This window comes from Bacteroides sp. GD17 (assembly GCF_038448625.1).
Taxonomy (GTDB): domain Bacteria; phylum Bacteroidota; class Bacteroidia; order Bacteroidales; family Bacteroidaceae; genus Bacteroides.
Map to the genome: position 1 here is coordinate 115,343 of NZ_JBCEZS010000002.1, position 57,671 is coordinate 173,013.

The 57,671-nt window shown below is 46.7% G+C and carries 48 protein-coding genes and 1 tRNA gene (2 of these 49 running past the window's edge); 35 read left to right on the plus strand and 14 right to left on the minus strand.

Going from position 1 to position 57,671, the window contains the following annotated elements; genetic code table 11:
* The 4 genes from AAE250_RS03750 to AAE250_RS03765 form a co-directional block, all read left to right on the plus strand.
* Positions 1-218: the 3' portion of an HU family DNA-binding protein gene (locus AAE250_RS03750; protein WP_342288725.1), read on the plus strand. It extends 298 nt beyond the left edge of the window; only the last 218 of its 516 coding nucleotides appear in the window; its start codon lies beyond the left edge, outside the window; its stop codon occupies positions 216-218.
* 39 nt (positions 219-257) lie between these two features.
* A complete protein-coding gene (locus tag AAE250_RS03755; protein WP_294600858.1) occupies positions 258-353 on the plus strand; it encodes a smalltalk protein in 96 nt (31 codons plus the stop codon).
* A 152-nt stretch (positions 354-505) separates the two neighbouring features.
* Positions 506-763, plus strand: a complete 258-nt coding sequence (locus AAE250_RS03760; protein WP_294600860.1) for a hypothetical protein — start codon at positions 506-508, stop codon at positions 761-763.
* Positions 760-1,173 (plus strand): type II toxin-antitoxin system VapC family toxin, encoded by a 414-nt coding sequence (locus tag AAE250_RS03765; protein ID WP_294600862.1) that lies wholly within the window; start codon positions 760-762, stop codon positions 1,171-1,173. The genes AAE250_RS03760 and AAE250_RS03765 overlap by 4 nt, the downstream gene beginning before the upstream one ends.
* 17 nt (positions 1,174-1,190) lie before the next feature.
* Here the strand turns inward: AAE250_RS03765 and AAE250_RS03770 are convergent, their stop codons facing one another.
* Together AAE250_RS03770 and AAE250_RS03775 are read right to left on the minus strand one after the other, a co-directional pair.
* Positions 1,191-1,946 (minus strand): nucleotidyltransferase family protein, encoded by a 756-nt coding sequence (locus AAE250_RS03770; protein WP_294600864.1) that lies wholly within the window; start codon positions 1,944-1,946, stop codon positions 1,191-1,193.
* Positions 1,947-3,377 carry a RapZ C-terminal domain-containing protein gene (locus AAE250_RS03775; RefSeq protein WP_294600866.1) on the minus strand — a complete coding sequence of 477 codons (1,431 nt, stop codon included), beginning with the start codon at positions 3,375-3,377 and terminating at the stop codon, positions 1,947-1,949.
* Between the two features lie 116 nt (positions 3,378-3,493).
* On the opposite strand from AAE250_RS03775, the gene AAE250_RS03780 reads away from it, so the two are divergent.
* Both AAE250_RS03780 and AAE250_RS03785 read left to right on the plus strand, forming a co-directional pair.
* Positions 3,494-4,840: a cobyrinate a,c-diamide synthase gene (locus tag AAE250_RS03780; RefSeq protein ID WP_294600868.1), complete on the plus strand. Its 1,347-nt coding sequence runs from the start codon at positions 3,494-3,496 to the stop codon at positions 4,838-4,840.
* 8 nt (positions 4,841-4,848) lie between these two features.
* The gene (locus AAE250_RS03785; RefSeq protein ID WP_294600870.1) at positions 4,849-5,415 is read left to right on the plus strand and encodes a cob(I)yrinic acid a,c-diamide adenosyltransferase; all 567 of its coding nucleotides are present in this window, start codon (positions 4,849-4,851) and stop codon (positions 5,413-5,415) included.
* On the opposite strand, the gene AAE250_RS03790 is transcribed toward AAE250_RS03785, so the two are convergent.
* From AAE250_RS03790 to AAE250_RS03825, 8 genes are all read right to left on the minus strand, one after another.
* Entirely contained in the window at positions 5,336-7,804 is a 2,469-nt protein-coding gene (locus AAE250_RS03790; protein ID WP_446715725.1) for an ABC transporter permease, read from the minus strand. The genes AAE250_RS03785 and AAE250_RS03790 overlap by 80 nt on opposite strands.
* 1,034 nt (positions 7,805-8,838) lie before the next feature.
* Positions 8,839-9,858, minus strand: a complete 1,020-nt coding sequence (locus AAE250_RS03795; protein ID WP_294600874.1) for an HlyD family secretion protein — start codon at positions 9,856-9,858, stop codon at positions 8,839-8,841.
* 134 nt (positions 9,859-9,992) lie between these two features.
* A complete protein-coding gene (locus AAE250_RS03800) occupies positions 9,993-11,459 on the minus strand; it encodes a TolC family protein (RefSeq protein WP_294600876.1) in 1,467 nt (488 codons plus the stop codon).
* Positions 11,460-11,673: 214 nt separating this feature from the next.
* Complete coding sequence (locus tag AAE250_RS03805) at positions 11,674-12,216, minus strand: HU family DNA-binding protein (protein WP_294600878.1); 543 nt, start codon at positions 12,214-12,216, stop codon at positions 11,674-11,676.
* A gap of 293 nt (positions 12,217-12,509) precedes the next feature.
* The gene (locus AAE250_RS03810; protein WP_294600879.1) at positions 12,510-14,498 is read right to left on the minus strand and encodes a hypothetical protein; all 1,989 of its coding nucleotides are present in this window, start codon (positions 14,496-14,498) and stop codon (positions 12,510-12,512) included.
* Complete coding sequence (locus AAE250_RS03815) at positions 14,495-14,749, minus strand: hypothetical protein (protein WP_294600881.1); 255 nt, start codon at positions 14,747-14,749, stop codon at positions 14,495-14,497. The genes AAE250_RS03810 and AAE250_RS03815 overlap by 4 nt, the downstream gene beginning before the upstream one ends.
* 354 nt (positions 14,750-15,103) lie before the next feature.
* The gene (locus AAE250_RS03820) at positions 15,104-17,074 is read right to left on the minus strand and encodes a hypothetical protein (RefSeq protein ID WP_294600882.1); all 1,971 of its coding nucleotides are present in this window, start codon (positions 17,072-17,074) and stop codon (positions 15,104-15,106) included.
* On the minus strand, positions 17,071-17,295 hold the full coding sequence (locus AAE250_RS03825) for a hypothetical protein (protein ID WP_294600884.1): 225 nt from the start codon (positions 17,293-17,295) through the stop codon (positions 17,071-17,073). The genes AAE250_RS03820 and AAE250_RS03825 overlap by 4 nt, the downstream gene beginning before the upstream one ends.
* Before the next feature lie 402 nt (positions 17,296-17,697).
* Between AAE250_RS03825 and AAE250_RS03830 the strand changes: the two genes are divergently transcribed.
* From AAE250_RS03830 to AAE250_RS03850, 5 genes are all read left to right on the plus strand, one after another.
* Complete coding sequence (locus AAE250_RS03830; protein WP_294600886.1) at positions 17,698-19,194, plus strand: cobyric acid synthase; 1,497 nt, start codon at positions 17,698-17,700, stop codon at positions 19,192-19,194.
* Positions 19,187-20,281 (plus strand): threonine-phosphate decarboxylase, encoded by a 1,095-nt coding sequence (locus AAE250_RS03835; protein WP_294600888.1) that lies wholly within the window; start codon positions 19,187-19,189, stop codon positions 20,279-20,281. The genes AAE250_RS03830 and AAE250_RS03835 overlap by 8 nt, the downstream gene beginning before the upstream one ends.
* Positions 20,282-20,332: 51 nt before the next feature.
* The gene (cbiB, locus tag AAE250_RS03840; protein WP_446715726.1) at positions 20,333-21,301 is read left to right on the plus strand and encodes an adenosylcobinamide-phosphate synthase CbiB; all 969 of its coding nucleotides are present in this window, start codon (positions 20,333-20,335) and stop codon (positions 21,299-21,301) included.
* A gap of 115 nt (positions 21,302-21,416) precedes the next feature.
* Positions 21,417-23,303, plus strand: a complete 1,887-nt coding sequence (locus AAE250_RS03845) for a sensor histidine kinase (protein ID WP_294600892.1) — start codon at positions 21,417-21,419, stop codon at positions 23,301-23,303.
* The gene (locus AAE250_RS03850) at positions 23,300-25,258 is read left to right on the plus strand and encodes a sensor histidine kinase (RefSeq protein ID WP_294600894.1); all 1,959 of its coding nucleotides are present in this window, start codon (positions 23,300-23,302) and stop codon (positions 25,256-25,258) included. Before AAE250_RS03845 ends, AAE250_RS03850 begins: the two co-directional genes overlap by 4 nt.
* Before the next feature lie 21 nt (positions 25,259-25,279).
* Here the strand turns inward: AAE250_RS03850 and cobC are convergent, their stop codons facing one another.
* From cobC to cobU, 4 genes are read right to left on the minus strand one after another with little or no spacing between them, the layout of a single operon-like run.
* Positions 25,280-25,819, minus strand: a complete 540-nt coding sequence (gene cobC / locus AAE250_RS03855) for an alpha-ribazole phosphatase (RefSeq protein WP_294600896.1) — start codon at positions 25,817-25,819, stop codon at positions 25,280-25,282.
* 1 nt (position 25,820) lies between these two features.
* Positions 25,821-26,564, minus strand: coding sequence for an adenosylcobinamide-GDP ribazoletransferase (gene cobS, locus AAE250_RS03860; protein WP_294600898.1), 744 nt, complete (start codon positions 26,562-26,564; stop codon positions 25,821-25,823).
* A gap of 46 nt (positions 26,565-26,610) precedes the next feature.
* Positions 26,611-27,648, minus strand: a complete 1,038-nt coding sequence (cobT, locus tag AAE250_RS03865) for a nicotinate-nucleotide--dimethylbenzimidazole phosphoribosyltransferase (RefSeq protein WP_294600900.1) — start codon at positions 27,646-27,648, stop codon at positions 26,611-26,613.
* A 20-nt stretch (positions 27,649-27,668) separates the two neighbouring features.
* A complete protein-coding gene (gene cobU / locus AAE250_RS03870; RefSeq protein ID WP_294600901.1) occupies positions 27,669-28,181 on the minus strand; it encodes a bifunctional adenosylcobinamide kinase/adenosylcobinamide-phosphate guanylyltransferase in 513 nt (170 codons plus the stop codon).
* Positions 28,182-28,375: 194 nt separating this feature from the next.
* Here cobU and AAE250_RS03875 point away from each other — a divergent pair.
* The 24 genes from AAE250_RS03875 to AAE250_RS03990 all read left to right on the plus strand — a co-directional run.
* A tRNA-Gly gene (locus AAE250_RS03875) sits at positions 28,376-28,448 on the plus strand.
* Between the two features lie 384 nt (positions 28,449-28,832).
* Complete coding sequence (locus AAE250_RS03880) at positions 28,833-29,570, plus strand: FadR/GntR family transcriptional regulator (protein WP_294600903.1); 738 nt, start codon at positions 28,833-28,835, stop codon at positions 29,568-29,570.
* A 21-nt stretch (positions 29,571-29,591) separates the two neighbouring features.
* Positions 29,592-32,066 (plus strand): sodium:solute symporter family transporter, encoded by a 2,475-nt coding sequence (locus tag AAE250_RS03885; protein ID WP_294600904.1) that lies wholly within the window; start codon positions 29,592-29,594, stop codon positions 32,064-32,066.
* Positions 32,067-32,096: 30 nt separating this feature from the next.
* Positions 32,097-33,014 carry a dihydrodipicolinate synthase family protein gene (locus tag AAE250_RS03890; protein WP_294600906.1) on the plus strand — a complete coding sequence of 306 codons (918 nt, stop codon included), beginning with the start codon at positions 32,097-32,099 and terminating at the stop codon, positions 33,012-33,014.
* Positions 33,015-33,276: 262 nt separating this feature from the next.
* Entirely contained in the window at positions 33,277-36,363 is a 3,087-nt protein-coding gene (locus AAE250_RS03895) for a SusC/RagA family TonB-linked outer membrane protein (protein ID WP_294600907.1), read from the plus strand.
* A gap of 31 nt (positions 36,364-36,394) precedes the next feature.
* Positions 36,395-37,888 (plus strand): RagB/SusD family nutrient uptake outer membrane protein, encoded by a 1,494-nt coding sequence (locus AAE250_RS03900; protein WP_294600909.1) that lies wholly within the window; start codon positions 36,395-36,397, stop codon positions 37,886-37,888.
* 13 nt (positions 37,889-37,901) lie between these two features.
* Positions 37,902-39,533 carry a sialidase family protein gene (locus AAE250_RS03905; protein WP_294600911.1) on the plus strand — a complete coding sequence of 544 codons (1,632 nt, stop codon included), beginning with the start codon at positions 37,902-37,904 and terminating at the stop codon, positions 39,531-39,533.
* Positions 39,534-39,562: 29 nt separating this feature from the next.
* Positions 39,563-40,231, plus strand: a complete 669-nt coding sequence (locus tag AAE250_RS03910) for a D-lyxose/D-mannose family sugar isomerase (protein WP_294600912.1) — start codon at positions 39,563-39,565, stop codon at positions 40,229-40,231.
* A 5-nt stretch (positions 40,232-40,236) separates the two neighbouring features.
* Positions 40,237-41,322 (plus strand): aldose epimerase family protein, encoded by a 1,086-nt coding sequence (locus AAE250_RS03915; protein ID WP_294600914.1) that lies wholly within the window; start codon positions 40,237-40,239, stop codon positions 41,320-41,322.
* On the plus strand, positions 41,319-42,398 hold the full coding sequence (locus AAE250_RS03920) for a metallophosphoesterase (RefSeq protein ID WP_294600915.1): 1,080 nt from the start codon (positions 41,319-41,321) through the stop codon (positions 42,396-42,398). Before AAE250_RS03915 ends, AAE250_RS03920 begins: the two co-directional genes overlap by 4 nt.
* Positions 42,399-42,444: 46 nt before the next feature.
* Positions 42,445-43,002, plus strand: a complete 558-nt coding sequence (locus AAE250_RS03925; RefSeq protein ID WP_294600917.1) for a YhcH/YjgK/YiaL family protein — start codon at positions 42,445-42,447, stop codon at positions 43,000-43,002.
* Positions 43,003-43,117: 115 nt separating this feature from the next.
* Positions 43,118-44,611 carry a proline--tRNA ligase gene (proS, locus tag AAE250_RS03930; RefSeq protein ID WP_294600918.1) on the plus strand — a complete coding sequence of 498 codons (1,494 nt, stop codon included), beginning with the start codon at positions 43,118-43,120 and terminating at the stop codon, positions 44,609-44,611.
* 237 nt (positions 44,612-44,848) lie between these two features.
* The gene (locus AAE250_RS03935) at positions 44,849-45,031 is read left to right on the plus strand and encodes a hypothetical protein (protein ID WP_294600920.1); all 183 of its coding nucleotides are present in this window, start codon (positions 44,849-44,851) and stop codon (positions 45,029-45,031) included.
* A gap of 237 nt (positions 45,032-45,268) precedes the next feature.
* The gene (locus tag AAE250_RS03940) at positions 45,269-46,408 is read left to right on the plus strand and encodes a glycosyltransferase family protein (RefSeq protein WP_294600921.1); all 1,140 of its coding nucleotides are present in this window, start codon (positions 45,269-45,271) and stop codon (positions 46,406-46,408) included.
* A gap of 40 nt (positions 46,409-46,448) precedes the next feature.
* Complete coding sequence (locus AAE250_RS03945; RefSeq protein ID WP_294600923.1) at positions 46,449-48,497, plus strand: RNA degradosome polyphosphate kinase; 2,049 nt, start codon at positions 46,449-46,451, stop codon at positions 48,495-48,497.
* 5 nt (positions 48,498-48,502) lie between these two features.
* The gene (locus AAE250_RS03950; protein WP_294600925.1) at positions 48,503-49,414 is read left to right on the plus strand and encodes a Ppx/GppA phosphatase family protein; all 912 of its coding nucleotides are present in this window, start codon (positions 48,503-48,505) and stop codon (positions 49,412-49,414) included.
* A gap of 1,235 nt (positions 49,415-50,649) precedes the next feature.
* Entirely contained in the window at positions 50,650-51,171 is a 522-nt protein-coding gene (locus tag AAE250_RS03955) for a UpxY family transcription antiterminator (RefSeq protein WP_446715727.1), read from the plus strand.
* A gap of 17 nt (positions 51,172-51,188) precedes the next feature.
* Positions 51,189-51,665 (plus strand): UpxZ family transcription anti-terminator antagonist, encoded by a 477-nt coding sequence (locus tag AAE250_RS03960; protein WP_342288727.1) that lies wholly within the window; start codon positions 51,189-51,191, stop codon positions 51,663-51,665.
* 64 nt (positions 51,666-51,729) lie between these two features.
* Entirely contained in the window at positions 51,730-52,701 is a 972-nt protein-coding gene (locus tag AAE250_RS03965; RefSeq protein ID WP_342288728.1) for an SDR family oxidoreductase, read from the plus strand.
* Between the two features lie 210 nt (positions 52,702-52,911).
* Positions 52,912-53,961 (plus strand): EpsG family protein, encoded by a 1,050-nt coding sequence (locus tag AAE250_RS03970; protein ID WP_342288729.1) that lies wholly within the window; start codon positions 52,912-52,914, stop codon positions 53,959-53,961.
* 1 nt (position 53,962) lies between these two features.
* Positions 53,963-55,294, plus strand: a complete 1,332-nt coding sequence (locus AAE250_RS03975) for a lipopolysaccharide biosynthesis protein (protein ID WP_342288730.1) — start codon at positions 53,963-53,965, stop codon at positions 55,292-55,294.
* Positions 55,294-56,316 (plus strand): glycosyltransferase family 2 protein, encoded by a 1,023-nt coding sequence (locus AAE250_RS03980; protein WP_342288731.1) that lies wholly within the window; start codon positions 55,294-55,296, stop codon positions 56,314-56,316. The genes AAE250_RS03975 and AAE250_RS03980 overlap by 1 nt, the downstream gene beginning before the upstream one ends.
* Positions 56,313-57,458 carry a glycosyltransferase gene (locus AAE250_RS03985; protein ID WP_342288732.1) on the plus strand — a complete coding sequence of 382 codons (1,146 nt, stop codon included), beginning with the start codon at positions 56,313-56,315 and terminating at the stop codon, positions 57,456-57,458. The genes AAE250_RS03980 and AAE250_RS03985 overlap by 4 nt, the downstream gene beginning before the upstream one ends.
* Before the next feature lie 167 nt (positions 57,459-57,625).
* On the plus strand, positions 57,626-57,671 hold the start of the coding sequence (locus AAE250_RS03990; protein ID WP_342288733.1) for a nucleotide sugar dehydrogenase. 1,220 nt of this gene lie beyond the right edge of the window; the window shows 46 of its 1,266 coding nt (coding positions 1-46); the start codon lies at positions 57,626-57,628; the stop codon falls past the right edge of the window.

The window sequence follows — 57,671 nt, forward strand, 5'->3', positions numbered from 1 at the left end:
CCAATCAGGTGACGGCTTTGCGTTGCCAGTTTACTCCTGAATATACTCGTCCGGCGGCTATCGGTACTACACGTGCCCTGATTCAAGGTGTGGAGTTCGAGAAATGGACCGGTACGGTTGCGGATGGCAAGGATGATACCGGTGATGGTGGTAATTCCGGTGGTGGAAACTCCGGTGGAGGTTCTGATGGTGACCAGGGGGAGAATCCACTGGGATAAAAAGCCAACCGAATTTATAACGTCTAAAAAATAACTCTTATGAAGAAAACGGTTTGGGATAAGATTTTGAAAGTGGTGATTGCTGTAGCTTCGGCAATCCTGGGAGCTTTAGGGGCCAATGCGATGAATTTGTAGTTTGATGCCATAGTTTGGAAAGAAGGCGGTGAGGAAGTAAGATTCTTCACCGCCTTTTTTAGTGTAGGAAAATCTGATTGAAAAATAAAATTCATGTTCTCTTGAGGATTGAAGATTTAGTAGTATCTTTGTGATTGAAAGGAGAAATTAATATGGATACTTCTATAAATTTGCCGGATAACTATTTAGAAAAGTTATTATCACTGAGTGATGATATGAAGTTACGTATCATAAATAAATTATCAGAAAGTTTGTTGAATAGTGAAAATAGGCATCATGTACATACACGAAAGTCTAAAATTGTAAAAGATAAGACTGCATTACCCGAGGATATACAGAGTTTAATAGGTATTGTTTCGGATGTGAATGATCCTGAAGATGAACGTCTCAATTACCTATTAAGAAAATGATGAAAGTTTTTATTGATACGAATGTGTTGATTGATCTATTGTTAAAGAGGGAAGGCTATCAAGAAGCTGCAAGTATATTGTTATGTCAAAAAGAGCGAAAATGTTCTTTATGGTTATCATCATTGACAATGGCAAATGTTGCTTATATCCTTCGGAAAAAGATCAAGGGGGAGGAACTCTATAATGCATTAGATAAATTGAAAATATTTTTTAATATAGTTGATTTGACTGCGGGCAATGTTGAATCTGCGTTGAAACTGCGAGCGAATGATTTTGAAGATGCATTGCAATATTTTTCTGCCAATAATGTGCAAGCAGATGTTATCGTGACAAGAAACGAAAAGGATTTCTGCTTTTCAGCAATAAAGGTTGTTTCACCAAAATATTTTCTTGAAGAGTATATCAAGTGACATTAATTGTATTTAAATCAATAGTTTATATTTTGTTCTGATAGATACCTTCCCGCCTTTTCCAGCGTTTCGGGTTTCCCTATATCGAACCATTGAAACCCTTGTAGCGGATAACCTTGTATCCGTACCTTTTGGCAGGCCGAGAGATAGAACGGAATGATAGAGAATTTTCCCATCCACTGTTCTTCCTCCATGAGGGGGAATAGGGAGGGGGAAATGACATGCATGCCGCCAAAAGCCAGTTCTTGATAATCATTACCTTCCCGATAGACGAATCCTTCGGGTTTCACTTCTCCGGTAGACTTGTTGATCCATCCATGTAGGGCATAGTTGCTGTCGAACAAGAGATATCGGGCTGTTTTCCGTTCGCTGACGAGCAAGGTTGCTTCGGCACCGCTTTCCAGATGATGGCGATGGAAAGCGGCAAGGTCGATATCGGAGAGGATATCGGCATTATGAACCAGGAAGGGTTCGTTGCCATCCAGGAAGGGACGGGCTTTCTTGATGCCTCCGCCGGTATCGAGCAGCATATCCCGTTCGTCGCTGAGGTGGATGTCGGCACCGAAGTTGTTGTTGGCATGCAGGAAGTCGATAATCTGCTGGCCGAAGTGGTGGATGTTGATGGTGATGTCGTTGAATCCGGCTTCTTTCAGCCGCAGTATCACTCGTTCCAGCATAGGCTTTCCGGCTACAGGAACGAGTGCTTTGGGCATATTATCCGTCAGCGGACGCAGGCGGGTGCCGAGCCCGGCAGCGAAGATCATTGCTTTCATTTAGTTCTTTGCTTTGAAGGTCTGTTCAATATTCTGCTCTCTGTGCATCAGGTTCACTTGTACGCCGAATTTCTGGTTGAGATGTTCGGCCAGATGTTGTGCCGAGTATACGGAACGGTGTTGCCCGCCCGTACAGCCGAAGCAGATGGAGAGATTGGTAAAGCCTCGCTCCATGTAGCGCTTCACGGAAGCATCGATCAGAGCGTAGGCATGCTCCAGGAAGACGGCTATTTCGCCATCCTCTTCGAGGAAGCGGATGACGGGTTCGTCCAGTCCGGTGAAAGGTTTGTAGCGCTCGTATTTACCGGGATTGTTTACGGCACGGCAGTCGAACACGAAACCGCCACCATTACCCGAGGTATCTTCGGGGATGCCTTTCTTGTAGGCGAAGCTGGTGACTTTGACCACGAGGCGGCGTTTCTGCATGTCGTCGGTGAATTGCTTCAGTTCGGTGAGTTCGCGCAGTATCTTGCAGAGGTAAGGGTATTCGGGATAAGGTTCGTGCAGCAGTTGGCGCAGGTTTTCGATGGCGAAGGGGACGCTTTGGATGAAGTGGGGCTTCTTCTCGAAATAACCGCGGAAGCCGTAGGCACCCAGTACCTGCATGGTGCGGAACAGCACGAAGTGGCGGAGTTGGGCGTAGAAGTAGGCCTCGTCTACGGGTTGGTACTTGCGCAAGGCGTCGATGTATTCTACCAGGAGCTCCCGGCGCAGGCTGTCGGGATAGTTGGCTTTGGCTTGCCACAGGAAGGAAGCTACGTCGTAGTATACCGGGCCTTTGCGTCCGCCCTGGAAATCGATGAGCCAGGGTTCGCCGTCTTTCACCATGACGTTGCGGCTTTGGAAGTCGCGATACATGAAGGTGGCGGAACTGCTGCGTAGCAACACATCGGCCATCTTCTGGAAGTCGTCTTCCAGGCGGTCTTCCTGGAAATCCATACCGGTGGCTTTGAGGAAGCAGTATTTAAAGTAGTTCAAGTCCCAAAGGATGGAGCGGCTGTTGAATTCTGCCTGCGGATAGCAGTAGGAGAAGTCCATGCCGTCGGCTCCGGCAAACTGCACGGCGGGCAGCAGACGGATGGTCTTGCGCAGCAGTTGCTTCTCGTCTTCGCCGAAAACGCTGGTCTTGCGGCCTTTCTCGATGGCATTGAAGAGGAGGGCGTCGCCCAGGTCTTCCTGCAAGTAGTAGATGTCGTCTTCGGAACGGATGAATACTTGCGGTACGGGCAGGCCTTTCTGACGGAAATGGTCGGCCATATAGAGGAAGGCACGGTTTTCTTCAACAGACTCGCCGCTGACACCAATCAGTGTGGGGCGGCCGGTAAGGCGGAAGTAGCGGCGGTTGGAGCCGGAGGAGGGGAGTTCGTCAATCAGTTCCGGTTCGTGTCCGGTATGTGCGATGTAGAGTTTCTTTAGTTCTTCGGTAATCATAACAGATGTTTTATTTTGGCAGCTAAGATAAAGCTTTTGTCGGAGATATGCTTACCTTTGCGGCAGGAAAATGCTCCCCCGAAGAATAACTCATAACTTATAACTCATAACTCAACATGCGTTCCATTCCTCAATTCTTAATTGCAGCTCCTACATCGGGCAGCGGTAAAACTACCGTCAGCCGCGGCTTAATGGCATTGCTGGCAATGAAAGGCCTGACGGTACAACCTTTCAAATGCGGTCCCGATTATATCGACACTAAATATCATACGGCTGTTTGCGGGCGTCCGTCCATCAATCTCGACACTTTTATGGCATCGAAGGAGCATGTACGCGAGCTTTATGCGCGCCACTCGGCCGATGCGGATGCCGTCATTGCGGAGGGTATGATGGGGATGTTCGACGGTTACGACCGTGACCTGGGTTCGTCGGCCGGAATAGCGCAGTTGCTGGATATTCCTGTGGTGCTGGTGGTGGATGCCAAGTCTGCCGCATATTCCATGGCAGCTTTACTGTCGGGCTTTATCCATTTCCGCCCGGAGGTACGGGTGGCAGGGGTTATCTTCAACCGTGTGGGCTCGCCGCGGCATTATGAGATGTTGCAGGAGGTTTGTGCGGACTTGAATATTGCTTGCTTCGGCTACTTGCCCAAACAGAAAAGTCTGGAGCAGGAATCGCGCCATCTGGGGCTTGACTTCAGCCAATCGAAGGTGACGGATGCATTGGAACAGCTTACGGAACTGCTGGAACAGTATGTAGACTGGGAACTGCTGCTGGAGAAGACGACACTTCCTTTGCCGGAAGCCTTGCCGCCCGCCGCCTTGCCGGAAGAGCCTCGGGAGCCGGGGACGCTACGCATCCTGGTGGCCCGCAATGCAGAGTCGTTCTCGTTCATTTACGAAGAGCATCTGGAGATTCTGCGCCGGCTGGGGACTGTCTCTTTTTTTGATCCTGAGCACAATCGTCCCATTTCCAGGGAGACCGATTTGCTGTATCTGCCGGGGGGATATCCGGAGAACAGGCTGAGGGAGCTGGCCGAGGCTCGGCGTGCCCGATCTTCCATTTGCGAATATATTGAAGCCGGCGGCAAGGTGCTGGCCGAGTGTGGCGGAATGATGTACCTTTCCCGTGGCATCGGCTGCGATACTTGGGAGTCTCAAGATCCGTGCAGTGAAATGATGGTGGGCATCTTCCCTTTCTCCGTCTCGAACAGAACGTGCGATCGGAAGCTGTCGCTGGGTTATCGGCAGTTCGACTATAACGGCCAGCATCTGCGGGGACACGAGTTCCATTACACGCAGTTCGACCGTCATGGCGAGGGAACGGTTCCGCCCTCCGTGGTGCAGGTGTACAATGCCAAGGGGCAGCCGGTGGACACGCCCGTCTTCCGCTACAAAAATACGATTGCCAGCTATACCCATCTGTATTGGGGCGAGATTGATGTAATGTCTTTATTTAAGTAGTTATCAGTATGAAAAGAGTCTATACAAGAACAGGAGATAAGGGTACGACGGGTATTCATGGCGGTACGCGCGTAGCCAAGGATGATATCCGCATCGAGGCGAACGGTTGTCTGGATGAACTGAATGCGGTTATCGGCATTGTGCGTTCCCTGCTTCCGGCAGACGATGCGTGGCAGGAACTGCTGCATGCCATCCAGCGGGAACTGATGGTGGTGATGAGCCATGTGGCAACTCCTTCGGGGGTAGTGAATCCCAATCCGCTCTTGGCCGGAGCGCTCACGCTGCGTTGCGAACAGGAGATGGACTCGATGACTGCTGAGCTGCAAGATCACGGCTATTTCCTTTTGCCCGGCGGTACACCCGTTTCGGCCCAACTCCAATTTGCCCGCACCGTGGCCCGTCGCGCCGAGCGCCGTTTGTGGACGCTCCATCGGCAGGATGCGGTTGACGAGCAGATCTTGTGCTTCGTCAACCGCCTTTCCGATCTGTTCTTTGTCATGGCGCGTATGGAGATGCAGCGGCAGGACTGGCCGGAAGAGAAGTGGCAGGCATTCGCTTATAAAAGGAAGAAATAGCCAAGGCTCCGTATACGACGACCTGTATCCACATCACCAGCATTTGCGGCCAGACGTCGGCCAGGGTTCCACCCATTGAGTTCAGCTTTACAAAGGCCAGTACGGCGGGGGCTGCCGGGAAGATGTAGTGCGCAGCCTGCCAGTACCACGGCATCAGTTCCAGCGGATAGGAGACGCCGGAAAGGAAGATGAAGCCGACGGAGAAGAAGGCTATCATCAGTAGCGGCGCTTCGGAGTCGGTGAACCAGCGAGAGACGGCGAGGCCGAAGAAACTGGTGGCTATGAGATAAGGTATCATCATGGTGAAGATGTCCCATCCGCAGCCGATGTTGGGAATGCTGAAGACGTGCGGCAGCAGTCCCAGCAGGAAGAGGGAGAAGATGGCGTAGAGCAGGACGTACACAAATGTTCTACCGGCAATGTCTCTTAACGCCGCTTTCCAATGCTTCTCCTTCGGGGAAGAGGGATGCCCGCAAAAGGCGGCAGATAAGCCTCCGTTCCTTCTCTTTTCCGCCTCCGCCCCCGTCAGCATCCCAATCACCATCAGCATTGTCTGGAAGATAATGATTATCATCACGGCAGGAATCAGGTAAGAGCCATACCCCTCGGTATAGTTATAGAGGGCTGTGCCCGACACCTGGATGGGAGCAGCCGATGCCACCGCCAGCAACCCTTGCGGAGGCAGAAAGACGATGCCCTCCATGCGGTGGGCGTCGTTCAGGGCCAGCATCACGCGGGAACTGGATTCCTGCAATCCTTTGAAGTCGAGAAAAGCATCCGTAGCGGCGTATAGCAGGAATACGGACGTCTCGCCCCGTGCCACCCGTGCTTCGAAGTCGGCAGGCAGGTAGAGGATGCCGTCTACCCGGCCTTGCTCCATCCAGCGGCGGGCTTCGAGGATGTTGGGCGTTTGGGCGTAGACCGAGGTTTGCGGAGTGGCGTCCAGCAGGCGGGTGTACTCGCGGCTGAGGGCGGAGTGGGAGAGGTCGACTACGGCAACGGGGGCTTTACGCACCACGTTGGGGGCGTACATATAGTTGTAGAGCAATCCGTAGAGGAAGATGCCGCCTGCCAGCACCAGGAGTATGGCCGGATTGGTGGCGATGGCGCGCCATTCGCGGCGGATGACGGCGGGGAGAGTTGACGAGGGGGCAAGGGGACAAGTTGATGAGGGGACAAGGGGACAAGGAGTTGACAAGGAACTGCGCAGCCCCTCGTCTCTTTGTTTCCTCGTCAACTTGTCAACTTCCTCCCCCCTTGTCAACTCCTTGTCTGCTTCGTGCCCCGTTGCCATTTTCTGCATCCACCACTTCAACAGCGGAAGCATCAGCAGCGCCCCCAGCAGGAAGAGGAAAAGCACAGCCACCGACTGCCAATATGCCCAGAACCCTGCATTGAAGTAAATCATCGCCTGCGCCGCCTCCGTGAAGTGGCGCACGGGGAAGAGGTAAGAAGCCGCATGCACCACTCCGTACATCGCCGTGACGGGGAACGTTACTCCGGACAGCGTCGCCCCCAGTGAGCCTATCATCGACACTACGCTGATGGTGTAGGCTATCCTCGGGAAGATGGAGAAGATGAACACCGCCAGCGCCTGGGTGGCGATGATGAACAGCACCGTCACGGCATTCATCATCCAGAGACTGCCCGCAAAGGGGATGTGCAGCGGACCGAACAGTACATAGTTGGCCAGGATGCCGATGAGCGAGAAGATGACGGTGTAGGGCAGTAGCTTTCCGGCGACGGCCGTGAGGATATTGCCCCGCGCCATGGCCATCCACTCCGCCGCCGTGCCGAACTTCAGTTCGCTGCCGATGGCATAGACGGTGACCAGCAGGACGAGTATCTGGAAGAGCACGAAGAAGAACGGTTGGCTGAGGTAGATGGAGTAGTCCATGTCCGGGTTATAGAGCGGATGGGTGCTGGCTTCTACGGGCAGGAGGAAGGTCTGCATCTGCTCCCCGTCCACGCCCAGCGCTTGGGCCTGCACCATGATGGGCGAGAGGGCCACGGGTGCAAGGGCGCTTTCGAAGGCGGCCATCAGTTCGCTGCCCACGGAGAGGAGGGCGTAGTGGTAATAGTACGTCAGCGTGGCGGCTCCGGGGGCATGGGTGCCGAGGGGGCTGGGGGCACCGGTGCCGACTGCTCCGCCGGGGCCGCCCGTTACGGCTTTCTGCTCGAAGCGGGGCGGGATGGAGAGGTAGCCGTAAATCTCTTTGCGCTGCACGGCCTGGCGGGCGGCGGCTTCGTCGGTGAAGTGGCGGGCGACGCTGAAGGTGGGGACGGCGGAGATGCGGCGGACGATGTTGCGCGAGGTGGCCGTGTTGTCCTGGTCCACGATGCCGATGGGGATGCGCTCCATCTGCCCGTTGCCGAAGATGGTGGCCATGAAGAGGAGGCAGAACAGGGGCAGCACGAGGCAGACGCCGAAATAAAGACGGCGGGAGGTGAGGCGGCGGAGCTCGCGGCGGACGACGCGGAGGAGGGGGGCGGGGCGCAGGGCGAGGCGGAGGAGGGCATTGCGCTTGGCGATGCGGAGGAGAGCATTGCGTTTGGCGATGTGGAGGAGGGCATTGCGTTTGGCGATGCGGAGGAAAGCATTGCGTTTGGCGATGCGGAGGAAAGCATTGCGTTTGGCGATGCGGAGGGTGCTGTATGGGCAAAGATTCTTCTGTTTCATATTTTTTTAGTTTAAAATGAGCGAGAGTATCTCAAGTTTAAAATGAGCAAGAGTATCTCAAACTCCTCCGCCTGAAAGGGGAGGTGCCCGTAGGGCGGAGGGGTCTTACATCCGCAAGGGTCTCACATCCGCAGGGGGCACATCCGCAGGGGTCTTACATCCGCAGGGGCAGATCCGCAGGGGGTTCACAATACAGAGTTACTCTTCGCTGATGCCAGACCCCCTCCCCCCTACGGGGTACTCCCCCTTTCAGGCGGGAGAGTTTAAGATACCCATGCTTATCATTTGCTTCATTTCTATCAGCGCAAAGGCCGAAATAAGGCTCCGTAGCCCTACAGAGAGATGAAACGCAAGCGTTTTGAGCCTCCGTAGCCCTACAAAGTGATGAAACGCAGGCGTTTTAAGCCTCCGTAGCCCTACAGAGGAATGAAACGCAAGCGTTTTAAGCCTCCGGGGGCCTACAGAGAGATGAAACGCAAGCGTTTTGAGTCTCCGTAGCCCTACAGAGAGATGAAACGCAAGCGTTTTAAGCCTCCGTAGCCCTACAGAGAGATGAAACGCTCGCGTTTTGAGCCTCAGCCTTGCGGCAGAGTGATGAAACGCTCGCGTTTTGAGTCTCAGCCTTGCGGCGGAGTGATGAAACGCTCGCGTTTTGAGTCTCAGCCTTGCGGCAGAGAGATGAAACGCCTGCGTTTTGAGTCTCAGCCTTGCGGCGGAGAGATGAAACGCCTGCGTTTTGAGTCTCAGCCTTGCGGCGGAGCCTCTCGTCCTCTGCTCCCGGGAAGGCTGAGCAGCACCGACATCCCCGGCCGCAACCCCTCGACCGCCTGTGTAGGCCGTGCATGTATCTCGAACGTCTGCATATCGTAACTGCCCGTCTGCTTCGTCGACTTCCAAGTGGCGAAACTGCCCAGCGGACTGATATAATAGATGCGGAACTCTATATCCTTGCCCCCAATGCCCGGCACATCGGCCCGGAACGTACCGCCCATCTTGAACTGCGGCATCAGGTCTTCGCGCACATTGAGCACCACGTGCGCGTCGCTCATCACCACCAGACTCATGAGGGGCGTGCCCGGTGCCACCAGCTCGCCACGTTTCGGAAAGATGGTAGCTATCTGCCCGTCTTCGGGAGCCGTGAGGCGGGAGTCGACGAGGAGGGCGGAGACCTCATCCACCGTGCTGCGGGCAGCGTCTACCAGGCTGCGGGCGGAGGCGCGGTCTTCGCTCTGCGCACCGTCCAGGGCCATCTGATACTGCTCGTAGGCGGCACGTTCGGCTGCCTGGGCTGCCTGGTACATGGCCTTAACTTCATCCCGCCGCTGCGAGGTGACCACGCTGTCGCGGTACAGCGTCGCGATGCGCTCGTAGGTAGTCCGGGCCAGGGTGAGGTCGCTTTGCGTCTTGTTCCATAGTTGCCGGGCGGTGGCCACGATCTGACGTCGGGTACCGGCATCTATCTTCTTGTTCTGTTCCTGGGCCACCTGCTCCAGGGCATTCACCTGGCGATACTTGGCTTCGATGGTGGGGCTGTTGATGACGACGAGCGTGTCGCCTGCCTTCACCCAGTCGCCCTCGCGGACGAGGAACGAGTCTACACGTCCCGGCAGCTTGCCGCTGATACGGATTTCGGTAGCTTCTACCTGGCCTTGCAGCACAAGGGGCTGCCGGCTCATGAGCGCCATCCCTGCCACGGACACGATGACCGTTGCTGCCAGGACGATGACGAATGCAATGCTGATGCTTCTGTTACTGATTCTCATATTGGTTAGGGTTTTAGATTATTCTACTTTTTTATTGATGGGGCTTAGTACGTAGCAGTGCTATCTTCATTCCCCTCCTCCCGGGAGGAGGGGAATGAAGTTACTTTAGTAGGCATATTCATGTTGTTAAATTCTCATTCAACGAAGTACTGTTCGAACCGTTCCGGTGTGCCGCACAGCGCCAGCAGGTTCATCAGCGCCACATCGTATTCGTAGTAGGCTGCCAGACGCGCCACCCGCACGGTGGCCAGCATCGTCTCGGCATCTACGACCTCGGTGCTGGTGGCCATGCCTTCGGCGAATGATTTCTGCCGGATGCGCACCAGCTCTTCGCTCAGACTGATGGTGGTGTTCAGGGCGCTGACGTTGTCCTGCGCCTTTTGCAGTTGCGTGTAGAGCTTGTCGATGCCTACACTCAGGTCCGCCTTTGCCTTCTCTTGTCCCAGGGCCAGCGTCTGCTGGGCTATCTTCGACTGGCGGATGCGCTTTTCGCGTGCCAGGCCGTCGAACAGATTCCAGGTGAAGCCGATGCCTACTATGGTGCGGGGCACGAGGTTGCTCTGTATGCCGTGGGCGTAGAGCGTCTGCTTGCCGAAGAGGGCGATGTCCGGCAGGTAGCCGCTTTGGTCGATGCGGAGCTGCTGGCGGGCGATGTGCTGCTGCAGGCCGAGTTGCTGCACGGTGTAGTTCTCCACCTGCATGGCCTGCACGAACTCTTCTTTGGCGGGCAGCCGGTCGTTGATGAAGAGCGGGGAGGTGGGGTGGATGCTGCATGTGTCCTCCAGGTTGAGCAGGGTGCGCAGGGCGCTTTGCACCACGCTGACTTCCTTCCGGGCCGCCTCCAGTGCCCGCTGCGCCTCGTCCATGTTCACTTGTGCCAGCAGGCGTCCGGCTTTGTCTATCATTCCGGCGGCTTCCAGTTTCAGGGCATTCTGGTAGTGGCGCGTCAGGCTGTTGTAAGTCTCCTGCCGCACGCGGACTACTTCCCGGGCTAGCTGCAGTCCGAAGTAGCTTTCGGCGAGCAGGGTGCGCTGCGTGGCATCGGTCTGCTCGCGGTTCTCGCGGGCCAGGTCTATCATAGTGTTGCCTATCCGGGAGGCGCGGATGCGCTTGCCGCCGGAGAAGACGATCCATTCGGCGGTCAGGCCTACGGTGGTCAGGTTGCGGGGGGCGAGGGGGAAGGCAAGGGTGTGGGCGCCTATCTGGTCGAGGATACCGCTGATGAACCGGTCGTCCGGCAGGACGGTGTGTACAAAATCCTTGGCCGGGTCGGTGAACTGTGAGAGGGGTTGCTTTACTTCTATCTTCTCGGAGAGGTGGACGTAGGTGCCGGCGCCTTGCAGCGAGGGGTACCAAAGGGCGTTCAGTTTGTCGCGCTCGGCGCGGGCGGATTCTACGGCGCGGTCGGCTATCTTCAGGCTGCGGTTGCCGGTGTGCAGTTGCCGCAGGGCGTCGCCGAAGCTCAGGGGGAGGGCGGCGGAGCTCAGGGGCTGGGCGGCGTCGGAGGCAAGGGGCCGGGCGTCTTGTGCCGTTATCCCGTTGCTGGCCAATAGCATGGCGGCCAGGGCCGGAAGCAGTTTCCGGCATGATAGATTATTCATAAGTTCGTTCGGTTTAGGGGTTCTTGCTCCTTGTAACAAGGGAGAAGGAGAATTGTTCGGGAGAGGGGAAGGAGGATACCGAGGTCTGATATGAGTGCTTACCGATGATATGATTTCAGGCACGGATTACACGGAATTCACGGTTTTAGTATTATGCAAAGCAACCGTGAATTCCCTGTAATCCGTGCCTGAAGAATGTTCTTGTGCAATCGGCTTATCCCAGCGGATTTTCGCTTTGGTCGCCGTCGCTGCCGCCACTACCTTCACCGGAGCCGCCTTGCTGACCGTCACCGCCTTGTCCGGGCTTGCGGGCTGCCACTTTGTATTCCTGGTAGGCCTTGAGCGAGGGGTAGGAGAAGCCTTCTTCCACGATGCCGACGTTCTCGAAGGAGAGTCCGTTCTTGACGGCGGACAGCAGTTCCTTGCTGGGGGTAAAGATGACTTTGACGTTCTTCATCATGGTGGCGGCGTCGAAAAGTTCGGGAGAGCTGACACCGGCGCTGCCGAAGCTGAGGCGGAGGGTGCCGAGTTCGCCCAGGCGGACGCTGTTGCCCTGCTGTAGCTCGTGGGGGATGCCGTCGCATACGAGGTTGAAGGCCGATTCCAGTTCCGTGGGGGCGGTAGTGGTGTTGCGGGTCACGACCTTGCATACGGCGCGGGTGTCCATACGGTTCACTACGGAGGGGTTGGCGTACCATTTGCCTGGTTCGTCTTTCTTCATGGGGTTCTTCTTGAATGCCAATTTGTATTTAGCCATAATTATAAATATATTGTGAAGCTTTCCGTCGGTGTCTTGTCACACGGTGATGTGGCTGTAGTTTCGTCTGCCGGCTTCCGGTTTCGGGTTAATAAAATATTCGAGATAGATATGAATTATATTTTTTAGAAAACGGAGATATCTCCCGTTGAAAATGCGCATATCTCCATTTTTAACGCCAGATATCTCCCGTGAAAAATGCGTATATCTCTATTTTTAACGGGAGATATCTCCGTTTTCAGCGCCGTGCGCCTCCCGTTTTTCCGTGTCGGGCGGGAGGCGGCGGGTAGGAGCTATGGGGCTTGATGCTGGTCCTCGCAATCGGGGGTGCTGCCATAGTTGTTTCCAATTGCCGGATTCCCCGGGGTCGGTGTGCCGTCGGCTTCGAGCACGGTGCCGGCATGGGTGTTGCAGGAGTAGATGGTGCCGATATTCCTTCCGGTAAGTCCTCCGGCATTTGCCCAGGAGCTTGTTGTTGCTTTCTTTATAGTTCCCACGTTCAGGCAGGTGTGCATGGTGCGATTGTTGGACATATTTCCAATGATTCCTCCCAGGTAGAAACCATTTTCGGTGTTGGGGCTTGTCACTTCCCCGTAGTTGGTGCAGCCGGACAAATTGTAGCTGGATCCTGCAATGCCTCCGGTGTTGGGGTAGTTATCGGTTGATATACCTGCCGTAATCTTGCCGTCGTTCACGCAGTTTGTGATGATGTATTTGCTGCTAGAACTGCCTCCTGCAATGCCTCCGGTATCGCAAGAGGATGCTCCCGTGCCTCCCGTCACTTCTCCATGATTGCTGCAATCGGTGATGGCTGTACAACTACCTGTGATGCCTCCGGTCCAGGATGTTTGGGCAACTGATTTGCCTCCGGTCACCTTGCCGTAGTTGTGGCAGTTCTTCACTTCTGTGTTTGAACCATTCCCACTCCCTACAATGCTGCCGGTGCAATAATAGTTACCACTTGTTGTTCCTCCTGTTACTTCCGCATTCATGTTCAGGTTCTGTACGGTGGCATCATTTATATAACCGAAGAAGCCAAAATGTATTTCACCGCTTTGCTCTGCCGTAGTTGCATGCAGCTTTCCATAAATGGTGTGCCTGGCGCCGTCAAAGTTTCCTTTGAAAGGTATATAATAACTTGTTCCTATTGGTGTCCACTCGTCCGCCGTCACATAGATATCGGTGGTCAGCTTGATGTATTTGCCGGAATAGTCTGTTCCTCCGGCGGATGTTCCTTTGTTCACCTGCTCCACGAAGTACTTCAGTTCGGCGGCATTGGTGATGAGGTAGGGGGTGGCTTCGCTGTCTCCGTCACCGCTGCCCGTGCCGAAGCCTTGGGCTGGTTGCATATCATTGCTGAAAGTCTTGTCATCGATCTTGTCCCAATCGTCCTTGCCGATGGTGGCGGTATAGCGCTTCCCTTTTTGATAGATGTCTTGGATGAGATTCCTTGTAAAGCTATATATTGTTCCGTTGGCTGTAGTGAGGGTGATCTGCATTTTATCTCCGTTCTCCATGTCATTTGAGGTAAGCATATAAGCCTTTAGCTTGCGGTCGGCCTGTATGTCGATATTTTGCAATCCTAACGAGACTATACCAATTGCTTCTGATGCTCCACCACCGAATCCCCCCGTACCGAAGTTTCCTTTTATATCCAGTCTTATCGGGCTTCCGTCTGTTCCTATATTATATGTTGTGGGAAGCGTAAGGTCGAAGGTCAATAACGTGAGATAGGTACCGAAAGTAACCTTGCTTTCCAGATTCAGCACTTGGGCAGCAATAAAATTATTGTCAGATAGATGCTTCATGTCTCCATTTCCATTCTGTACCTGCTCCAGTATAGAGAGCGGAGAGTGGTTGGGATCATATATCTTCGGCATCCTGCTGGCGGGATATGCAATCATATATCCCGCAGCCTGGCCTTCCGGCAGTCTCCCTTCAAAGGTTCCGTCGTCTGTTCCTGCGCCTTGTGTCAAGGTGAAAGTGTAGCCCTGAAAAGAAGATTGGGATCCTGATTCTACGATATAAACCATGATGGCGTCTCCTTCGCTCCAGGTGGTCTTTACTCCTTCCGTGCCGTTGTCCGTGAAGTCCATGCGCGTCTGCACACCGCTTTGGGGCAGATTGGCGCGTAAGGTTACTTTCTTTCCTTCGTTTCCGGAGGGGGTGTTGGCGGATGTTTCCAACTCGTTGGTGCAGGCGGTTGCCAGCATCAGCGTCAGACTCAGGGCGAAGAGGATGCCTGCGCCCGTCTGTTGTATTCTTTTCTTCAGTGTCTTCATTGTTCTATGGTAAGAATGTCGTTAATCAAGTCTTCAATATCGCTGGCAGTGCCTGCGCTGTAGGAGTTGGCTCTTTTCGCCGGTGCGGAGCCGAACATGCTCTCGCCATCTTCGTAGCCGGGTGATGTGGCACTTCCGTTGGCGCTGCCCGTCATTACGCTGCCTTCTACGGCCATTTCAATCACTTCGATGCAAGGGGGAAGGTATGCCGCCCGCTTCATCTGCTGGTTTGTTGTTCTTTCTTTTTTCATAACTTTATCGGATTAATTTGATGTATAGATGCAAAGCGGGCATCGGTCGGCAGCACGCAGTGAAAGTGCTGCAGGCAGATGCCCGCAAGGAGGTCCGGCTGCGCAAAATAGCCGGGTACTGTTCGTAAATGTTTACATTAACGGGGGGGGGGGTAAAAGCCTTAAAACCGCTTGTAGAAGCGGATGCAGCGTGTGCGGCAGGTAGATTGGGCTTTCGAGGGTCATGTTTTATTTATTAATGTTTACAGCATGCAAAGTTACACATTCATTCGAGACGGTCAAGGAATATGTGGTGTTTTTTCTTCCCCCCCGTTTTTCTGTATCGGGGGGGAGAGAGATTTGTTTGGGGAGGGGCTAACGGGGTTTGTGTGTCTTGTCTTCGCAAGTGGGGGTGCTGCCATAGTTTATTCCGATTGCCGGATTACCCGGGGTCGGTGCGCCGTCAGCTTCGAGCACGGTGCCGGCATGGGTATTGCAGGAATAGATGGTGCCGGAATTGAATCCGGCAAGTCCTCCGGCATTTGCCCAAGAGCTTGCTGTTGTTTTCTTTATCGTTCCCACGTTCAGGCAGGTGTGCATGGTGCGATTGCTGCTCAGATTTCCGATGATTCCTCCCAAGGAGAAGCTATTTTCGGTGTCGGGGCTTGTCACTTCTCCGTAGTTGGTGCAGCCGACCAAATTGTAGCTGGATCCTGCAATGCCTCCGGTGTAGGTGTAGCTACTGCCGGTGGTTAAGCCTGCCGTAATCTTGCCGGTGTTCATGCAGTTTGTGATGGTGTAGTTGCTGCTAGAGCAGCCTCCTACAATACCTCCGGTATCACTGGTGTTTTTTCCCGTACCTCCTGTCACTTCTCCATGATTGCTGCAATTGGCGATGGTTGTACAACTGCCTGCGATGCCTCCGGTCCAGGATGTTTGGGCAGTTGATTTGCCTCCGGTCACCTTGCCGTAGTTATGGCAGTTCTTCACTTCTGAGCTTGAGCTATCATACCCTGCAATACTGCCGGTACAATAATAGTTATCACTTGTTGCTCCTCCTATTACTTCTGCATTCATGTTCAAGTTTTGTATGGTGGCACCTTTTATATAGCCGAAGAAACCGAAGTATATTTCATGGTTTTGCTCTGCTTTGGCTGCGTGCAGCTTTCCATAGATAGTGTGCCCGTCACCGTCAAAGTTTCCTGCGAAATATATGGAACTACTTGTTCCTATCGGTGTCCACTCGTCCGCCGTCACATAGATGTCGGTGGTCAGCTTGATGTATTCGCCGGAATACTTCGTTCCTCCGTTCACCTGCTTCACGAAGTACATCAGTTCGGCGGCATTGGTGATGAGGTAGGGGTTGGCTTCGCTGCCGTCACCAGGGTTGCCTTGGGCGTTCGTGCCGAAGCCTGAGGCTTCTGTAGTTTTGTTGTCGAAAGTTTTGAGGGAGATATTGTCCCAATCGTCCTCACCGATGGTGGCGGTATAGCGCACCCCTCCTTGCTTAATGTCTTTGGCGAGATTCTTTGTGAAGCTATATATTGTTCCGTTGTCTGTAGTGAGGGTGATTTGCATTTCATCTCCGCTATCCATTTCAATAGAGGTCAGCATATAAGCCTTCAGCTTGCGGTCGGTCTGTATGCTGATGTTCTGTAATCCCAACGAAAGCATCTTAATTGATTCTGACTCACCGAATCCCCCCGTACCGAAGTATCCTTTTATATCCAGCCTTATCGGGCTTCCGTCTTCTACGGCATTGTATGTTGTGGGAAGCGTGAGGTCGAAGGTCAATAACGTGAGACCGGTAATGAAAGTAACCTTGCTTTTCAGATCCTCCACTTGGGTAAAAATAAAATTATAGTCAGAGAGATGCCTCATGTCTCCATTTCCATCCTGTACGTTCCCCAGGATGGAGAGTGGAGAGTGTTCTGTGAATACCTCCGGCATCTTGCTGGCCGGATATCCAATCAAATATCCCATTGCTTCGTCTTCCGGCAGTATCCCTTCAAAGGTTCCGTCGATTGTTCCTTCGCCCTCTGTCAAGGTGAAAGTGTAGCCCTGAAAAGAAGATTGTGACTCTGATTCCATGACATATACCATAATGGCATCTCCTTCGCTCCAGGTGGTCTTTACTCCTTCTTCGCCTTCGTCCGTGAAGTTCATGCGCGTCTGTGCACCGCTCTGGGGCAGATTGGCATGTAAGGTTACTTTCTTTCCTTCGTTTTCGGAGGTGGTGGCGGTGTTTTCCAACTCATTGGTGCAGGCGGTTGCCAGCAGCGTCAGACCCAGGGCGAAGGACATGCCTGCACCCGTCTGTTGTATTCTTTTCTTCAGTGTCTTCATTGCTCTATGGTAAGGATATCGTTAATTAAGTCTTCAATATCGCTTGCAATGCCGGCGCTGTAGGAGTTGGACCTTTTCGCTGGTGCGGAGCCGAATATGCTTCCGCCTTCGCTGTAGCCTGGTGCTGTGGCACTTCCGCTGACGCTGCCTACCATTACACTGCCTTCTACGGCCATTTCAATCACTTCGATGCAAGGGGGAAGGTACGTCGCCCGCTTCATCTGTTTCTTTGTGGTTTTTTCTTTTTTCATAACTTTGTTTGATTAGTTGGATATGTAAATGCAAAGCGGGCATCTGTCGGCAGCACGCAGTGAAGGTGCTGCAGGCAGATGCCCGCAAGGAAGTCCGGTTGTGCAAGACGACCGGTGTGTATTCGTAAATGTTTACATTGACGGGGGGGGGGGTAAAAGCCTTTAAACCCGCTTGTCGAAGCGGATGCAGCGTGTGCGGCAGGCGGCTTTGGCTTTTGAGGATCATGCTTTGTTTAGTTAGTATTTGTAGCTCACAAAGTTACAGATTCATTTGAAACAACCAAAGAATATAGGATGTTTTTTCTTTCATCCCTCCCAGTTGCTATTCTGCATGAAGTTTTGTACCTTTGCAGGCGTAAGCTTGAATGAAATATGAAGAAACTTCATCCCCTCATGCTGGCCGGTACGGGCAGCGACGTAGGTAAGAGTATCATTGCCGCCGCCTTCTGCCGCATCTTCCGCCAGGACGGCTACCGGCCCGCCCCCTTCAAGGCGCAGAATATGGCGCTCAACTCCTACGCCACCCCCGAAGGCCTCGAGATAGGCCGCGCCCAAGCCGTGCAGGCCGAAGCGGCCGGTGTGCCTTGTCATACGGATATGAATCCGCTACTGCTGAAACCCTCTTCCGACCACACCTCACAAGTCGTCCTCAACGGGCGTCCTATTGGTAACCGCGACGCTTACGACTATTTCCGCAAGGAAGGACGCGAAGAACTGCGCCGCGAAGTCTGTGCTGCCTACGATCGCCTTGCCGCCCGCTATAATCCTGTCGTGCTGGAAGGCGCCGGCAGCATCTCCGAAATCAATCTGCGCGACACCGACCTCGTCAACCTGCCCATGGCCCTGCATGCCGGCGCCGACGTCATCCTCGTGGGCGACATCGATCGTGGCGGCGTCTTTGCCAGCGTCTACGGCTCGCTGCAGCTGCTCCGTCCCCATGAGCGGGAGCGCATCAAGGGCATTCTTATCAATAAGTTCCGTGGCGACATCCGCTTGTTTGAGTCCGGCATCACGATGCTCGAAGAGCTGTGCGGCATCCCCGTGGTAGGCGTAGTGCCTTACTACCGTGATATCTATATCGAAGAAGAAGACAGCGTGGCGCTGGCCACCAAGTCCGTGCGTGCCGAGCAGGGCAAAGTGAACATCTCCGTCGTCCTGCTGCGCCACCTCAGCAACTTTACCGACTTCAACGTGCTGGAGCGCGACCCGCGCGTGCACCTCTTCTATACCAACAACGTAGACGAATTGGCCAAAGCCGACATCATCCTGCTGCCCGGCTCCAAAAGCACCCTCGACGACCTCTGCGAACTGCGCCGCAACGGCGTAGCCGCAGCCATCATCCGCGCCCATCGCGAAGGCGCCACGGTGATGGGCATCTGCGGCGGCTATCAGATGATGGGGCAGGAGGTCTGCGACCCTGACCGCGTGGAGGGGGACATCGAACGCCTGCCCGGACTGGGGCTGCTGCCCGTCAGCACCCGCATGACGGGGGAGAAGGTGACGCAGCAGGTACGCTTTCAATTGACAACTGCCAATTGTCAATTGTTAGAGGGGTACGAGATTCACATGGGCGAAACCCTCCCCGTAGAAGGTGCTCCTGCCTCCCCTCTGAATCTGCTGGAAGACGGCAGCGCCGACGGCTATTTCGTAGACCACAGCTGTATGGGAACTTACATCCACGGCATTCTGGACAACCCGGCATTCATCGACTTCCTGCTCCGCCCCTTTGCCGACAAGCTGTCCGAAACAGCAGATACTTTCGATTACCACCGATTCAAAGAAGAACAATACGATAAGCTTGCCGACCACGTGCGCCGCCACGTCAACCTGCCGCTCGTCTACCAAATACTGACAAAAAACCATGATTGAAGGACACGGAGACGACTCCTATAAATATCAGCGCCCCATAACGGCGAATTTCAGCTCGAACGTCTACAGCCGCGTAGACCTCTCTGCCCTGAAGGCGCATCTGTGCCGGTGCATCAACGGCGACGGGGCTTCTGACTTGCCGACGTCGGCTTTGTCGGCTTCTGCTTCGTCTGTCTCTTGCTCCCTTTCGTCCTATCCCGAGCCGGAGCCTTACACGCTCGAGTCCCGCCTTGCCCGCCGCCACCGTCTTCCTGCCGAAGCTGTATGCGTGACGAACGGTGCCACCGAAGCCATCTATCTCACGGCACAAACCTTCCGCGGCACAAACAGCGCCATCCTTCAGCCTACCTTCAGCGAGTATGCCGATGCTTGCCGCATGCACGGACACCGGGTGACCTCGCTTTATCAACTCCCGTCGGTGCACGAGGGAGGACTTTTGCCGGAAGAAGTACGTATGCTTTGGCTTTGCAATCCCAATAATCCCACGGGCGCAGTGGTCGATAAGGACTATCTGACGGAGCTTATCGAACGCAACCCGCAAGTCTGTTTCGTTATCGACCAGTCATACGAATACTTCACCCTGCGTCCGCTCTTCTCTGCGGCCGAAGCGGCGGCTTTTCCCAATGTCCTGCTGCTGCACTCCATGACCAAGCGTTATGCCGTTCCCGGCCTGCGTCTGGGCTACGTTACCGGTGCGCCGAATTTGTTGCACCGCCTGCGTACCAACCGCATGCCCTGGTCGGTCAACCAGCTTGCCATTGAAGCGGGGCTTCATCTGTTGGAACACGATGTTCCCAATCCGCTGGATGTGGAGTCCTACTTGCAAGAGGCTTCCTGCCTGCGCCTTGCGCTCGAAGCGCTGGGAGGACTGGAGGTATGGACCACCGAAACCCATTTCATGTTGGTGCGCCTTCGCGTTGGTAAGGCTTCTGCCTTGAAAGACTACCTTGCGCAGGAGCATGGCATCCTCATCCGTGATGCCTCCAATTTTGACGGACTCGACGCCGGCTTCTTCCGCATAGCCACGCAGACGTGCGAGGAGAATGACCGGCTGGTGGAAGCAATAGGGCAGTGGCTTGAAGCTTAATGTGACTGAATGACAGACAGTACAGTTATATCGAATGCTAAATAAAACAATATAATGGAACATCTTTCTCTCATTATAGGCTCTGCCTTCCTCCTAAACCTGCCGCTGCTGGCAGCCTGGCTGCTGGACCGCTGGCTGGGCGACCCCGTTCGCTTGCCGCATCCTGTCGTTGCCTTCGGTCGTGCCATCTCTTTCTTTGAGCATCGTCTGAACCACGGACGTGCCCGTTTCCTGAAGGGCGCTTTCACGACATTGCTCCTCGTGGCAGCCGTCTACTTTCTGTCTTCCTTGCTGCTCCGTTACGTTGCGCGCCTTTCTCCCGAAGTGCTTCTGGGATTGCAGATACTCCTTATCTTCTACTGCCTGGCCGGTACCACCCTTGTTCGTGAAGTTCGCATGGTCTTCGAGGCTGTGGACCGCTCACTGGACGAAGGCCGGAAGCAAGTAGCCCGTATCGTAGGCCGCGATACTTCCGAACTATCAGCCCAGGAAGTACGTACCGCCGCCCTCGAAACCCTTGCCGAGAATTTGAGCGACGGTGTCATTGCTCCTCTATTCTGGTATATTCTTCTCGGCGTCCCCGGCATGCTCGCCTACAAGATGGTGAATACCCTCGACTCGATGATAGGTTATCGCAACGAACGTTATCGCCGCTTTGGCTGTTTTGCCGCCCGGCTGGACGATGTTGCCAATTACATCCCTGCCCGGCTCACCGCTTTCCTTATGGTCCTTGCCTCCGGGCGCTTTTCTCTACTCTCCTTTGTAGGCTGCTACGGACACCAGCATGCCAGCCCTAACTCCGGTTATCCTGAGGCTGCCCTTGCCGGTATTCTCAACTGTCGCTTCGGCGGTCCTCATAATTACTTCGGCAAGGAAGTTTGGAAACCTTACATCGGATATAACAATCGTCCTCTCTCCACAGGGGATATGCGTTTGGCCATCCGTATCAATCGCCGTGCAGAGACATTGATGATAGTAATAGCCCTGCTGATTGCCACTATCGTTTCTTTTTACTTTTAAGACGTTGTTATTTTTACAGATTCTTTGCCCGTTGAAAAGTTTGTGATATATTTGCAGAGGATGTTGCATCCGGGAGGCAAACCGGTACACAAAACGAACAAACAAAATAACTCTCATGAGTAGAATATTAAAATACACGCTTCTTCTTCTCTTTTGTACCGGCAGTACATTGCTTGCCTCAGCAGCCGAAACTGACATTGAAGACTCTTTGGAAGAGAATGAGAACAGTGCAGCGTACGAAGTTATTTCTACTTTTCACAACAGCATTGGTTTCGATTACCTTACCAAGGAAGAAATTGACTCGCTGAATGCCGATAGCCTCTTGGCCGATTTGGATGAGTCGAGGCGTTATCATGCCTATTTTGACTTTGGCCGGATATTGACCAAATCCTACCTCTTTCGTGGGGAAGTTCGTCTTGCCATCGCTTTGAGCGACCAGATGTATTCCAAAGCCCGCGCCCTTTCCTATCCCTTCGGGAATGCTCTTGCTTTGAATGCCATGGGGGAGGTCTACACTTATACGGATCGGCTCCTGGAAGCCGGTATTGCCTACGAAAAAGCTCTCGAACTGCTGGATGACATGACGGGAGAGGATGTGCGTATCCGTCTGTTGTTGATTGAGTTGATAGATTATAATCTGCGCATTCAGAACCAGAGTGCCGCTTCGCATTACCTTGCCCGCCTGAACCATTATCCCAAGGAAGAACTGTCTACCCAGGAAGTGGCCATGCGACACATTGCTAATACTTCTTATCAACTGTTCAAGGAAGATATAAAAACTGCCCGTCAGCATTTGGATCAGTTGGAGCTGCTTCAAGTGAGATTAATCCCCGGTATTCAGGAATATCTTTTGATTGTGAACGCCCGCTACCTGGAGGCTGCCGGAGATTATGAAAAGGCGCTGGATGCGTATCGGAAGTTCTTGCAAACCGATTATGCCCGGATTAATCATACCCTCTACCAGGAAACACTTCAGGAAGAAGCTGATCTGCTGCTGAAGATGGGAAATAAAGAGGAAGCTTACAATCAGTATCGTGAAGCCTTCTCCTACATCAAGTCTTCCTTCGACAAGAATTATCCGAAGGAGATTGACCAACTCTCCACCCGCTTTCAGGCAGACCAACTGGCCTATCAGAACGAACACGACCGCATTGTCTCTATGCGTTTCTATCTGGCAGGTATCATTTTTTTTGTATTGCTTCTGATAGTTCTTCTTATTCTCGGCTGGAAAAAAATATTCCGCTTGAAGCGCTCCCAGCAGTGCCAGGAAGCAATGAAGCAGAGAGCGGAGCAAGCCATACAGCGCAAGAATCTTTTCCTTTCGAACATGAGCCATGAGGTACGTACTCCGCTGAATGCCATCGTCGGCTTCTCTGCCGTATTGACTGACGATGACGAATCTTTTGATGATGAATCGCGCCGGGAGTTCTCCGAGATTATTAAAGTGAACTCTTTCCAACTGCTGAAACTGATTAATGATATATTGGACTTCTCTGACTTCGAGAACGACAACATCACGTTCAATATACAAGAACATGATGCCGTGAAGCTATGTCGCGAGGTAGTGGAGACTGTGGTCGCTTCCCGCAAGATGGAAGTAGAAATGCGTTTCGATACCGACTTGTCTGTCCTGATGCTCGATACGGATGACGCCCGCCTTCGCCAGGTGCTGATAAACCTGCTGGTCAACGCTACCAAGTTTACAGAAGAAGGTTCCATTGTTTTAGAATTGAAAAAGACCGATGACAAAACAGCATTCTTCTCTGTCACCGATACCGGATGTGGTATTCCGCTGGAAAAGCAGCAATTGATTTTTGAGCGGTTCGAGAAACTGAATGATTATGTGCAAGGAAGCGGACTGGGACTTTCTATCTGCCAGCTCATCGTTAGATATATGAACGGCAGGTTGTGGGTGGACAGTGAGTACACACAAGGTGCGCGTTTCTGCTTCACACATCCTTTGAAGTATAACCCTGCATCACACCAAGAAACAGCACCATGAAACGAATCCTACTTATCATATACAGCTTGCTTTGCGGATGGATCTGTCCTTTGATGGCCGAAGATGCCGATGCACTCCGCTATCAGGACAGCATCTTGCAGGTGGCCGATGCTCTGCCTGCCACTCTGGCCCGTTTGACGTATCTTCGTGATATGACTTACCGACACCAGTATGCACCTTATAATATGACGTTCTCTACCCGCCTTTATAAAGAAGCGAAACAACAGAAGAATGTGTTCTACGAAAATCTGGGAGCTTACTATCTGGCATCATGCTATGACAAGAAGCACGATGCAGACAGTCTGGCCTATTGGGTGAATATCCTGAAAGAGTTTGTTCCTCAAGTCGGTACGTACGATTATTATCTGGAACAGAAGGCTGCCATCAGTCGTGCTTTGGCCTCCAAACGGCAGATAGAAAAAGCGGTGTATGTGGCCAAGGAAACGCTGGAAGAATCAGTGCAGCATCACAGCAATAACGGAAAGGTGGCGGCATGCAACAGTTTGGGATGTGCTTATGGCGTGTCCAGTCGCACCAAGGAAGCGCTGAATGTCTTTCTGGAAGCCTATAAAAGTTTCTCGCCTCAAACAAAGGCAAGTTTGAAGATTGATATTCTGTCGCGTATAGCCCAAGTATACGGCAATTCCGGACATGACAGTTTGCGGCTTCCCTACCTTTTGGAGATGGACAGCACTTTGCAGGAAGTCATTTCCAACGAACCGGAGACCCGGAAGAATTGGGCTAATTTTGAGATCGACTGCCAGATAAAGTATATTCTTCACTATTTTAGCGTGGACCTTGACAAGGCGCACGAACATATTGAAAAGGTGAAGCAACTGCTTGGCCCGCATGTCGATCCGGTATTCTGGCTGAATGTGCAGTTGATACAGCTTCAATACTATAACAGAACCAACGAACCCGACAAGAGCATTGCTCTGATAGACGAGGTTACTTCTACGGTACTGAATAATTATGTATCCACTTTTGCCACACTGATAACATACAAAGCAAGTATACAGTACGAAAAAGGAGATATCGACGGTGCTATCGAAAGCTACCGCTATCTGATACATAAGCAAGATTCTCTGAATAACGCCTTTTCTGCCAATCAATTACAGCAGGTCAAGGAAATCTATCACATTGACGAACTGTTGTTGGAGAAGCAGAAGATTCAGGATACCAATTACCGCAGAGGATTTATGTTCCTGATAATTGTCCTGTTGCTGGCACTACTTTTTTATCTTTATACCCACTATCTTTCCACCAAGATTGCAGGCGTTGAGAAGCAGACTGCTGAGGCAGCCCTACAGGCCGAGACAGACAACATCGCAAAAGATCGTTTGAAGTCGGAGATCAGCCACGACATACGTACGCCGCTGAATGTGGTGGTAGGATTTGCCGAATTACTGACCGGAACGGAAGAGCTGGACAAAGAGACTAAAAAAGAATACGGACGAATCATTCAGACGAATGCAGAAAGCTTGCTGAGCTATGTCAACAGTATCTTGGAACTCTCCCGGTTGGAATCCGGTAAGACCCAATACGTGCAGGAGGAGTGCGATGTATTGCAGCTGTGCGAGAAGGCGATGCGGTTCATCAATGAGCAGGAGAACTTATGTGTATTCGTTACTTTGCAGACAGATATAGACAGGCAAGAGGTACAGACTGACAAAAGATGGTTTGAAACCTTGCTTACCAGCATACTGACCCCATTGGAAAATGACGCGGAACATTACCAGGCCCTTGTCCGTATTAAGAAGGACAGGACCAAGTCTGTTCTTTGCTTCGATGTGATAAATGCTCCGCTTGCCAAAATGCATTTTGAGAGTAAGACAAGCTTGATCCGCCATGAAATCAATGCACACTTCATTCACCACTTCGGAGGAATCTACAAAGTGCAGGCCGAGGCGGCAGAAGGGCCGACCATCTCGTTTACTATTCCTTATCAGCGTTGAGCTGCTACTTGTCAGTAGTGGTTATTCTTTCCCGATGTGGATGCGGACAATGCCTCCATAAGGAGTCAGCGCTCCGAAGGCTTCTTCCCATTTCAGAGTGCTGGCATAGATTTGTGCACAAATCAATACGCCGCCATGGGCAAAGATTGCTACCCGTTCGTAAGGCATGTTTTTCAATTCATTCAGGAAACCACTGACGCGTTGGTATAGCATCATAAAGGACTCTCCGCCGGTAGCGGCTACATTCAGATAGTCGGCATACCACTCCTGTAGGCGCGGATCATCGTTGCCGTCAAATGGCTTCATTTCCCATTCACCAAAGTTTATTTCCATAATCCGCTTATCTCGTTCGGCATCCGGATATCCGCAGTAAGTGGCAAGGCGCACGCAGCGGGTGAGGGGACTGGTATAAACATGATCGAAGGGAAGATACGCTTTCAAGTTTTCTGCCGTAACGGCGGCTTCTTGTTCGAATGTGGGTTTCAAGGGGACGTCCGTCTGGCCGTAACATATTCCGGGTGCGACGTCTACTGAGGTGTGACGAATAAGGGTTACTTCCATATTATATATAGTTTATTATTAGGCTTCCGATATAGAAAGATAGTTCGCAGAGCAGGAAAGTAGCTCCGCAGCAGTCGCCGGTGTATCCCTGTAAGCGTTGTTTCATCAGACGGCAGAGCAGGAAGAAGGTGAGTACCGGAAATAGGAGGGCAGGCCACATCTTCATTGGGAGAAACAAAACAAATGGCAATACTCCGCAAATAAGGGCGACTGTCCATTCTCCCTTGCTCATCCGGTTGTATACTACTTTAGCCTTGCTTTCTTCTTCTCTTCGGGCGTAGGGCAGAAAATTGACAATCTGCGATGCGCAGAACTTAGACCAGCAGTCTCCGCTGAAAACGAGGGCACAAAGAAGATTCAAGGGTAAATCACGGAGCTGCAGTATCAGCAGGAAGTAGAATATCAGCCCGATGACACCATAACTTCCGATATGCGAATCCTTCATGATGGCAAGGGTTCGTTCCTTGGATGTCCCTCCGCCAAAGCCGTCGAAGAAATCTGCCAGGCCATCTTCGTGCAGGCATCCGGTGATGAGCAGCCGTGCAATGATGGCCATTATCCAGGCAAGCGATACGGGCAATATCTGTCCCGTCAGCCACAGAATACCGGCCATGATGCCTCCCGTCAGCCAACCCACCAACGACCAGTAGGGTACTACGTGCTTGAAGGCTTCTGCCGGCACCTCTTTTATCTTCCAGAAAGGCAGTCGTGTGAGGAATATAAATGCTGCCAGGATATTGTTCATAATTAACTGTTTAAAATCTGTAGAACGTTGTGTCTCCGTAATGAATTTAAAAGTATTTGGTAATGGAAGCATGTGCAAAATTATCCATTTCGTTCATCATCCGCACGGCAGAGTCAACAATAGGATATGCACAAATAGCTCCCGTTCCTTCTCCCAACCGCAGACCTAAGTTTAATAACGGTTTGGCATGCAGGGCATCGAGCACCAGTTTATGGCCGGCTTCATCGCCGCAATGCCCGAAGATAGCATAATCCAATACTTCGGGATATAGTTTGCTGGCAGCCAGGATGCAGTTGGTCATGATGAATCCGTCTACCAGAATAATCATTTTCAGTTCGGCGGCTTTCAGCATGGCGCCTATTGCCATTACCATTTCCAGCCCGCCAAAGTAACGGATAATGTCCCGGGGGGAACCGTCTCCTTTATAATTCCCCAGCGATTGTTTTAGTACTTTATATTTATGGCGGACACCTGCATTATTCAGTCCGCTCCCTGCACCTACGCACTGCTCCAAAGGAATGCCGGTGAAGCAAGTCATCCATAAGGACGATGACGACGTATTTCCGATACCCATCTCGCCGAAACTAAGTACATTACTGCCTTCTTCGTGACAGCGGCACACCACTTCGGCACCCCGTTCCAGGCAAAGCTCCATTTCCTCTTCTGTCATGGCTGCTTCGTGTAGATAGTTGCGGGTACTTCTGCGCACTTTCATATCGATGATGCCTTTATCATAAGGCAGGTCGTAGTCTACACCTGCATCTACTATCTTTAAAGTGAATCCATGTTGCCGGCAGAGAAAATTAACGCCTGCACCTCCATGGAGGAAGTTGCTGATTTGTTGCCAGGTTATTTCTTTGGGAGAGAGGCTGACACCTTCGTCCACGATGCCATGGTCGGCTGCAAAGATAACATTTTGAGGATGTTCCAGGGTGGGGGATAATGTTTGTTGGATGAGGCCGATTTGAAGAGCCAGTTCTTCCAGCGTACCCAGCGAGCCTTTCGGCTTGGTCAGATTGTTGATCTTATCAATTAAAGCCGGACGTATGGCTTCGTCCGGGCGGGTGATATGAAATGTTTTCATCAGTCTTATGATTTTAATTCTTATTCTTTGATTTTCACAGGAATGCCGGATACCATCAATATCACTTCGTCTGCACGGGCGGCAATGTATTGGTTCATCCAGCCTTGCATATCCGTGAACTTTCGTTGCAGTTCGTTATCGGAAGTGGCACCCATACCTATCTCGTTGGTCACGAAGATAAAGGTGGCATCTTGCGCGGTGAAACGGTCGAATTCTTCTTTAGCGGCAGTGAGTGCACCGTCTATATCGGATTTCAGGTCAAAGAAGAAATTGGTACACCATAAGGTTACACAGTCTATCAGGATAACCCGACCTTCCAACCGGTGCCGGCTGAGTTCTTTTTCTTCTTCAATGTTTGTCCATTCCGGTCCGCGCCGTTCCTGGTGCCTGATGACCCGTTGGCGGAACTCTTCGTCCCAGATGCGTGCTGTGGCAAGGTAAACGGGGTTGGGAGAGAGGCTGAGCGCCAATTCCTCGGCATGTGTGCTTTTGCCGGAACGGGCTCCTCCGGTGATTAATATGATTCGTTTCATGTGATACCTTGATTTTACGGGAAGCAAATGTACATGATTTCCGTGGCAGTGGCAAGGATTGACATTAAAAAGAAAGAGGGATGCGTTAAGAAATATAGATAAAGGGGCAATTATTTCAAGAATCTTTTGCGCTTTTCTGAAAGAATTTATTAACTTTGTCGCCGTTTTCATAGCATAGCATTATGAAACAGTTTGCGGCAGTAGCTCAGTTGGTAGAGCATCAGCTTCCCAAGCTGAGGGTCACGAGTTCGAACCTCGCTTGCCGCTCGACTGAAAATCAGGCAGCTACAACTAAAGTAGCTGCTTTTTTTATAACTGATTGAAATTTATCGTCGGTTCGTAGCAAAGATCCTTCTCTATTATTAAGCATATTTTTTCTCTTTATTAATTTTTTGCTAGCTATTAAATAGTTTGTGAGCGTATTTTTCTCCTGATGCTTTAGTTTTCTTTATTAGTTGTATGATAGTGTAATAAAAGCGAAATAGATATTACATATATGAATTGTAATTTTATAAAAACACAATGGCTTTATAGTTAATAATAGTGAAATATACAATAATATATTCTTTATATGTTGCTTTTACTAAAAAATATTCATTTATTTGTCTGACAAATAATACTAATAGGATTAATAATAATACAATTTGGTATATGGAGAACTTGAAAATTGATGGTCAATCAATCACTTTGGTTGACCAAGTAGAAGACAAATTACTGAATTACTTTAAAAGTCAAGATTTGAAGGTAGGTGATTCTATTCCTAATGAAATAGAGTTAGCGTCAGCATTGGGCGTAGCTCGTAGTGTTCTTCGTGAAGCCCTTAGCCGTTTAAAGATGATGGGAATGATTGAAAGTCGTACACGACGTGGAATGATTCTAACTGAACCTTTTATTTTGGGAGGCATGAAGAGGGTAGTCGATCCTCGTATTATGAGTCAAGAATCTCTTCTTGATCTTCTTGGCTTCAGGGTTGCTCTGGAAATTGGAATTAGCAGCGATATTTTCCATCATATCACGGAACAAGATATTATAGAATTAGAAGAGATTGTAAATGCTGGTGTTGCATTGGGAAATAACGAATATGCTAATCTCAGTGAATATACTTTTCATTCAAAATTGTATGAGATAACAGGAAATAAAACAATCGTGCAATTTCAAAGTATAATTCATCCAGTAATGAATTTTGTGAAAACTAATTTGAGGGAGTTGGTTGAAACCATTAATATAGAATTAGAGAAAAAGGGGCAAATAGTAACGCATACCGATTTACTGAATTTTATCAAAAATAAGAATGAAATGGGCTATAGAAATGCTATTGAGCAACATTTTTATGTATATAAGAAGTTGATTTACGATAGAGTCGTACTGGGAGAACGAAATAAGGGTTAATCACGAAAAAAAGTGTAGCAAATGGCACGAGTTATAAATTATGGTGTTGCATTGATATGTCTTTGCTTGTTGGGGTATCAGAGTTTGAGAGCCGCGAATACTTCTAATACTGAACAAATAAAGTGGGGTACGGAGAGTATTCTTTACGAAGGAAATGGTCTATTAGGAACTTTTGGAGGTGTACTTGATGGACAAATAGTTCTGACAGGCGGAACTTCTGCCGATTTTAGTCAGTGGGGAAGAAATGCAATATGCTTGTCAGGAAACGTTGGGTTCGATTTATATGAAGATATCTTATTCAGACCGTTAGCTTATGGTACTTCTATAGTGCTTCCTGATGGCATATTATGTATTGGAGGACGCGATTCTCATAAATGTTATAGGGAGGTGTTTCTTATTACAAAGCAACAGGGTAAACTCAAAATCTCGGAGGATTGGCCGTTGCTTCCCATTCCATTGTCAAATGCAGCAGGAGTATTACTTGATAATAAGGTCTATATCATTGGGGGAAGAGAATCAATCAAACCTTTTAAATTATCAGAATCGTTTTTTGTTTTGGATTTATCAAATAAAGAAAGAGGATGGAGAGAATTACCGGTATGTCCAGGAGGTGTTCGAGAGAATGCAATTTGTGTAGTACAGAATAATGGTGTTTCTCCTTGTTTGTATCTTATTGGGGGGCAAACGGAAACGGAAGAAAATTCCTTATCCTATTTGACTGATGGATATGTATATAATCCTCAGCTAAATAGATGGAGCTCTTTAGGTTCAGACTTTCCTAAAGGATTATGTGCAGCCATTTCTAGTGGGGCCAACCATGTTCTTCTTTTTCAGAAAGAATCGGGGGATACAGTGCAGTTCAAGAAGGAAAATATTTTATGGAAATACCATACAATTACGCAAACTCTGATAAAGTCTGAAGTCATACCATATCCATATGACATTGCAAAAGTTTTGTATCGGAATCAATCATTCTTTATAATAGGTAATGATGCCAATTTTGGCACAAATAAATTGTACGGCCTTCAAGGTGATATTATTCCTTTTAAAAAAGGGTTGGGTGTTGTCAATATCCTTGTGATTATTGGTTATTTTGCTGTATTGGCTGGAATAGGAATCTACTTTTCACGTCGTCAGAAAAATACAAACGATTATTTTAAGGGTGGAGGACGTATTCCATGGTGGGCTGCTGGTTTGAGCCTTTTTGGAACAGCTTTGAGTGCCATTACGTTCATGGCCATACCCTCTAAGGCATATGCCACCAATTGGAGCTATGTATTGTTCAATATTGGCATTTTACTTGTTGCACCAATTATTGTTTCTGTTTTTATTCCTTTTTTCCGAAAGTTGAATATAACGACTGCCTACGAATATTTAGAAATACGTTTTAATGCATTTATCCGTGTTATTTGTAGTATGGCTTTTATTATCTTCCAGATTGGGCGTATGGGAGTTGTGCTTTTTCTGCCCTCTATTGCTTTGAATGTTGTAACAGGGTTGGATATATTCCTATGTATAGGCATTATGGGTGCCTGCAGCATTTTATATACAATGATTGGAGGAATAGAAGCTGTAGTATGGACCGATGCTATTCAAGTAATTATCTTGTTAGGAGGAGCTATATTTGCAGTGGTATATATATCGTGTTCTCTCCCTGGCGGTTTGGGCGAGACTATTGATATTGCAGTAGCAAATGGTAAATTTGATTTGGGAACGACAAATTTTAATTTAAAAGATGCTACGATGTGGACTGTCATTATTGCTGCATGTTTTACGCACCTTACTACCTATGGAACTGATCAAAGTATGGTACAGCGTTATCTCACTACTTCCTCAATGAAAGAAGCCCGGAAAAGTGTGTGGACCAATGCGATATTGACTGTTCCCGCTACTCTTATTTTCTTCTTTATAGGTACTTCACTTTATGCATATTATAAAGTATACCCTGAAAATTTAACTATTAGTATTCCTAATGGCGATGCTATTTTCCCTTGGTACATTTTTACCCAATTACCAATCGGTGTTGTTGGATTGCTTATCTCGGGTATTTTTGCAGCAGCAATGTCTACTCTTAGTGGTAGTATGAATTCGGCAGCTACAGCTTATATTGTAGATATTTATTCCCGTTTTCTGCACAAAGGCGATTACGGAAACGAATTGCGTGCAGCACGTATTGCAACATGTGTAATAGGGATAATCAGTTTGTCCTTTGCCTTTCTTATGGCAACATGGAATATTGCATCATTATGGGATGAATTCAACAAGATACTTGGGCTTATATTAGGAAGTATGGGAGGGCTGTTTATGCTGGGAATGCTCACTAAACGCGCCAATTCCAGTGGAGCGATCATAGGAATCGTAGTGAGTATCATTGTACAACTATTTGTGGCTAAATTTCAAATGTTTCACTTGCTTTTATATACAGCCTCCGGATTCATTTCATGTTTTTTCGTTGGTTATTTGGCAAGTTTGTTCTTCAAAGAAAAGGAGGTTTAAACCTTTCATTAATTATAATTACTCTAATTTATGAATAAACAATTTTTAACAGGATTAATTGCTGCGCCATTTACGCCAATGTACGAAGATGGTTCCTTAAATTTGCAGGTGATCGAGCCGTATGCGGAGTTTTTAATTAAAAAGAAATGCGTGACGGGAGTATTTATTTGTGGTACGACAGGAGAATCTGTGTCTCTGACAACAGAAGAACGTAAAGCTGTTGCAGAAAAATGGATCGAGGTAGCTAAAGGGAAGTTAAAGGTTATAGTGCATGTAGGTGGTATGTCACAAGTTCAGTGTTCTGAATTGGCAGCCCATGCTCAAACTATCGGGGCAGATATGATAGCAGCTATGGCGCCTTGTTTTTTCAAACCTGGCTCTGTGAATGATTTGATAAGTTTTTTTAAACCGATAGCGGCTTCTGCATCCCGACTGCCGTTCTATTACTATAACATGCCATCTATTACTGGCGTGTCATTACCGGTACATACTTTTCTTTCGGAAGGTAAGAAGCAGATTCCAAATTTGGTAGGAGTGAAGTTTACTCACAACAATCTGATGGAGATGCAGCAATGTATCCATGTGGATAACGGAGCTTTTGAAGTTTTACATGGCTTTGATGAAATATTGATTACCGGACTTTCAATCGGAGTTAAATCTGCAGTAGGAAGTACGTATAATTATGTTCCGGGGATATATAAATGTATGATGGAAGCCATGGAAAATGGAGATATTGATACGGCTCGTGAGATGCAGTGGAAGGCTGTAGAAATTATTGATATACTGATAAAACATGGTGGTGGAGTCAGAGCCGGTAAGATTTTCATGAAATTGGCTGGGATAGATTGTGGTCCGTGCCGCTTGCCGATAGCTCCTTGTTTCGAAAAAGAATTGGAAGAAACGCGAAATGAATTAAAGAATACTGACTTCTTTAAATATATTAATTAACTAAAAATGATATGCCTATGGAAATAATGCAATAAAGTATCTAAAGAAATAGCTCATTAGCCGAATAGAGCTTGAAACTTAAAAGGAGAGGGAGAAACGAGTATTGGTACTTCCCGTTTCTCCCCAAAATAAATTACCGAAACAATTTATTATTAAAATCGTAACAAAGATGAGAAAAATATTTCATTTTCCCCTCATAAGTTTTCTACTATTTTGTCCATTCTTACTTTGGGCACAAGAATTTAACCTATCAGGGATAGTAGTGGACAGCACAGGTGAAACTCTTCCAGGAGTTTCCATCGCTGTGAAGGGTACGACTCGAGGAGTTATTACGGATATGAATGGTGCTTTCCAGTTGAAAGTAAGCAAGGGGGAAACTCTTGTATTTTCCTATGTGGGCTATGATGAACAGCAAATCTTGATTACCAATCAAAAGATTCTTAACATCCAGATGGAACCGACTACTATGGGGTTGGATGAAGTGGTGGTCGTTGGTTATGGCACCCAATCCAAGCGTACTGTAACATCCGCCATCAGTAAAGTGGATGGAGAAACATTGAAGGCAACTCCTATCAATACTGTGGGAGAAGGGCTGAAAGGTAAAATTGCGGGTGTACGTGTGTACAATGAGAATAACACTCCGGGTGCAGAGGCTACGTTCCTGATTCGTGGTGGTTCCTCTATCAGCCAGAGCAATTCTCCTCTTATATTAGTTGATGGTGTAGAGCGCAGCACGGCGGGTATCAATCCCAATGACATCGAATCTATCGAAGTCTTGAAGGATGCCGCTTCCTCTGCTATTTATGGCTCGCGTGCATCGAATGGAGTTGTCCTGATTACGACAAGAAAAGGAAAGAGTGGTGCTCCTCGAGTAACGTTTGAGGCTTCCTTTGCAAACGAGAATGTTGAACGAATGATTGAGTATCTGGATGCTACCCAAGCTGTTACTATCATGCGCGATCGTTGGGCTTCCGGACCCAGCCCGGAAAAGTTATACCTTGACGGATATGCTTATAGCTCCGGTAATACGGATGTTTCCAAGTTTTCTACCCGTTACCTGAGAGATGGAGAGAGTATTCCGGCAGGATGGAAGTCTGTGGCTGATCCACTGGATCCCAGTAAGACCTTGATTTTTGAAGATAATGACTGGGCCAGTACTTGTTTCAAGAATGCTCTTTGGCAAAATTATTATGTGGGGATAGAAGGAGGTACGGAAAAATTGAGCTATGTAGGCAGCATCGGCTATATGAAAGATTCCGGTGTAGGTGTAGGCACGGCATTCGATCGTTTCAATGCCCGTACTAATGTGACCGCCAAAATCAGAGAAAACCTGACTTTCAGCAGCAACATCGATTATAGTCAGACGAATAGTGAAGAATATGCCAGCCAGTATCAGGTAATTTCCCGCGGACTGATGACTCCGGCCGTTCAACGCAGATATTGGGTATCTGACAATGAATGGTACGGAACTCCGACCCCGGGTCCCAACTCTTCGTCTCCGAATCCGAGTTTTTACTCGTATTTCAATGATAACAACCAGCGTGCTAACCGTCTGGGACTGGTAGGTTCTCTTGATTGGGAAGTTTTGAAAGGATGGCATGCTGTGGGCACAGCTTCTTTGTTTACGCAAAACAGCCATGGAGATACATTCATGCGTGCCAACCCGATGAATGGAACGCGGAAAGCGACTACCAACATGACGGATGAGCAACGCAAGAAACTGGAATTCTACACCAGCTATACAAGAACGTTTGCCGATAAACACAGCATCAGCGCGATGGTAGGATATTCCTATCAGCAATATTTGTACAAGTATGTGTATGCTGCCACTACCGGACACAGCTCCGACAAGATACCGACATTGAACGGAGGTTCTGTCTATTCCGATGCAACGTCGACCAAGCAGGAAGATGTGAATATCGGTTATTTCGGCCGATTGAACTATGATTATCTGAAAAGGTACATGTTGACTGCTACTTTCCGTGAGGACGGCTCTTCTCGTTTTGCCAAAGGCAATCAATGGGGATTTTTTCCGGGGCTTTCTGTCGGATGGGTTATGAGTGATGAGCCTTTTATGCAGAATGTCGGTTTTATAAGTAATTTGAAGTGGCGTGGCAGCTATGGCCAAACGGGTAATAACTCTATCGGATATTATGATGCCTTGGGGCTGTATGCCATTACCACCAGCTACAATCAGGATGCGGCAACTGTTTCTTCTGCCATGCCCAACAAGGCTCTTGAGTGGGAGACTTCCACACAATTGGATTTAGGTTTTGATTTGGGTTTGTTCAAGAACCGCATCATATTGGGTATAGACTATTTCAATAAGATTACGGATAACCTGATTACTTCCAAAGTATTGCCCAATACGTCGGGATACGGTTCCATCCTTACCAATCTTGGAAAAGTACGTTTCCGTGGTTTCGATGCTGAAATAACAACACGTAACATTGCCAAGAAGGATTTCACGTGGGAATCTAAATTCACCATTACTTACGTAAAGAACAAGGTGCTTAAACTGCCCGAAAACGGACGGGACAAGAACCGCCAGGGAGGATACTCTGTAAAAATGCAGGATGGCACGACCAAAGAATTCGGAGGTGTTGCCGAGGGTGAACCGTTGGGTCGTTTCTATGGATATAAGAAAGACTTTATCATTACAACTCCCGAGCAGGCTGCCAATGCCCGTTATGACACCTCATCCAAAGGCTGGGACTGGACCACGAAAAAGAGCCTGGGTGTCGGAAAAAAGACAATCGGAGACTATGAGTGGAAAGATCTGAATGGAGACAATATCATCAATAGCAATGATATGTTCCTGCTGGGAAATACGATTCCCCATACAACTGGAGGTTTGAACAATACTTTCACCTACAAGGGCTTCACTTTGAATGTCTATCTTGATTTTGCTTTGGGGCACTCCATTTCCAATGGTTATCTGCAACGCCAAATGTGTAATTTCATGAATGGAAACACCAGCCTGCCTGCCGAAATCCTGAAATGCTGGAATGTGGGGGATGACCCGAATAAGGCTAAGTATGCCCGTTTCTCAGGCAATGACTCTGATGAGTTGAATAAGAATTTCCGGGACAACTCCGATGTTTTTACCCAGAAAGCCGATTATCTCTGTATCCGTGAAATCTCTCTGCAATATGCTCTGCCTCAGGCATTGCTGGCAAAGATTGGTCTGAAAGGGCTGGTATTGACCCTGGCCGGAAACAATCTGCACTATTTTACGGAAGTAATAGGCCTTTCTCCCGAAGTAGGTGCATCAAGCACTTATTCCGGCAGTTTCAACACCTATCCGCCTATCCGTAAGTTCTCTATCGGATGTAAAGTTACTTTGTGATAAAAGAAGTTTAATACGAAAAATAAGAATTATGAAAATAAAAATATTATCCGGCATTCTTCTTATAAGTGGGGTCTCGTTTTTTACATCATGTCATGGAGACCTGAATGTGATACAGCCCAGCCAGTTCACCAGCCTATCCATGTGGACAGAGGAGAGCGATGCTACGAGTGCAGTAAATGGAGCATATACCCAATTTCGTTCCGCCTTTTCCGATTTGCTCAATATCTATGGGGAGATGCGCTCAAACTGGTATGAGAGTGGGGCGGTAAATGATGCGTTTTTTAATAGAGTGGGTACGAACGTATTGCTGAGCGGCGATGCAGGTACAAATTGGAGTAGCATATATACTACAATAAACAGTGCAAATTTGATTCTGAAGCATACTCCGGAAATCTCTTTCGCCAATGAAGCTATACGCAATGAAGTGATGGCCAATGTCTATTTCCTGCGGGCATATTGCTACTTTACGCTGGTGCGGGTATTCGGTGATTGCCCGCTGCTGACTTCCGGTTTTGAGTCAGAAAAGCAGGAGGACATGTATCCCAGCCGTACGGCGGCCTCTGAAGTATATGCCCAGGTCGAAACCGATATAGAAGAAGCTTTAAGGTTGATGCCCGCTTCTTCCAAGCTTCTCCATAAGGCATCTCCGGCAGCCATCAACATGTTGCGTACCGAATATTACTTGTGGAAGGCAAAGCGTCTGGGGGGAGGAAATGCAGCTCTGAGTACGGCACAGTCTTCTGTTGATGCGGTATTGAAAGCCGGATATGCGCTTCTTCCTGCATTTGCCGATATTTTCAATTTAAACAATAAAGCCAATGCCGAGCTTATCTGGACATTGCCCTATATCATCAATGAAAATGTGACTCCGGGAACATCCCCTAACTTTTTTGCCTATTATCTGGCACTTAACGGTGACAGAACCCGGTTGAGGGAAGCTGGATATACTGAAGATGAGGTTCCTGCCGGTTCCCATGCCCAGTATGTTGTGCCTACGCAAGCCTATTGTGACTTTCTGGCTGAGGATGCACGTGACACGCGTACGGATGTTTCGGTACGGGTATTCAAGGATAAGTTCCTGACGGAAGAAGTGCAGATTAAAAGGATGATTGTGAAGTTCAAAGGCTCCTTTGCCAATGATACGCGTAGTTTTGACAGTGATGTCCCTGTCTATCGCTTGGCTGAAGCCTATCTTTTGAAAGCTGAAGTGGAGAATGCCTTAGGAAATACGGATGCCGCCCTGCAGAATCTGAATGTAGTGGCCAAGCGTGCTTATGGGGTAGACAATTACTATACGGTAAGGACTCAGGATGCCATAGACAATGCCATTATCAGCGAAATACTGAAAGAGTTTGTTGCAGAATCAAAAGCATGGTGGGCATACCTTCGCTTTAATAAGGAATTCGAGCTTATTGAAACCTTGAAGGGGCGTGAAGGGGAGAAGAATGTTACGTTGTGGCCTATTGCTCCTGCCTGTCTCAATACTAATCCGAATATAACACAAACTGAAGGTTACAAATAAATATTGAGATGATATGAGATGTAAGACTATACTTTTACTGGTCTTGTCTGCTTGGGGCATCATGGCATGCCAAAATTATACGGATAAGATAACGGTGGAGATTCGGCAACCGATATATCCGGTGCTGACGTTGAAAGAGCATAATCCGGTATTGTGTCTGCGTCTGATTAGGAATAGCGGCGTGGCATATCAGTTGGAAAAGATAAACTTCACTTTGGATGGAACTGTCCGTTCCGGCGATGTCGTTTCCGCTTCGCTGTTCTTAGATGAGAATTGCGAGCAGGTCTGTACAAGTGCCAAACCGGTGAACAAACAATTGAGTTTTAAGGTAGGCCGGCAGATAGAGGAAGATACACTGACATGCTGGGTGACACTCCGATTGAGGGATGATGCGGCACAGGCTACAAGCAGGATTGAGATCTCATGCAATAGTGTTCAGACAGATCTGGGGCTGGCGGGCATCCGCCAGTTGCCCGCAGTAAAGCCGCTCCGTATAGGAGTGGCCCTGCGGCAGTCGGGTCAGGACGGAGTACATACTTCCCGCATTCCCGGATTAGTAACTTCGACGAAAGGTACCTTGCTGGCCTTGTATGATGCACGCAATGAAAGAGATGACGATTTGCAGGGCGACATTGATATTGCCATCAATCGCAGTGAAGATGGAGGGCGGACTTGGCAACCTATGCAGACTGTTCTGGATATGAAAGAATGGGGCGGGCTACCTCAGAAATATAATGGAGTGAGTGATGGTTGCATCTTGTCGGATGATTTCACCGGAGACCTCTATGTCATAGGGTTATGGATGCACGGAGTCTTGGACCCCAAGACGGGCAAATGGATAGAGAATCTTACCGATACCTCGACCGTATGGAACCACCAGTGGCGTGCGCACGGTTCTCAGCCGGGATATGGTGTCAAACAAAGTTCTCAATTCCTGATTAGTAAGAGTACCGATGACGGACTTACCTGGAGTGAGCCGCGTAACATCACCCGCCAAGTAAAAAAGGAAAAATGGTGGCTGCTCGCTCCCGGACCGGGTCGTGGCATCACAATGGAAGATGGTACATTGGTATTTCCGGTAGAGGGGCGGAACGAAGACGGGCTTCAGTTCTCTACAATCATGTGGAGTAAAGACAAGGGCGAAAACTGGACCGTAGGCGAACCGGCCTACTACAATACCAACGAATGTCAGGTGGTAGAACTTTCAGATCATTCCTTGATGTTGAACATGCGTGAGCGCAGCAACCGGGGACGTCAGGAAGGTAATGGGCGGGCCATTGCCGTCACTGCCGATTTGGGGAAAACGTGGACGGAACATCCCACGTCGCGCAGAGCTCTCATTGAACCGGCTTGCCAGGCATCCTTGCTGCGTCATGATTATATTGAAGACGGAGAAGAACGTCATGTATTACTCTTTGCCAATCCTAATTCAAAAGAGCGCCGTAACAACATTACCATTAAGGTGAGTTTCGATGACGGGCAAACTTGGCCCGAGGAGTATTGGATGTTGTTGGATGAAGGTAGGGGGGCGGGGTACTCTTGCATGACTTCCATTGACGAGCATACCATAGGCATCTTTTATGAGGGGAGTCAAGCCGACATTCAGTTCCAGGCTATCCCGCTGAAAGAATTATTGAAGAAATAAAAGTATAACACCTTAAAAAATAGACAAATATGAAACGCAGTGAAATCAATCAATATATCCGCGAGGCCAAAGCATTTATGACAAAGTATCACTTCATGCTGCCGCCATGGGCGGACTGGACTCCGGACGACTGGAAAAGCAAAGGACCGGAATGTAATGATATCCGGGAAAGAGCCATGGGCTGGGACCTGACTGACTTCGGCTGGGGAGATTTCCTGAAAATCGGCCTGACTCTGGTAACCCTCCGTAATGGAAGTTTGCAGAAGAAAGACAAACCCTATTGTGAAAAGATTATGTTTGTCCGCTGCGGACAAGTTACTCCCACCCATTTCCATTGGCTGAAAACGGAAGACATCATCAACCGGGGTGGAGGAATCCTCTGCATGCGTCTGTGGAAGGCCGACAAGGAAACTGAAGCGCTGACTGAAGAACCGCTTGTCGTTTCCATCGACGGAGTCAGTACACGGGTAGCTCCCGGAGAAACGGTGCGTCTTGCTCCCGGACAAAGCATTTGTTATGAGCCTTATCTCTACCATACTTTCTGGGCCGAAGACGACCATTGTCTGGTAGGCGAAGTCTCTACGGTGAACGATGACATGAGGGACAACCGTTTCCTCACCCCCAAGGGGCGTTTCCCGCAGATAGAAGAGGATGTTCCGGCCGAACATCTGTTGTGCAACGAATATCCCGAAGTTTAGAAAGTATGAAAGATAAGACCAACCTGACGGGATTGAATCCCGATGATTTCCGGTCCGTAATCAACGGAAAGGATACCGGCCTTTATATACTGCGCAATGGTAGCGGTATGGAGATGTGCGTCACGAACTACGGGGCCATCGTCTTATCCATCATGGCTCCTGATTGTCATGGTAAGTTTGAAAATGTCGTCATAGGCTTCGATACGCTGGAAGAGGCCCGCAGGCAAAGCAAGGACTATTATATAGGAGCTACTATAGGCCCCGTAGCCGGACGCATATTGCACGGCGCTTTCCGTGTAGGAGAAAAAGATTATCACTTACAGCTTAACTCTGTTTCTAATACTCTGCACAGTGGTGATAACGGTTTTCACACGGTGGTGTGGGAAACACAGCAACCGTGTGAAAACCAACTTCTTCTCCGTCATTTCCATGCCGATGAAGAAGCCGGTTTTCCGGGCAATGTTACGGTAAGGATGATGTATACCTTGACGGATGACAATGGGTTTCGCATAGATTATGAGGCGGAGACAGACCATGACACCTTGTTCTGTCCCACCAATCATGCCTATTTTAACCTGGCGGGCATGGGAACTCCCACTACTTCCATTGAAGACCATTTGGTGAGGATAAACGCGGATTTCTATCTGCCTATCGACATGAATACGAACAATACCGGCGAAGTCAGGGCAGTGGGCGGTACGCCTTTTGATTTCCGCGACTACCATTCCATAGGCGAACGCATCAACCGGAAAGACTTGCAGCTGCTCAACGGCCACGGTTATGACCACTGTTTTGTCCTGAAGAAACCCGCACTGCATGAGCTCTCTTTTGCCGCCACCTGCATCAGTCCGTCCAGTGGGCGCAGAATGGATGTCTATACCACAGAGCCGGGGCTTATTATGTACACCGGCAATTATTTGCCGGGCTTCACGGGCATGCATGGCACTGTGTATCCGCGTCGTAGCGCCGTCTGCTTTGAAACCCAGTGTTTTCCCGATACACCGAACAATCCGCATTTCCCCTCCATCGTATTACGTGAAGGAAACATTTATAAACAGACATGTATTTACCAATTCAGTACGCAACCATGAAAAACAGAATCATTCTTTGTTTGGGATGCCTGCTGGCATTCCTCCAGCTTCGGGCACAAGTCAATACCAACCAGCAGCACTTGTGCAATCCTAATTCTTTTTCCATCGTCCTGCTGGGCGATCCGCAAAACTATGTGAAGTATGACTATAACCAACCGGTTTTTGAACTGATGACGGCATGGACCGCCCATCATGTAGACTCCCTCCATGTGAAGGCAGTACTTTGTACGGGTGACCTGGTAGATCAAAATGAATGTATTCTCCCTCCCTTCCCGCGTTTCGGGAATCTCACGAGCCGCGAGCAGTGGACATTTGTGTCGCGGGCTTTCGGGCGGTTGGACAACAAAGTCCCTTATCTCATTTCTACCGGAAACCATGATTATGGCTACACCCGTTCGGAGAACTCGATGACCCGTTTCCCGGAATATTTCCCGATAGAGCGCAACAGCCAATGGAAAAAGACCATCGTGGCTGCAACCAATAATAGAAACGGCCTGCCTACGCTAGAGAATGCCGCTATGGAGATAACGGACGAGCATTGGGGGAGGATATTGATTATTGCCGTTGAATTTGCCCCGCGTGATGAGGTCTTGTCATGGGCAAGGGAACTGGTGGCTACCCCACGCTTCAAAGACCACACAGTGATTCTCATCACCCATTCCTATCTTACCGGCTTCGACAGCAAGCGTATCAACAAGGAAGGCTATAAGATAACTCCGTCCAATACGGGTGAAGGCATCTGGCAGAAGCTGGTGCAACCTTCCGCCAACATCCGTCTTGTGCTGTGCGGACACTATGCCACTCCGAACGAACGGTGGGACTATACCACGGGATTCCGTACCGACAAGAATGCGGCCGGACACGATGTACACCAGATGATGTTCAACTGCCAGGCGTTGGGTGGCGGCATGAGTGGAAACGGAGGAGACGGCTGGCTGCGTCTGCTCGAATTCCTGCCCGACGGACACACGGTGCAGGTCAGGACCTATTCTCCGCTTTTCGGCTTTTCTCCCCAAACCAAGGACAAGGCATGGCGTACGGAATCATATGATCAGTTTCAATTCACGATAAAATAAAAATATGAAGCGTATATCAATTATTTATTTATTAATCTTTTTTTGTATGTATTTATCAGCACAGACAAGTCCGGCATGGACTGCCGGAAATGCGAAGAAGTGGATAAAGAGTAATGTCTGGGCTAATGGTTGGACTGTCTCTCCCCACAAATCAGTCAATGCAATTGAATTTGCCAGTCAATATCAAAAAAATAAAGATGTTTGGGATGCCGCTTTCCGTTTTCTTGCGGACCATGATTTGGAAGAACTGGCTGTCGGCAATCATGTCATTATAGAAGGAAAATGTTGGGCTACAGTGAGCGAATACATTCCGAAGGAAGTGGAGAAGGGGAACATTGAGAGCCACCGTCGTTTTGTCGATCTTCAGTATACCTTCCGGGGAAATGAGAAGATGGGGCTTGCCCGTGATGTCGAAGTTCGTCAGGAATATAATCCCCAGAAAGACGTTGCCTTTTACACGTCTTCCCGGATAAGATACTATTCTGCCGATGTGGATAGTTTCTTTCTATTTTTCCCTTCGGACATCCATCAGCCCTCTGTCCGTGGAAAGGGAGAGCCCGTTGAAAGCCGAAAGATTGTGATTAAAATAGAATATATAGATTAGTGTGTTTTCAATTCTACTAAAAATACTATTTGTTTTTCAAATAAATTTCCTTTAAAATTTGTACTTTTGCCGACTGTTTAGAGAAATCAATGAAAACTTTAAAAAACGAAATAGAATGGCAGTAGAATTGAAAGACCTGACCAAACGTAGTGAGAACTATTCTCAGTGGTACAACGAGTTGGTGGTAAAGGCCGATTTGGCAGAACAATCGGCTGTGCGCGGCTGTATGGTGATTAAGCCTTACGGATACGCTATTTGGGAGAAGATGCAGCGTCAGTTGGACGATATGTTCAAAGAAACGGGACATGTCAATGCTTATTTCCCCTTACTTATTCCGAAATCATTCCTCAGCCGTGAAGCAGAGCATGTAGAAGGTTTTGCGAAAGAATGTGCCGTAGTGACGCACTATCGTCTGAAAAACGACCCGAATGGCGGCGGCGTGGTAGTAGACCCTGCTGCCAAGCTGGAAGAAGAACTCATTATCCGTCCTACTTCCGAAACCATTATCTGGAATACATATAAGAACTGGATTAATTCATACCGCGATCTGCCTATCTTGTGCAATCAGTGGGCAAACGTATTCCGTTGGGAGATGCGTACCCGTCTCTTCCTGCGTACGGCGGAATTCTTGTGGCAAGAAGGCCATACGGCACACGCCACTCGCGAAGAGGCCGAAGAAGAAGCTGTAAGAATGCTGAATGTATACGGTGAATTTGCCGAAAAATACATGGCAGTGCCTGTTGTGAAAGGTGTGAAGTCGGCTAACGAACGTTTTGCCGGTGCACTCAATACTTATACCATTGAGGCGATGATGCAGGATGGTAAGGCTTTGCAGAGCGGTACTTCCCACTTCCTGGGACAGAACTTTGCCAAAGCATTTGATGTGCAGTTTGTCAATAAAGAGAATAAGCTGGAGTATGTGTGGGCAACATCTTGGGGGGTATCTACCCGCCTGATGGGTGCTCTTATCATGACTCACTCCGATGATAACGGTTTGGTACTGCCTCCGCACCTGGCTCCGATACAAGTGGTTATCGTGCCTATTTATAAGAATGCGGAAATGCTGGCCAAGATTGACGAGAAAGTGGCAGGCATCGTTGCCAAGCTGAAGTCGATGGGTATCTCCGTGAAGTATGACAATGCCGACAACAAGCGTCCGGGCTTTAAGTTTGCCGACTACGAGGTGAAGGGTGTTCCTGTACGCCTTGTGATGGGTGGCCGTGATTTGGAGAACAACACGATGGAAGTGATGCGTCGCGATACATTGGAGAAAGAAACCCGCTCTTGCGAGGGCATCGAAGCATATGTAAAAGACTTGCTCGAAGAGATGCAGGCAAATATCTATAAGAAGGCGCTCGATTACCGCAATAGCAAAATCACCAGCGTAGATAGCTACGAAGAGTTCAAGGAAAAGATAGAAGAAGGTGGCTTCATTCTGGCTCACTGGGACGGCACCACTGAAACAGAGGAAAAGATTAAGGAAGAAACCAAAGCAACTATCCGCTGTATTCCTTTCGAATCCTTCGTTCCGGGTGACAAAGAACCGGGTAAGTGTATGGTTACCGGTAAACCGTCTGCTTGCCGTGTGATTTTTGCACGATCTTACTAAGAGAATGTTTACTATCAAAACACGAGGCCTGGCATTTTACGAAGAAATGCCAGGCCTTGTGTTTTATGATGGTGCTTATAAAAATAAAAAATGAACTACTCTTCTACATAAGTAAGTATTCTTCCTATTCTTGGGGCGGCGATAGGACGAATTATTATTATTGTAACTTTATGTACATATTCTTGCAACATGCTCTTGCCACCTTTGCACTGTAAAAAAAAGAAAGGAGAACCGAATATGAAACTGAACAGAAATGACTATACCGTAGAGGCTTCGGCCGGCGGTGGCTTTTACGCTTATTTTATGAATAATGTGTTGTGCAGTGCTTACGGCGAAACACCTGACGAAGCCTGCAAGAACCTGGAACAAGTCGTTGACGATTTTGTCAGTGACATGTATATGGTAGAAGAATTTGTCTGATGCTTTGATTTTTACACACGAACAAATTCATCCTTTTTACGTATTAATTCCATAAATTCTCTTGAAGTCATGCCTGTGCGATGCCGGTGTGGCTTTTGTTTTTATAACCGAATTGTCACATTCTTTACACCCGTATGTAACACAAAAGCGTGACATTTGCGACAACTAAAAATGCAAGACTGATATAAACAAAAAGTAAAGTCCGCTGTTTCTTATAACTCATAACTCATAACTTTTATGAAAATTCTTTTTATCGTTCAAGGAGAAGGCCGGGGACATCTGACGCAAGCCATTACTATGGAAGAGCTGTTGCGTCGCAATGGTCACGAGGTAGTGGAAGTATTGGTCGGCAAGAGCAATTCACGCCGTCTGCCCGGTTTCTTTAACCGCAGCATCCAAGCTCCGGTGAAACGCTTCCTGAGTCCTAATTTTCTGCCTACACCGGCCAATAAGCGAGTCAGTCTTTCGCGCAGTGTGGCATATAATACAATAAAACTGCCTGCTTACGTCAAGAGCATGAACTATATACACCATCGCATAGAAGAAAGTGGTGCCGAGCTGGTCATTAACTTCTATGAACTGCTTACGGGATTGACTTACCTGCTTTACCGTCCTTCCGTACCGCAAATCAGCATCGGCCATCAATACCTCTTCCTGCATCGGGATTTTGAGTTTCCCGGCAAAAGCAGTTTCAACCTGTGGTTGCTTCGCTTTTTCACCCGGCTTACCTGCTTGGGTGCACAGCAAAAGCTGGCGCTTTCTTTCCGCGAGATGGAGGATGACGAAGAAGCACATATCCATGTCGTTCCGCCTTTGTTGCGCAGGGATGTTCTTTCGTGCGAGGGAACGGCGGGAGACTATCTTCATGGATACATGGTGAATGCCGGTTTCGGTGAGAGCGTTCGAGATTGGCATAACGCGCATCCCGAAGTGCCTCTTCACTTCTTTTGGGACAAGCAAGACGAAGAGGAAGTCTGCCGGGTGGACGATACGTTAAGTTTCCACCAGATAGACGATGTCAAGTTCTTACGCTACATGGCAGGTTGCAAGGCATACGCCACTACGGCCGGATTTGAGTCCGTCTGCGAGGCTATGTATCTGGGCAAGCCTCTGTTGATGGTTCCTGCCCACATTGAGCAGGATTGCAATGCTTACGACGCTGCCCTTACCGGTGCCGGTGTTGTTTCCGACGAATTTGATCTGGAGCGTTTGTTGGAATTCTCTGAAAATTATCGTCCGGATGCCGCTTTCCGTTACTGGGTGCGCAGTTGCGATTGGCGCATCCTGCGGCATATTGAGAATGACATGTCTCTTTCGCATTATCCGACTCCGGTTTTCCCGTATCCGCATTGTAATATACCCGACATAGTTTTGTAACGCATGTTGCCTAATTTTGTAGCAAATTTTGAAAGATAAGATGGCTAATAAGAAAGTTGTATCAGAAGCGTACGTTGATCGTGATTTGAGTTGGATGTACTTTAACCGCCGCATTTTGCAGGAAGCAACCCAGACACATGTGCCTTTATTGGAGAGATTGAGTTTTTTGGGTATCTATTCGAACAATCTGGATGAATTCTTCCGGGTTCGTATGGCTACGCTCGGTCGTATTGCCGAGTGTGAGGAGAGAAGCCTGCGTTCGGAACGGGAGCACGCCAAGCACCTCATCAAACAGATAAACAAGCTGAACAACAAGTATTCAAAAGAGTACGAACAAGCCATCCATAAGCTGACCCGTGAACTGTGTGAAGAGAATATCTATCTGCTGAAAGAAGATGAACTGGATGAAGAGCAGCAACAGTTTATCTGCCAATTCTATCGCCAAAGACTGAGCGGTTTTGTCAGTCCGGTGTGGTTCTCGACCGTCAAGCAACTGACCGACGAGACGGATGAGAATATCTACCTGGGCATCAAGATGCAGGCTACCGGAAAGAAAAGTTTCGATTATGCACTGATAGCGCTTCCGGTTGCTGAGTGCGGTCGTTTTGTACGTCTTCCGGATAAGGAGGGAAAAAGTTTCCTGATGTATCTGGATGATGTGATACGCTATTGCCTGCCGATGATTTTCTCCGGCTTGAATTACGAAACTTTTGAGGCGTATGCTTTTAAGTTTACCAAGGATGCGGAGATGGAGATAGATAATGACCTCCGTAACGGTATGCTGCAAAAAATCTCCAAAGGTGTGAAGAGCCGTAAGAAGGGAGACGCACTCCGAGTGATCTATGACAACAAAATGCCGAAAGATCTGTTGAAGCGCGTCATGAATAAACTAAGTCTGGACCAGCTCGATACGGTACAGGGCGGCGGACGCTATCACAACCATAAAGACCTGATGTCGTTTCCCGACTGCGGTCGCAAAGATCTGAAATATCCCGTATGGGAACCTATTATAAAACCCGAACTGAAGAGTGGCGAGAGTCTGCTGAAGCTGATACAGAAGGGCGACCGGTTTATCCACGTTCCTTATCATAGTTTCGACTATTATATCCGGGTACTGCAGGAAGCTGCTATTAGTAAGGAGGTGAAGGCCATCAAGACCACGCTCTATCGTCTTGCCAAAGACTCCAAGGTTGTGAAGGCACTGATTTGTGCTGCACGCAATGGTAAGAAAGTGACTGTCGTTATTGAACTGCTGGCACGTTTCGACGAAGCATCCAATATCGGATGGTCCAAAAAAATGCAGGATGCGGGTATTCATGTCATCTTTGGAGTGGAAGGATTGAAGGTACATTCCAAGATTACGCATATCTGTATGAAGACGGGGAATGATATTGCCTGTATCAGTACGGGAAACTTTCACGAAGGCAATGCCCGCATGTACACGGACTATATGCTGATGACTGCCGCCCGCAATGTGGTGCGTGATGTGGATAACGTTTTCGAGTTTATCGAAAAGCCTTATTCCCCTGTTCGTTTCAAGGAACTGCTGGTTTCACCCAACGAAATGAAGCAGAAGTTCATCCGGCTGATTAACGATGAAATCAAAAACAAGCAAGCCGGTAGACCTGCCTATATCCGTATCAAGATAAACCACATCACCGACGCTACAATGGTGAAGAAGCTCTACGAAGCATCTGCCAATGGCGTACCCATCGATCTGCTGGTACGTGGCAACTGCTCTTTGGTAACGGGTATTCCCGGCGTGAGCGACACGATACGTATAAATGGTATTATCGACCGTTATCTGGAGCATTCCCGCATCTTTATATTTGCCGCAGGTGGCGAAGACAAGACTTTTATCGGCTCGGCGGACTGGATGCCGCGCAATCTGGATAATCGTGTAGAGGTGATAACGCCCGTTTACGATCCGGAGATAAAAGCTGATTTACGAAAGGTCATCGACTTCGGCCTTCGGGATAACTGCCAGGGAAGCATTGTGGACGGGAGCGGGGAGAACCGCCCCTGGACAACGGACAGTGAAGTGCCTTTCCGGTCGCAGGAAGAATTGTATAAGAGCTATAAGTTATAAATTTTATGAGTAATAAGTGTTATGCTGCGATTGACATCGGCTCCAATGCCGTGCGGCTGTTGATAAAGAATGTCAAGGATAATGAGAACTTGGTGAACAAACGTCTTTCTAAGGCGATGATGCTTCGCGTGCCGTTGCGTTTGGGGTTTGACGTGTTCTCTTTGGGGGAGGTTTCCGAGGTGAAAGCAGTTAAGCTGCGCAGGCTGATGAAGGCTTTCCGTCAGCTGATGAAGATATACGAGGTTACGGACTACCGGGCTTGTGCTACCTCGGCCATGCGCGATGCCAGGAACGGGAAGTCTATCATCAAAAAGATTTTGAAGGATACGGGCATCAATATTGAGGTTATCGACGGACAGGAAGAAGCTCGTATGATATACAATAATCACATCGAGTGCCTGGAAGACCGTGCCGGGAATTATATTTATGTGGACGTTGGCGGTGGCAGTACGGAGATCAATCTGCTGATTAATGGCGAACTGGTGCAGTCCCTTTCTTATAATATAGGTACAGTGCGTATGCTGAGCAATGCTGTGAAAGAAGAGGTGTGGGTACAGATGAAAGATGACCTCACACGTCTGACAGTCGATTTCCGGGATATCAATATCATCGGTTCGGGTGGGAATATCAATAAGCTCTATCGCCTTGCCGACAAAAAGGATAAAAAGAAACTCCGTTTACCCGTTACTTCCTTGCAGGCATTGTACGATGCGCTGAAGCCGCTTACTCCCGAGCAACGTATGAAGGAGTTCAGTCTAAAGGCTGACCGTGCCGATGTAATTGTTCCTGCTGCCGAGATATTCCTGACGATTGCGGGGATTGTGAAGGCTGAATATGTACATGTGCCGGTGATCGGTCTGGCGGATGGTATTATTGATAACTTGTATGCTAAGAATTTGGAGGGTGAAGAAGGGTAATTATTAAGTTCGCCCAGAAATGAAAAGCGAGAGTATCTGTTATTCAGAGCGTATGCCATTCAGAGCGTAGCGAAGAATCTACTCCTTCTGTATAACATGACCGTATATAGAGAGAAGGGATTCTTCGCTACGCTCTGAATGACAGTAAGTTGATTTGTTGTATTGCAAAGAATTAATATCTTGTAATACAAGAAGTTAATATCGTGTTTACACGTTATTTGTATCGTGTAAACACGATGTTAACTTATTCTTTCCTCATCTTTTCTCCTTTTTGTTTTTTGTATTTTCTCCTACATCCTACACCTCCTGCTTAATGTTTTTATTGATAGACGATTACGGGTGTATAAGAGATGTATGAGGTGTATAAGGATAATTTATTTCTTCTACACCCACTTGCGGCTTTTCTCTGTTTCATTTCTTTATGTTATTCATAATTAGAACTTTATATTCCATTCTTTGTTGTCCGCCGTGTTGCGCTAATTCTTCTATTTAGCTTGTCCTTTTTACGCTTTTTGCTTATGGATAATGTTGCTGGGCTTTATCTCTAACTTCGTTTACCGATTGCGGGCTCTTCGGTTTCCATTCGTGGGCTCTATAGCCCCCATACCGCAACCGTTCGGCCCACAATTGAGGGACGAAGATATGGTATGTGTATATTGATATAATGTATTGTATATGTGGTATTTATGTGCGATTGATTCGCATGTTTATTACGGCTGTTCTGATTGTTATTGTGCGGGAAGTTATATAAAAATGAGATGGTAATTGCCTGAAAATCAAGGATGAAAAAGCGTTCTTTAAACGTTCGTTTAATGGACGCAAAGGTAAGAGCAAGAAATGAAATTACAAAATATTCCAAGAAATAAAATGCAAATCTTTTTCTGTTAAAAGCATATATTGTTATTTATCAATTAATTAAGAGTGTACAAGACTCCGATATTTAACATCTGCTTCAGTGGAAATTGCGTGATATTGGAGTAGGTGAAAAAGAGTGTCCATTAAACGAACGTTTAAAAGCCATTTTTTGCTAATAATCGCTTCGTTTATAATAGTTTATCGCAAGATAACTGAAAAATAACTATTTCGTCGCCTTCCTTCCGAGATGGTGGAGGGTTCTGAAATAAGATGGATGCACCAAAAGCATTAATAATAAACGCATTACATAATTTGACCGGGAGGTACTTCGCTACTCCGGTGTCCCCCAATAACATATTTTTGTGAACGAAAATATAGCAATGCACTGGTATGCAGTGCGTGTTACCTATAGTCGTGAGCTTGTTTTCAAGGAATATCTGGATGCGGAAGGCATTGAGAACTATCTTCCCATGCGCTACGAATACATTATGAAAAACGAGCGTCGCATGCGAAAACTGGTTCCTGCCATTCACAATTTAGTATTTGTTCGTTCCACCCGTGAGTGTATTGATGAGATTAAGAATAAACCTGGAATGAATATTCCGATTCGTTATATTATGGATCGTGAAACTCATCAACCCATTATTATCCCGGATTCCCAAATGCGTAGCTTCATTGCTGTTTCAGGAACTTACGATCAGGCAGTTCTCTATCTTGAACCTACCGAACTCAATATAACCAAAGGAACAAAAGTCCGTATCACCGGTGGTATCTTCGAAGGAGTGGAAGGTGAGTTTGTACGTATTCGCCATGACCGGCGGGTAGTAGTAAATATAGAAGGCGTCATGGCTGTTGCTACTACTTTTATACATTCTTCCCTCATAGAACCAATTGAACAATAATTAAAAATCAATCATAAATGAACGACAACGTTTCAACTTTGTATGCCCTTGCCCATGAACTTCTTTACTTGGGTACGGATGGGAAACCTATTTATAGCGATGACTTTACTCGCTTGAATCGTGAAGTTTATCAGTTGGCCAATGAATTGTATTCTTGCTGTGGGGCTACTCCTGAAGAGGAAGCAAAGCTCTGCCTTTCTCTTTTAATGGCCTATAATGCGACAGCTTATGATAATGGGGATAAGCAAGAACATATTCAAGGGGTACTGGATAGGTGCTGGGAAGTGCTGGATAAATTATCTCCTTCGCTTTTGAAGGTTCAGCTTCTAACATACTGCCATGAAGCAGTTTATGAGAAAGAATTAGCAGATCAAGCTTATTCTATTATTGATACATGGGATAAGGCGGCACTGACTTCGGAACAGATGGAAGCTGTTGAAGAACTGGAAAATACTATAAACTATAAGTATACTTACAAAATAGTAAAAAAATAGCTCCGTCTTTTTATCTACTTATTATAATACATTTGTAAATTCATGATCAAAATCTAATAATTATATGCAAACTGTTTTAGTAACTGGCGGAGCTGGTTTTATCGGCTCTAACCTCTGCGAGTCTTTACTTGCCCATAATTATAATGTAATCTGTCTAGATAACTTTTCAACGGGGAAGATTGAGAATATTCTATTTTTGTTTAATCAATATCCAAATACGTTTAAATTAATAGTTGGAGATATTCGCCATCTTGCTGACTGCCAAAAAGCAGTAAAAGGGGTTAATTATGTATTGCATGAAGCTGCTTTGGGATCTGTTCCACGGTCTATAAACGATCCGATAACGACAAATGACGTGAACATCGGTGGATTTTTAAATATGATAATTGCGGCTCGCGATGCAGGAGTAAAACGCTTTATATATGCAGCAAGTTCATCTACGTATGGTGATAGTGAATCACTCCCGAAAGTAGAAAATATAATAGGCAAACCATTGTCTCCTTATGCTGTAACTAAATATGTAAATGAACTTTATGCAGATGTTTTTTCTCGTACTTATGGTATTGAGTGCATAGGATTACGCTACTTTAATGTTTTCGGTCGTCGTCAGAACCCATTTGGTGCTTATGCTGCTGTTATACCATTGTTTGTGAAGAAATTAATGCTACATGAAAGTCTGGTGATCAATGGTGATGGAGAGTATAGTCGCGATTTTACTTACATAGACAATGTAATTCAAATGAATATACTGGCTATGACTACTACAAATCAAGAGGCTGTCAATCAAGTGTATAATACAGCTTTTGGAGAACATACTACTCTGAATCAACTGGTCAATTATTTGAAAGAGTACTTGGGCGAGTTTGATTCGGAAATAGCAAATGTAGAAGTTTTGCATGGTCCCAACAGAATTGGTGATATTCCTCATTCTTTAGCCTGCATAGACAAAGCAAGAAAGCTTTTGCAGTATAATCCTCAATATTCTATACGTCAGGGGCTAAAAGAAGCTTGTAATTGGTATTGGCGAAATTTATAAGAATATATTATAAAGAGTATTTATAGTAATTAGCTTTATGTTGTTTAATCTATTCTCTTATAACCTTTCCCGTCAGCAGTATGTTGATGTTTTATTAATTAAAATTGTGTGAGGATTAATAAAAAATGAATAGTGGTGGCACTGATGTGTTTACAATATTATGAGTGAAACAAATGATTTTGCAGAATAGGAAAACTAAAAAACGTAAGAATGATATTTGAATGTGCGATAGCTTTTGCGTTGACGGTCTCTGCACTTCTTTTTAAGCGTTCTAAAGCTGTAACAATATTGTTTTTTTGTTTTATGTGGCTCCTATTCGGTTGGAACTATTACAATGGAGATTATGATGCATATGAAACAATGTATAATAATCCAATATTCAATTTGGATATAAGTCAATATGAGGTAGGGTTTAGAGCTATTATTTTATGGTTCAATTTACTGGGCTTTACTTTTCAGGAATTTTATATAATAATATCTTTAGCTATTTTAATATTATGGTTGCGGTTTATATTGAAATTTTCCTCTACACCCGCTCTGTTTACAATCTGTTTCTTTTGGTTTTTTTTTCCACTAGATTATGTGCTGTTCAGGAATTTTTTGGCCATTTCTATTTTTCTTCAAGGTTTGTATAGTGTATTTATAAACTCAAAATATAAATATATAAAATTTTTATTTGCTGTAATTTTGGCTTCTTTCATTCATAGTAGTTCTATATTTTATGCAATAATGTTTTTGGCATTTATATTAAAACCACTATCTGTTAATAAAACAATAATTTTAATTGTAGTATTTACTATGTTTTTTTTCCTATTTGGAAGAAGTTTTGTTGGGCAAATAGGGAGTGTGCTTGGAACAGATAGATTAGATTATTATACGAGTACACCAGGAGTCTTCGTTATTAATTCTTTTTTTCAAATTATAAATGTATATTCAATTTTGTGTTTTTATTCAATAAAAGGACGTTTGCATTTAAATCATAGCAATATTGATACATATATTTTAAATATAAATGTACTATTACTGTTGCTAATTATATCTTATGCCTTTGTGGCTATTACAGTAAGGGTCTTTCGGCATATTGCTATTATAAATATTATATATATGCTAAATAATATGCAATATCTGAAGAGTCAAGAATATAGATGGCAGTATAAATTATTGTTGTTGTTATATGTCATCTCTTTTGTGAGATTTTATATACTTTATTTGGATGATACGATCTATTCTCTATTTAAGTATAATCTGATATTTCCTTGAAATGAGAAACTTTATAAAGCTATCAAATTGGAATGATATTAGATATGCTAAAGCTATAAAAACATCTATTGTTTCGCTTTTAGTCCAATTTGTGAATATTCTGACATCTTTTATAAGTGTACCTCTTCTTATCAACGCAGTAGGTGTTGAACGTTATGGATTATGGGCAGCATTTGCTGCTGCTTTTTCTTTTCTTTCCTTTTCTGATTTTGGGTTAGGGATAGGAATGCAAAATCGTATTTCTATATGTATTGCCAATAATGAAAGAATAAGAATTCAATCTATTTTTGTATCATCATTATATATGTCAATATTTATGGCCATAATTCTTTTTTGTATAGTTCTTTTTCTTGTTAATTATATAGCCCCTTCTGTTGTCAATTGGATAAAGTACAATGACTCTTCTATTGACAGTGATATAACCCCAACTATAATATCAGTATGTTTAATAATAGGATTGGGGGTGATTGCGGGAATAATACAACGAACATTTGATGCTTTTCAGGAAGGTTATATTTATCGGTATATTAATGTGTTTTCGCGTCTTTTATCTCTATTTTTTTTATATTGGGGAACATGTAGTAATGCGTCATTAGCTCAACTTGTATTTGTTTTTAATGGTACTCCTTACATTTGTTTAATTATCTCTATCTTTTTTTGTTGTAAAAGATATTCGTTAACTTTAGATTTGGCTTTATTCGATATTCATGAATTAACGCAAATATTTAAAGTTGGTATAGTAGGACTTGGTGCTGGTATTTCTATTTTTTTAGTTTCCCAACTGACTCCTCTGTTGATTTCCTTTAATTTTGGATTAAATCAGGTTGCTGCATATTCTGTTATAATGCGCGTTTTAAATGTGGCTGTATTATTTTATACTTTGGTCATATTGCCGTTTTGGCCTGCAGTAACAGATGCATATGCTAAGAAAGAGAGAGAATGGATAAAGCGCACATTGAGGAAAATGAGAGTTGCTGTATTCTCTTCGCTTATTATAATATTAGTTTTAGCTGGGATATTTTCTAGACCTTTTATTTTGTGGTGGACAAATATGGAAATTATACCACCAATGGAATTGATAATTTCTTGTCTTTTATTTGTCGGCTTGTATGTATGGAATACACAAGTATCTGTCTTTCTTAATGCAGCTTCATTGTTTAGAGGACAAGCAACGTATGGAATTCTTTTATCTTTATTGTCGCTATATACAGTTTATACATTTAGTAGTCTTCTATCAGAATGTTTAGTTATTATAATTGTTTCTATTGGACTCTTGCTGAGAAATATCTGTATGGAATTTGAGTTAAAATATAAATTATTGAAAAGAATATAATGAGAAGTGATGTTCCTATTGTTGTTTTTTTCTTTTTAAGAATAGAGAAAACAAAGAAAATAATAAGTCAACTATCATCAGTTGCTCCTAAAAAAATATATTTAATAAGCGATGGTGGACGCTCTGAGAAAGAAAAGGAAATTGTTGCAGATTGTAGAAGGCAAGTTGAAGATATTATAACTTGGCCTTGTACTGTTGTGAAGAATTATGCAGATAAAAATGAAGGTGTGTATAATCGCATAGCATTAGGAGCAAAATGGGTATTTAGCCAAGAGCCTATGGCTATTTTTTTAGAAGATGATAATTTGCCTGAAATTTCATTTTTTCAATTTTGTGAGGAACTCTTGGATAAATATAAGGACGATAGTAGAATATTATGGATTTGTGGTACAAATTATTTGATAAACTATGAGCCAAAAGATGGGAGTAGTTATCTTTTTACACATAATATGTTGCCTTGTGGTTGGGCTTCATGGAGTGATAAATTTAATAAATATTATGATGGTTTTTTAGAATTGTGGGCAGATAAGTATATCCGTAAAGAGATAGAGAGTAAATATGATAACAAAGTTTTATTAAAGCAAGATATTAAGAGATGGGATATGGAGCTTGATCGATTGAGAAGAGGACAGCGTTTTAATTCATGGGATGCTCAGATGGCTTTTTCTATCAGAGTACATGGATTATATGGCATAGTTCCTAAGTATAATCAAATTAGGAATATAGGAGTAGATTTAAATTCTGTTCATGGGGGAATTTCATTAGATAATATTATGACAAAGCGCTTTTGTGAGTTGAAAACCATACCAATGGAGTTTCCACTAAAGCATCCCAAAGTTGTAATGATTGATAGGGCATTTGAATCTAAAATATCTAATATTATAACACTCCCACTAATTTATAGGATGAAAGCAAAATTAAATGTTATTGCAAAAATGATTTTTTTTGTAGGTTCAAATGATAGTTTTGTAAAAACGATGAAAAGCAGAATGAATAGATTACTGAGCAAAGGCAGAACATGAAGACAATATTATTAATCTCTCAGTATAAATTTCCAGAAGGTGATGCTGGTTCTGTTCGTTTTTATAATATGGCTCTTTCTCTTCAGACTTTAGGATATCGAGTTATTGTAATAGGACTTGGCAATGAAGGTACACCTTTCAATGAACTCTTGTATAAAGGGATCAAATATTACACGTTAAGGAGTGCCAATAAATACTCAACTTATTTTCTATTTCTTTTTCGAGTGATGAAAATGCTAAGAAATATCAAAAACAAGATGTCTGTTGATAGTATCATTTTAGGAACTAGTTTTCCTGATGTCTTATTGGGTTTACAAATCTATTGCTCCTTTTATAAGATATTATTGGTAAAAGATGTTGTTGAATGGTATTCTTCTAAACAATTTAAATTAGGAATATTTTCGTTTCAATATATTTTAAAGAATCTTGAGAATAAGTATTTTTTAATGAAAAGAACCCGTATAATTTCGATAAGTCATTATTTATATACTTCGTTTTCCAAAAGAGGTTTTTTCACAGTTCGTATCCCTATATTTTTTAATATGAAAGAAGCACCGTCATGCATAAAAAAATATGATGGTAAATTACAAATAGTATATGCAGGTAGTCCAGGAAAAAAGGACTACCTAGATGCTTTTTTGAATGGATTATTTTTATTGGATGACTTTGAGCTATCCCAAATTCGGGTTGTAATTGTTGGGGTTGATGATAGAGCTTTGAGAGCGTTAGTTGCGGATAAAGTTTATTCGAAAGTATCGTCTGTGTTATTGATAATGGGAAAGAGGAAGCGAGAAGAAACATTGAATATCATTGCCCAATCGAATTTTTCTGTTTTTCTACGTGATTCTGATGCACGATATGCAAAGGCTGGATTTCCTACGAAATCTATAGAATCGTTTTTCTGCGGGACTCCTATTATTTGTAATATATCATCGGATTTAGGTGATTTTCTAATTGATGGAAAGAATTCTTTTATTGTAAAATCGTTGAAAGAATCAGATGTTGCTTATACTTTGAGAAGGGCATTAAAACTTACACCACAGGAAATCCAAGAAATGAGTCATAATGCAAAAATGATTTGCGGTGAAAAATTTGACATAATTTCATATCAAAATGAGTTTGTACAGTTGTTAAGTGTTTAGTCTAAATCCTATGAATATAATTTAATACTGTTAGTATTTAGAACTGAATTTCACAGTATTTTAGTTTAATAATTCACTTATATGAACATTTTTACATTTTTACTTTTCAAGAGATAAAGATGTTGGCTTTTGAATCATTATAATTTTTATATAAATATAGAAAATTTATGGATACAGTAAAAATAGCCGTAATCGGTCTTGGTTACGTAGGGC

Bases quoted from the DNA above. Each gene is read 5' to 3' on its own strand.
- AAE250_RS03765 (WP_294600862.1), top strand. From the start codon at position 760: ATGATGAAAGTTTTTATTGATACGAATGTGTTGATTGATCTATTGTTA.
- cobC (WP_294600896.1), bottom strand. From the start codon at position 25,819: ATGGAAGTAACCCTTATTCGTCACACCTCAGTAGACGTCGCACCCGGA.
- AAE250_RS03980 (WP_342288731.1), top strand. From the start codon at position 55,294: ATGAGAAGTGATGTTCCTATTGTTGTTTTTTTCTTTTTAAGAATAGAG.
- AAE250_RS03775 (WP_294600866.1), bottom strand. From the start codon at position 3,377: ATGATTACCGAAGAACTAAAGAAACTCTACATCGCACATACCGGACAC.
- AAE250_RS03760 (WP_294600860.1), top strand. From the start codon at position 506: ATGGATACTTCTATAAATTTGCCGGATAACTATTTAGAAAAGTTATTA.
- AAE250_RS03965 (WP_342288728.1), top strand. From the start codon at position 51,730: ATGCAAACTGTTTTAGTAACTGGCGGAGCTGGTTTTATCGGCTCTAAC.
- AAE250_RS03755 (WP_294600858.1), top strand. From the start codon at position 258: ATGAAGAAAACGGTTTGGGATAAGATTTTGAAAGTGGTGATTGCTGTA.
- AAE250_RS03955 (WP_446715727.1), top strand. From the start codon at position 50,650: ATGCACTGGTATGCAGTGCGTGTTACCTATAGTCGTGAGCTTGTTTTC.
- AAE250_RS03820 (WP_294600882.1), bottom strand. From the start codon at position 17,074: ATGAAGACACTGAAGAAAAGAATACAACAGACGGGTGCAGGCATGTCC.
- AAE250_RS03770 (WP_294600864.1), bottom strand. From the start codon at position 1,946: ATGAAAGCAATGATCTTCGCTGCCGGGCTCGGCACCCGCCTGCGTCCG.
- AAE250_RS03950 (WP_294600925.1), top strand. From the start codon at position 48,503: ATGAGTAATAAGTGTTATGCTGCGATTGACATCGGCTCCAATGCCGTG.
- AAE250_RS03845 (WP_294600892.1), top strand. From the start codon at position 21,417: ATGAGTAGAATATTAAAATACACGCTTCTTCTTCTCTTTTGTACCGGC.
- AAE250_RS03935 (WP_294600920.1), top strand. From the start codon at position 44,849: ATGAAACTGAACAGAAATGACTATACCGTAGAGGCTTCGGCCGGCGGT.
- AAE250_RS03945 (WP_294600923.1), top strand. From the start codon at position 46,449: ATGGCTAATAAGAAAGTTGTATCAGAAGCGTACGTTGATCGTGATTTG.
- cobS (WP_294600898.1), bottom strand. From the start codon at position 26,564: ATGAACAATATCCTGGCAGCATTTATATTCCTCACACGACTGCCTTTC.
- AAE250_RS03825 (WP_294600884.1), bottom strand. From the start codon at position 17,295: ATGAAGCGGGCGACGTACCTTCCCCCTTGCATCGAAGTGATTGAAATG.
- AAE250_RS03910 (WP_294600912.1), top strand. From the start codon at position 39,563: ATGAAACGCAGTGAAATCAATCAATATATCCGCGAGGCCAAAGCATTT.
- proS (WP_294600918.1), top strand. From the start codon at position 43,118: ATGGCAGTAGAATTGAAAGACCTGACCAAACGTAGTGAGAACTATTCT.
- AAE250_RS03970 (WP_342288729.1), top strand. From the start codon at position 52,912: ATGATATTTGAATGTGCGATAGCTTTTGCGTTGACGGTCTCTGCACTT.
- AAE250_RS03975 (WP_342288730.1), top strand. From the start codon at position 53,963: ATGAGAAACTTTATAAAGCTATCAAATTGGAATGATATTAGATATGCT.
- AAE250_RS03780 (WP_294600868.1), top strand. From the start codon at position 3,494: ATGCGTTCCATTCCTCAATTCTTAATTGCAGCTCCTACATCGGGCAGC.
- AAE250_RS03960 (WP_342288727.1), top strand. From the start codon at position 51,189: ATGAACGACAACGTTTCAACTTTGTATGCCCTTGCCCATGAACTTCTT.
- AAE250_RS03800 (WP_294600876.1), bottom strand. From the start codon at position 11,459: ATGAATAATCTATCATGCCGGAAACTGCTTCCGGCCCTGGCCGCCATG.
- AAE250_RS03805 (WP_294600878.1), bottom strand. From the start codon at position 12,216: ATGGCTAAATACAAATTGGCATTCAAGAAGAACCCCATGAAGAAAGAC.
- AAE250_RS03795 (WP_294600874.1), bottom strand. From the start codon at position 9,858: ATGAGAATCAGTAACAGAAGCATCAGCATTGCATTCGTCATCGTCCTG.
- AAE250_RS03915 (WP_294600914.1), top strand. From the start codon at position 40,237: ATGAAAGATAAGACCAACCTGACGGGATTGAATCCCGATGATTTCCGG.
- AAE250_RS03830 (WP_294600886.1), top strand. From the start codon at position 17,698: ATGAAGAAACTTCATCCCCTCATGCTGGCCGGTACGGGCAGCGACGTA.
- AAE250_RS03905 (WP_294600911.1), top strand. From the start codon at position 37,902: ATGAGATGTAAGACTATACTTTTACTGGTCTTGTCTGCTTGGGGCATC.
- AAE250_RS03885 (WP_294600904.1), top strand. From the start codon at position 29,592: ATGGCACGAGTTATAAATTATGGTGTTGCATTGATATGTCTTTGCTTG.
- cobU (WP_294600901.1), bottom strand. From the start codon at position 28,181: ATGAAACGAATCATATTAATCACCGGAGGAGCCCGTTCCGGCAAAAGC.
- AAE250_RS03920 (WP_294600915.1), top strand. From the start codon at position 41,319: ATGAAAAACAGAATCATTCTTTGTTTGGGATGCCTGCTGGCATTCCTC.
- cobT (WP_294600900.1), bottom strand. From the start codon at position 27,648: ATGAAAACATTTCATATCACCCGCCCGGACGAAGCCATACGTCCGGCT.
- AAE250_RS03785 (WP_294600870.1), top strand. From the start codon at position 4,849: ATGAAAAGAGTCTATACAAGAACAGGAGATAAGGGTACGACGGGTATT.
- AAE250_RS03890 (WP_294600906.1), top strand. From the start codon at position 32,097: ATGAATAAACAATTTTTAACAGGATTAATTGCTGCGCCATTTACGCCA.
- AAE250_RS03925 (WP_294600917.1), top strand. From the start codon at position 42,445: ATGTATTTATCAGCACAGACAAGTCCGGCATGGACTGCCGGAAATGCG.
- AAE250_RS03985 (WP_342288732.1), top strand. From the start codon at position 56,313: ATGAAGACAATATTATTAATCTCTCAGTATAAATTTCCAGAAGGTGAT.
- AAE250_RS03940 (WP_294600921.1), top strand. From the start codon at position 45,269: ATGAAAATTCTTTTTATCGTTCAAGGAGAAGGCCGGGGACATCTGACG.
- AAE250_RS03880 (WP_294600903.1), top strand. From the start codon at position 28,833: ATGGAGAACTTGAAAATTGATGGTCAATCAATCACTTTGGTTGACCAA.
- AAE250_RS03850 (WP_294600894.1), top strand. From the start codon at position 23,300: ATGAAACGAATCCTACTTATCATATACAGCTTGCTTTGCGGATGGATC.
- AAE250_RS03835 (WP_294600888.1), top strand. From the start codon at position 19,187: ATGATTGAAGGACACGGAGACGACTCCTATAAATATCAGCGCCCCATA.
- AAE250_RS03900 (WP_294600909.1), top strand. From the start codon at position 36,395: ATGAAAATAAAAATATTATCCGGCATTCTTCTTATAAGTGGGGTCTCG.
- AAE250_RS03810 (WP_294600879.1), bottom strand. From the start codon at position 14,498: ATGAAGACACTGAAGAAAAGAATACAACAGACGGGCGCAGGCATCCTC.
- AAE250_RS03815 (WP_294600881.1), bottom strand. From the start codon at position 14,749: ATGAAAAAAGAAAGAACAACAAACCAGCAGATGAAGCGGGCGGCATAC.
- AAE250_RS03790 (WP_446715725.1), bottom strand. From the start codon at position 7,804: ATGGCCACCATCTTCGGCAACGGGCAGATGGAGCGCATCCCCATCGGC.